Source organism: Adhaeribacter arboris, from assembly GCF_003023845.1.
GTDB lineage: Bacteria > Bacteroidota > Bacteroidia > Cytophagales > Hymenobacteraceae > Adhaeribacter > Adhaeribacter arboris.
Map to the genome: position 1 here is coordinate 115,343 of NZ_PYFT01000001.1, position 56,305 is coordinate 171,647.

The 56,305-nt window shown below is 40.7% G+C and carries 61 protein-coding genes (1 of these 61 only partly in view); 30 read left to right on the forward strand and 31 right to left on the reverse strand.

Translation table 11 applies throughout. The annotated features are described in order from the left end of the window. The 5 genes from moeB to AHMF7605_RS00470 all read left to right on the forward strand — a co-directional run. On the forward strand, positions 1-151 hold the 3' portion of the coding sequence (moeB, locus tag AHMF7605_RS00450) for a molybdopterin-synthase adenylyltransferase MoeB (protein WP_106925384.1). Its footprint begins 992 nt before the window's first position; 151 of the gene's 1,143 nt are visible here — the last part of the coding sequence; the start codon falls outside the window, past its left edge; its stop codon occupies positions 149-151. A gap of 241 nt (positions 152-392) precedes the next feature. Then, positions 393-1,070, forward strand: a complete 678-nt coding sequence (locus tag AHMF7605_RS00455; RefSeq protein WP_106925386.1) for a phosphoadenylyl-sulfate reductase — start codon at positions 393-395, stop codon at positions 1,068-1,070. A gap of 3 nt (positions 1,071-1,073) precedes the next feature. Continuing rightward, on the forward strand, positions 1,074-2,012 hold the full coding sequence (locus tag AHMF7605_RS00460; protein WP_106925389.1) for an NAD-dependent epimerase/dehydratase family protein: 939 nt from the start codon (positions 1,074-1,076) through the stop codon (positions 2,010-2,012). A 375-nt stretch (positions 2,013-2,387) separates the two neighbouring features. After that, positions 2,388-3,347 (forward strand): EamA family transporter, encoded by a 960-nt coding sequence (locus AHMF7605_RS00465; protein ID WP_146153476.1) that lies wholly within the window; start codon positions 2,388-2,390, stop codon positions 3,345-3,347. Positions 3,348-3,660: 313 nt separating this feature from the next. Continuing rightward, the gene (locus tag AHMF7605_RS00470; RefSeq protein WP_106925393.1) at positions 3,661-3,888 is read left to right on the forward strand and encodes a hypothetical protein; all 228 of its coding nucleotides are present in this window, start codon (positions 3,661-3,663) and stop codon (positions 3,886-3,888) included. Positions 3,889-4,062: 174 nt separating this feature from the next. On the opposite strand, the gene ade is transcribed toward AHMF7605_RS00470, so the two are convergent. Continuing rightward, positions 4,063-5,712 carry an adenine deaminase gene (ade, locus tag AHMF7605_RS00475; protein ID WP_106925395.1) on the reverse strand — a complete coding sequence of 550 codons (1,650 nt, stop codon included), beginning with the start codon at positions 5,710-5,712 and terminating at the stop codon, positions 4,063-4,065. Between the two features lie 83 nt (positions 5,713-5,795). On the opposite strand from ade, the gene AHMF7605_RS29585 reads away from it, so the two are divergent. From AHMF7605_RS29585 to AHMF7605_RS00530, 12 genes are all read left to right on the forward strand, one after another. Then, positions 5,796-5,954 carry a hypothetical protein gene (locus AHMF7605_RS29585; protein ID WP_158267421.1) on the forward strand — a complete coding sequence of 53 codons (159 nt, stop codon included), beginning with the start codon at positions 5,796-5,798 and terminating at the stop codon, positions 5,952-5,954. Between the two features lie 18 nt (positions 5,955-5,972). Next, entirely contained in the window at positions 5,973-6,677 is a 705-nt protein-coding gene (gene cmk, locus AHMF7605_RS00480; RefSeq protein WP_106925397.1) for a (d)CMP kinase, read from the forward strand. A 186-nt stretch (positions 6,678-6,863) separates the two neighbouring features. Beyond that, a complete protein-coding gene (locus tag AHMF7605_RS00485) occupies positions 6,864-7,745 on the forward strand; it encodes a 4-hydroxy-3-methylbut-2-enyl diphosphate reductase (protein WP_106925399.1) in 882 nt (293 codons plus the stop codon). A gap of 75 nt (positions 7,746-7,820) precedes the next feature. Next, positions 7,821-8,363: a DUF502 domain-containing protein gene (locus AHMF7605_RS00490; RefSeq protein ID WP_106925401.1), complete on the forward strand. Its 543-nt coding sequence runs from the start codon at positions 7,821-7,823 to the stop codon at positions 8,361-8,363. 93 nt (positions 8,364-8,456) lie between these two features. Continuing rightward, on the forward strand, positions 8,457-9,257 hold the full coding sequence (locus AHMF7605_RS00495; protein WP_106925403.1) for an alpha/beta fold hydrolase: 801 nt from the start codon (positions 8,457-8,459) through the stop codon (positions 9,255-9,257). Positions 9,258-9,900: 643 nt separating this feature from the next. Further along, positions 9,901-10,332, forward strand: a complete 432-nt coding sequence (locus AHMF7605_RS00500) for a hypothetical protein (RefSeq protein WP_106925405.1) — start codon at positions 9,901-9,903, stop codon at positions 10,330-10,332. A 69-nt stretch (positions 10,333-10,401) separates the two neighbouring features. After that, positions 10,402-10,860, forward strand: a complete 459-nt coding sequence (locus AHMF7605_RS00505; protein ID WP_106925407.1) for a DUF4279 domain-containing protein — start codon at positions 10,402-10,404, stop codon at positions 10,858-10,860. A 653-nt stretch (positions 10,861-11,513) separates the two neighbouring features. After that, on the forward strand, positions 11,514-11,882 hold the full coding sequence (locus AHMF7605_RS00510; RefSeq protein WP_106925409.1) for a hypothetical protein: 369 nt from the start codon (positions 11,514-11,516) through the stop codon (positions 11,880-11,882). An 87-nt stretch (positions 11,883-11,969) separates the two neighbouring features. Then, positions 11,970-12,362, forward strand: a complete 393-nt coding sequence (locus AHMF7605_RS00515) for a hypothetical protein (RefSeq protein WP_106925411.1) — start codon at positions 11,970-11,972, stop codon at positions 12,360-12,362. 69 nt (positions 12,363-12,431) lie between these two features. Next, positions 12,432-13,244: a hypothetical protein gene (locus AHMF7605_RS00520; RefSeq protein ID WP_106925413.1), complete on the forward strand. Its 813-nt coding sequence runs from the start codon at positions 12,432-12,434 to the stop codon at positions 13,242-13,244. A gap of 84 nt (positions 13,245-13,328) precedes the next feature. Then, positions 13,329-13,886, forward strand: a complete 558-nt coding sequence (locus AHMF7605_RS00525; protein ID WP_146153477.1) for a hypothetical protein — start codon at positions 13,329-13,331, stop codon at positions 13,884-13,886. A gap of 110 nt (positions 13,887-13,996) precedes the next feature. Next, entirely contained in the window at positions 13,997-14,455 is a 459-nt protein-coding gene (locus AHMF7605_RS00530) for a hypothetical protein (RefSeq protein WP_106925416.1), read from the forward strand. A 109-nt stretch (positions 14,456-14,564) separates the two neighbouring features. Here AHMF7605_RS00530 and AHMF7605_RS00535 read toward each other — a convergent pair whose 3' ends face one another. Further along, positions 14,565-15,620: an IS110 family transposase gene (locus AHMF7605_RS00535; protein ID WP_106925418.1), complete on the reverse strand. Its 1,056-nt coding sequence runs from the start codon at positions 15,618-15,620 to the stop codon at positions 14,565-14,567. Between the two features lie 280 nt (positions 15,621-15,900). Between AHMF7605_RS00535 and AHMF7605_RS00540 the strand changes: the two genes are divergently transcribed. The 7 genes from AHMF7605_RS00540 (at position 15,901) to AHMF7605_RS00570 (ending at position 19,411) form a co-directional block, all read left to right on the forward strand. Further along, on the forward strand, positions 15,901-16,218 hold the full coding sequence (locus AHMF7605_RS00540) for a hypothetical protein (protein WP_146153478.1): 318 nt from the start codon (positions 15,901-15,903) through the stop codon (positions 16,216-16,218). Between the two features lie 15 nt (positions 16,219-16,233). Next, on the forward strand, positions 16,234-16,506 hold the full coding sequence (locus tag AHMF7605_RS00545) for a hypothetical protein (RefSeq protein ID WP_106925422.1): 273 nt from the start codon (positions 16,234-16,236) through the stop codon (positions 16,504-16,506). Positions 16,507-16,660: 154 nt separating this feature from the next. Continuing rightward, a complete protein-coding gene (locus tag AHMF7605_RS00550) occupies positions 16,661-16,939 on the forward strand; it encodes a S1 RNA-binding domain-containing protein (protein ID WP_158267422.1) in 279 nt (92 codons plus the stop codon). A 128-nt stretch (positions 16,940-17,067) separates the two neighbouring features. Then, positions 17,068-17,544: a hypothetical protein gene (locus AHMF7605_RS00555; RefSeq protein WP_146153479.1), complete on the forward strand. Its 477-nt coding sequence runs from the start codon at positions 17,068-17,070 to the stop codon at positions 17,542-17,544. Between the two features lie 98 nt (positions 17,545-17,642). Beyond that, complete coding sequence (locus tag AHMF7605_RS00560; RefSeq protein WP_106925428.1) at positions 17,643-18,272, forward strand: hypothetical protein; 630 nt, start codon at positions 17,643-17,645, stop codon at positions 18,270-18,272. Positions 18,273-18,359: 87 nt separating this feature from the next. Beyond that, a complete protein-coding gene (locus tag AHMF7605_RS00565) occupies positions 18,360-18,953 on the forward strand; it encodes a hypothetical protein (protein ID WP_106925429.1) in 594 nt (197 codons plus the stop codon). Positions 18,954-19,066: 113 nt separating this feature from the next. Further along, the gene (locus AHMF7605_RS00570) at positions 19,067-19,411 is read left to right on the forward strand and encodes a hypothetical protein (protein WP_106925431.1); all 345 of its coding nucleotides are present in this window, start codon (positions 19,067-19,069) and stop codon (positions 19,409-19,411) included. 140 nt (positions 19,412-19,551) lie between these two features. Here the strand turns inward: AHMF7605_RS00570 and AHMF7605_RS00575 are convergent, their stop codons facing one another. After that, positions 19,552-20,076, reverse strand: coding sequence for a hypothetical protein (locus tag AHMF7605_RS00575; RefSeq protein WP_106925433.1), 525 nt, complete (start codon positions 20,074-20,076; stop codon positions 19,552-19,554). A 192-nt stretch (positions 20,077-20,268) separates the two neighbouring features. On the opposite strand from AHMF7605_RS00575, the gene AHMF7605_RS00580 reads away from it, so the two are divergent. Genes AHMF7605_RS00580 through AHMF7605_RS00590 form a run of 3 tightly spaced genes read left to right on the forward strand, consistent with a single transcriptional unit; the run spans position 20,269 to position 22,618 of the window. Next, positions 20,269-20,727 (forward strand): ATP-dependent zinc protease family protein, encoded by a 459-nt coding sequence (locus tag AHMF7605_RS00580; RefSeq protein ID WP_106925435.1) that lies wholly within the window; start codon positions 20,269-20,271, stop codon positions 20,725-20,727. 10 nt (positions 20,728-20,737) lie between these two features. Then, positions 20,738-21,652 (forward strand): 30S ribosomal protein S6--L-glutamate ligase, encoded by a 915-nt coding sequence (gene rimK, locus AHMF7605_RS00585; protein ID WP_106925437.1) that lies wholly within the window; start codon positions 20,738-20,740, stop codon positions 21,650-21,652. Next, a complete protein-coding gene (locus tag AHMF7605_RS00590; RefSeq protein WP_106925439.1) occupies positions 21,653-22,618 on the forward strand; it encodes a succinylglutamate desuccinylase/aspartoacylase family protein in 966 nt (321 codons plus the stop codon). A gap of 70 nt (positions 22,619-22,688) precedes the next feature. Here AHMF7605_RS00590 and AHMF7605_RS00595 read toward each other — a convergent pair whose 3' ends face one another. From AHMF7605_RS00595 to AHMF7605_RS00615, 5 genes are all read right to left on the reverse strand, one after another. After that, complete coding sequence (locus AHMF7605_RS00595) at positions 22,689-23,369, reverse strand: LuxR C-terminal-related transcriptional regulator (RefSeq protein ID WP_106925441.1); 681 nt, start codon at positions 23,367-23,369, stop codon at positions 22,689-22,691. Between the two features lie 163 nt (positions 23,370-23,532). Continuing rightward, positions 23,533-24,027 carry a hypothetical protein gene (locus tag AHMF7605_RS00600; RefSeq protein ID WP_106925443.1) on the reverse strand — a complete coding sequence of 165 codons (495 nt, stop codon included), beginning with the start codon at positions 24,025-24,027 and terminating at the stop codon, positions 23,533-23,535. Positions 24,028-24,124: 97 nt separating this feature from the next. Next, the gene (locus AHMF7605_RS00605; protein WP_106925445.1) at positions 24,125-24,916 is read right to left on the reverse strand and encodes an SAM-dependent methyltransferase; all 792 of its coding nucleotides are present in this window, start codon (positions 24,914-24,916) and stop codon (positions 24,125-24,127) included. Positions 24,917-25,089: 173 nt separating this feature from the next. Continuing rightward, a complete protein-coding gene (locus AHMF7605_RS00610; RefSeq protein ID WP_106925447.1) occupies positions 25,090-25,791 on the reverse strand; it encodes an oxidoreductase in 702 nt (233 codons plus the stop codon). A gap of 184 nt (positions 25,792-25,975) precedes the next feature. Further along, positions 25,976-26,830, reverse strand: a complete 855-nt coding sequence (locus AHMF7605_RS00615) for an alpha/beta fold hydrolase (protein WP_106925449.1) — start codon at positions 26,828-26,830, stop codon at positions 25,976-25,978. Positions 26,831-27,076: 246 nt separating this feature from the next. Between AHMF7605_RS00615 and AHMF7605_RS00620 the strand changes: the two genes are divergently transcribed. After that, complete coding sequence (locus AHMF7605_RS00620) at positions 27,077-27,682, forward strand: HAD family hydrolase (protein WP_106925451.1); 606 nt, start codon at positions 27,077-27,079, stop codon at positions 27,680-27,682. 76 nt (positions 27,683-27,758) lie between these two features. On the opposite strand, the gene AHMF7605_RS00625 is transcribed toward AHMF7605_RS00620, so the two are convergent. The 22 genes from AHMF7605_RS00625 to AHMF7605_RS00730 form a co-directional block, all read right to left on the reverse strand. After that, the gene (locus AHMF7605_RS00625) at positions 27,759-28,631 is read right to left on the reverse strand and encodes a glutaminyl-peptide cyclotransferase (protein WP_158267423.1); all 873 of its coding nucleotides are present in this window, start codon (positions 28,629-28,631) and stop codon (positions 27,759-27,761) included. Positions 28,632-28,742: 111 nt separating this feature from the next. Next, entirely contained in the window at positions 28,743-29,576 is an 834-nt protein-coding gene (locus AHMF7605_RS00630; protein ID WP_106925455.1) for an amidohydrolase family protein, read from the reverse strand. 3 nt (positions 29,577-29,579) lie between these two features. Next, on the reverse strand, positions 29,580-30,917 hold the full coding sequence (locus AHMF7605_RS00635; protein WP_106925457.1) for a purple acid phosphatase family protein: 1,338 nt from the start codon (positions 30,915-30,917) through the stop codon (positions 29,580-29,582). 380 nt (positions 30,918-31,297) lie between these two features. Continuing rightward, positions 31,298-34,906, reverse strand: coding sequence for a PAS domain S-box protein (locus tag AHMF7605_RS00640; protein ID WP_106925459.1), 3,609 nt, complete (start codon positions 34,904-34,906; stop codon positions 31,298-31,300). Positions 34,907-35,309: 403 nt separating this feature from the next. Further along, complete coding sequence (locus AHMF7605_RS00645) at positions 35,310-36,170, reverse strand: fumarylacetoacetate hydrolase family protein (RefSeq protein WP_106925461.1); 861 nt, start codon at positions 36,168-36,170, stop codon at positions 35,310-35,312. A gap of 76 nt (positions 36,171-36,246) precedes the next feature. Continuing rightward, complete coding sequence (locus AHMF7605_RS00650) at positions 36,247-37,023, reverse strand: SDR family NAD(P)-dependent oxidoreductase (RefSeq protein WP_199200327.1); 777 nt, start codon at positions 37,021-37,023, stop codon at positions 36,247-36,249. A gap of 218 nt (positions 37,024-37,241) precedes the next feature. Beyond that, positions 37,242-38,060 (reverse strand): 3-keto-disaccharide hydrolase, encoded by an 819-nt coding sequence (locus AHMF7605_RS00655; protein WP_233218759.1) that lies wholly within the window; start codon positions 38,058-38,060, stop codon positions 37,242-37,244. Between the two features lie 94 nt (positions 38,061-38,154). Then, positions 38,155-39,486, reverse strand: a complete 1,332-nt coding sequence (locus AHMF7605_RS00660; RefSeq protein WP_106925465.1) for a Gfo/Idh/MocA family protein — start codon at positions 39,484-39,486, stop codon at positions 38,155-38,157. A gap of 273 nt (positions 39,487-39,759) precedes the next feature. Further along, positions 39,760-40,668 carry an FkbM family methyltransferase gene (locus tag AHMF7605_RS00665; RefSeq protein WP_106925467.1) on the reverse strand — a complete coding sequence of 303 codons (909 nt, stop codon included), beginning with the start codon at positions 40,666-40,668 and terminating at the stop codon, positions 39,760-39,762. Positions 40,669-40,743: 75 nt separating this feature from the next. Beyond that, positions 40,744-41,325, reverse strand: a complete 582-nt coding sequence (locus tag AHMF7605_RS00670; RefSeq protein WP_106925469.1) for a hypothetical protein — start codon at positions 41,323-41,325, stop codon at positions 40,744-40,746. A gap of 155 nt (positions 41,326-41,480) precedes the next feature. Then, a complete protein-coding gene (locus AHMF7605_RS00675) occupies positions 41,481-42,524 on the reverse strand; it encodes a nucleoid-associated protein (RefSeq protein WP_106925471.1) in 1,044 nt (347 codons plus the stop codon). Positions 42,525-42,801: 277 nt separating this feature from the next. Beyond that, positions 42,802-43,410, reverse strand: coding sequence for an SET domain-containing protein (locus AHMF7605_RS00680; protein ID WP_106925474.1), 609 nt, complete (start codon positions 43,408-43,410; stop codon positions 42,802-42,804). Positions 43,411-43,718: 308 nt separating this feature from the next. Continuing rightward, positions 43,719-43,919, reverse strand: a complete 201-nt coding sequence (locus AHMF7605_RS00685) for a hypothetical protein (RefSeq protein ID WP_106925476.1) — start codon at positions 43,917-43,919, stop codon at positions 43,719-43,721. Between the two features lie 97 nt (positions 43,920-44,016). Next, positions 44,017-44,664 carry an OmpH family outer membrane protein gene (locus AHMF7605_RS00690; protein ID WP_106925478.1) on the reverse strand — a complete coding sequence of 216 codons (648 nt, stop codon included), beginning with the start codon at positions 44,662-44,664 and terminating at the stop codon, positions 44,017-44,019. Between the two features lie 215 nt (positions 44,665-44,879). Then, positions 44,880-45,770 (reverse strand): 3-keto-disaccharide hydrolase, encoded by an 891-nt coding sequence (locus AHMF7605_RS00695; RefSeq protein ID WP_106925480.1) that lies wholly within the window; start codon positions 45,768-45,770, stop codon positions 44,880-44,882. A 93-nt stretch (positions 45,771-45,863) separates the two neighbouring features. Then, entirely contained in the window at positions 45,864-47,405 is a 1,542-nt protein-coding gene (locus tag AHMF7605_RS00700; RefSeq protein WP_106925482.1) for a TolB family protein, read from the reverse strand. 438 nt (positions 47,406-47,843) lie between these two features. Further along, the gene (locus AHMF7605_RS00705; RefSeq protein WP_106925484.1) at positions 47,844-48,305 is read right to left on the reverse strand and encodes a DUF4268 domain-containing protein; all 462 of its coding nucleotides are present in this window, start codon (positions 48,303-48,305) and stop codon (positions 47,844-47,846) included. A 129-nt stretch (positions 48,306-48,434) separates the two neighbouring features. After that, complete coding sequence (locus AHMF7605_RS00710) at positions 48,435-49,352, reverse strand: TIGR01777 family oxidoreductase (protein WP_106925486.1); 918 nt, start codon at positions 49,350-49,352, stop codon at positions 48,435-48,437. A gap of 163 nt (positions 49,353-49,515) precedes the next feature. Further along, entirely contained in the window at positions 49,516-50,226 is a 711-nt protein-coding gene (gene folE, locus AHMF7605_RS00715) for a GTP cyclohydrolase I FolE (protein WP_394336178.1), read from the reverse strand. After that, on the reverse strand, positions 50,189-50,596 hold the full coding sequence (locus AHMF7605_RS00720) for a 6-pyruvoyl trahydropterin synthase family protein (protein WP_106925490.1): 408 nt from the start codon (positions 50,594-50,596) through the stop codon (positions 50,189-50,191). The genes folE and AHMF7605_RS00720 overlap by 38 nt, the downstream gene beginning before the upstream one ends. 218 nt (positions 50,597-50,814) lie before the next feature. After that, a complete protein-coding gene (trxA, locus tag AHMF7605_RS00725) occupies positions 50,815-51,141 on the reverse strand; it encodes a thioredoxin (protein ID WP_106925492.1) in 327 nt (108 codons plus the stop codon). Between the two features lie 289 nt (positions 51,142-51,430). Beyond that, positions 51,431-51,979 (reverse strand): pyridoxamine 5'-phosphate oxidase family protein, encoded by a 549-nt coding sequence (locus AHMF7605_RS00730; protein ID WP_106925494.1) that lies wholly within the window; start codon positions 51,977-51,979, stop codon positions 51,431-51,433. A gap of 318 nt (positions 51,980-52,297) precedes the next feature. On the opposite strand from AHMF7605_RS00730, the gene AHMF7605_RS00735 reads away from it, so the two are divergent. Both AHMF7605_RS00735 and AHMF7605_RS00740 read left to right on the forward strand, forming a co-directional pair. Further along, the gene (locus AHMF7605_RS00735; RefSeq protein ID WP_106925496.1) at positions 52,298-52,885 is read left to right on the forward strand and encodes a YdeI/OmpD-associated family protein; all 588 of its coding nucleotides are present in this window, start codon (positions 52,298-52,300) and stop codon (positions 52,883-52,885) included. 352 nt (positions 52,886-53,237) lie between these two features. Then, positions 53,238-54,383: a DUF3179 domain-containing (seleno)protein gene (locus AHMF7605_RS00740; RefSeq protein WP_106925498.1), complete on the forward strand. Its 1,146-nt coding sequence runs from the start codon at positions 53,238-53,240 to the stop codon at positions 54,381-54,383. A 267-nt stretch (positions 54,384-54,650) separates the two neighbouring features. Here the strand turns inward: AHMF7605_RS00740 and AHMF7605_RS00745 are convergent, their stop codons facing one another. After that, on the reverse strand, positions 54,651-56,162 hold the full coding sequence (locus tag AHMF7605_RS00745; protein ID WP_106925500.1) for a polysaccharide lyase: 1,512 nt from the start codon (positions 56,160-56,162) through the stop codon (positions 54,651-54,653). Positions 56,163-56,305 lie beyond the last annotated feature (143 nt).

The following is a 56,305-nucleotide window of genomic DNA, read 5'->3' on the forward strand; positions in this document are numbered from 1 at the left end:
AAATGTGGTGGTGCATTGCCGCTCGGGTGCCCGTAGTGCCAAAGCTATAGCCGCACTCGAGAAGAAATACGGTTTTAAAAATTTGTACAACTTAAAAGGTGGCATTTTAGCCTGGGCGAACGAAATCGACCCAACCATGGCAAAGTACTAGTTAGTCGACAGTTCATAGACCATAGTCCACGTTTAATAGACCATAGAAGATACTAATTAATTGGACGATGAACAATGGATGGTTAAATAGGAACTATCGACTAACTAAATGAAAGTATTAAAAGATAAAACTACGGTCTATGGACTATGGACTGAAAATTAAAACTGTGGTCTTTGGACTATCGTCCGTGGACTATAAACTAAAACCGTGGTCTATAAACCATGGACTATGGACTAAAACAATGACTCAATTTGAACAATTAACCGAGGATATCCGGCAGGACTTAGAAGCCTATAAAGCCCGTGGATTAAAAATATTTGCTTCTTCGTCGCTGCAAACGAATAGTATGCCGCTGCTGCATATTATTAGCCAAGTCGCCCCCGAAACCCCCGTTTACTTTTTAAATACAGGTTACCATTTTCCGGAAACCTTAGCTTTCCGGCAACAAGTTAAAGATTTACTAGGCCTAAATATTACCGATTTATATTCGGCGGTTCCTAAATACCAGCAACGGGATGCTTCCGGTCGTTTGTTATTTACTTCTGACCCGGATTATTGCTGCTACTTAAATAAAATACAACCTTTAGAGCCCATTTTAGCGAGCCACGACGTGTGGATTAGTGGCGTACGGGGCGACCAAAGTAAAGTGCGGGCCCAAATGAAACGCGAAGAAAAAGCGCCCAATGGGGTACTGCGTTACCACCCCATGCTCGGCTGGACGAGCAAGATGGTGTACGATTACATTCGCCTGCATAAACTACCGAAACATCCGCTCGAAGGCGAAGGCTACGTGAGCATTGGTTGCGAACCTTGCACCCGCAAAATAGACGTAGATGCCTTGCTTGACGACCGCAATGGCCGCTGGTTTGGCATGAATAAAACCGAATGCGGTTTACATACGCAATTAATCTCCAAATAAAACATGAAAATACTCCTTACTGGCGGCGCCGGTTATATCGGCACCGAACTCACGCATGAGCTTCTGAAAAACCCGGAAGTAGAAGAATTAATTATTTACGATAATCTGAGCCGTCGTAATTTTAATTTATTTATTGGGCGTAACCATTTGCCTGATAACCGGGTGAAGTTTATAATGGGCGACATTCTGGATTCTTATAAGCTACGCAAGGTAATTAACGAGGTAGAGGTAGTATATCATTTAGCCGCCAAAGTACTGACCACTTTTTCGAACGACGATCCGCATTTGTTTGAACAGGTAAACCATTGGGGTACCGCCGAATTGAGCTATGCGCTGGAGCAAAGCCAAGTGAAAAAAGTTTTTTACCTTAGTTCGGCTTCGGTTTACGGCGACTCTAACGTGCCCATGGACGAAAACACCGAACCGCAACCGCGCACCTATTACGGTTTATCGAAGCATAACGGCGAAAAAATGATTGCCCGGTTAACGGATCGCATGCAAACGTATATAATCCGGTGCGGTAATGTGTATGGCTATAGCCGCAGTTTGCGGTTTGATTCGGTCATTAATAAGTTTATGTTCGATGCCCATTTTACCAACCGGATTACCTTGCAAGGCAGCGGTAAACAACAACGAGCCTTTGTCCATATTCACAAGGTTAGCCAGGATTTAGCCAATATTTTGACGCACGATTTTCCGTCCGGAACCTATAACCTGGTAGATAAAAATCTAAGCATTAATGAGTTGGCAAATACCATGAAAGAAATTTACCCGGATTTAGAAATGCTGTTTATTTTACAGGATCGTAAATCGCGAACCTTATTTTTGAATCCGGATAGCCGTTTAGAAGCAATTTCAACCTACCGGCCCCGCACCATTACGGAAGAGCTAATTGAATTCAGCCATCATTTCGCGTTTGTACCAAGCGGATACTATAAATAATTAACTAAAGTAATAATGCAAAATGCTGCCTGGTTTAGGCAGCATTTTGCATTATTACTATCCAAGAATAATTTCCGAAGTAATAGTGCTTGATAGTAATATCTTACTCAAGTTAGCTAAAGGGAAGAGTAAAAAATTTAATTTCTGAACAAAGCTTCCTCAAAAAAGGCAAAACTTTCCCCCTTCCTGATTCCTTTAAGCCGGAATATCCTTAATTTCGGGTGTTCTTTTCTAATAGTATTTGCCTGGTTTACATTTTATTGCTTAAAAACTACCTACTTCGGGGATTGTTACGGCAATTTAAAATACTTCTCTTTGCAGATAGTCTTGAGTAATTCGGTTTACTCGATTTTGATTTTTTACCATTTTAAATTTATGGCGGTTACTGTTCCTCCTTCGCGATTAAAAATATACCTGGCTTTTGCGGCCATTTACCTTATCTGGGGATCTACTTTTCTGGGTATTCGGTTTACCATTGAAACCATGCCTCCTTTATTAATGTCGGGTGCTCGCTTTTTACTGGCCGGGCTTATTTTATACACGTTTGCCCGTTTACAGAGCGTTCCTAATCCAAGTTTAAAGCAATCAAAAACCAGCGCCATTATTGGAATTTTTCTGGTCGTTTTCGGAAATGGGGGAGTTGCCTGGGCCGAACAGGCGGTACCATCGAGTATGGCAGCATTACTTATTGCCACGGTACCGTTATGGATTACTTTGCTGGGCTATTTGTTTTTCGGGAAACCAAAACCAGGAATAAAAACCGTGCTTGGGTTAATTTTAGGCTTGGTAGGGGTACTTACCTTAATTGGTCCGGATAATTTAATGGGTCAGGGGAAGATAGATGTTTTTAGTATGTTGGTAATCATTATCAGTACGGTATCGTGGGCTTTTGGCTCTTTGTACGCCGCCCGCGGTAAAAATGTAGCTGCTCCCCTTATGTCTACGGCCATTCAAATGATTACCGGTGGCTTGCTGCAATTAGTAATTGGCGCTTTTTTAGGAGAGTATAATGCCTTAAACTTTGCGGCTTTTTCCGGTAAATCTATTCTGGCTTTTTGTTATTTAGTTGTATTTGGCTCTTTAATCGGGTTTTCGTCGTATAGTTGGCTTATTCGGGTGGCGCCCCCCAGCCGCGTGGCAACCTACGCGTATGTAAACCCATTAGTAGCAGTATTATTGGGCTGGTTGTTCGCAAACGAAGCCGTTACGTTCCAAATGTTACTGGCCGCTTTATTTATTTTACCCGCAGTTATTTTAATATTACAAGCCAACGCCAAAAAAGAACAAACTACGTTAACTGCCCCACCCCAAGTAGCAGTTGCAGGCAAAGATTGATTGAATAGTTAACGTGTAAGCTTAAACAAGAGTGTACAAGGAATGGAGGCTCGTAATCTTAGAACCTTTGGCAAGGGCTGTTTCATTTTGTAAAGAATCCATAAAAGGGAGTTTTGTATATCTTATTTTATGAACCGAAGAATCTTGTTGTTTATAAAATAATGGTGCGTAATACGCATATTTTGGTAAGTACTTATAGAAAATCCGTATCTACCGCATTGTTTTTCCGTGTTTTACAAGCGTCTTAAATCCTTAATATGCGTAATTTTCAGTCAAACTGAATCTTTTCAGTTTGACTGAAAAGTATAGTAACATGCCAGGATTATTAGATCATATATTCGATAATGTTGATATCGAAAAATTAAATAGAAAAGAAATAATGAGTTACACGGCCTATATTTCAGAAATATCCCAGCAGAACTTGCCGTTAGATAAAAAGCTCAAATTTTTAACTATACAAATTCGTTTGCAACGAAGATTATTGAATTTAGATGCTGACCAATTTAAATTAGATAAGGAGTTACTTTATACCTTAAAATAAGAAAAACGCAGCCTACTATCTTCTTAGTTAAATTGTAATCCATAAGGGACAAGTACAAATATGTAGAGAAGTAGAATTATTGTAATGTTCTTAAAAAGAAATTTTACGAAGCGCTCCGGCTTAAGGAATAGTATTTACCCCGAGCGTTATACCGCTCAGAAATAAACTTTAATGTTAAGAGGGCAAGGTAACCGAAGCAAAGGTGAACTTCTCGCCATCGAACAGCCCTTTATCGCTTAGTTTTAATGCCGGAATAACCAGTAAACCCATAAACGACAAGGTCATGAAAGGAGATTGTAGAGTGCTGCCCAATTCTTTACTCATGGCATCTAGCTCCGAATAGGCTAACGCTACTTCATAACCATTTTCCGCCGACATAATTCCGGCTACCGGCAGCGGCAATAATTTTAAATCCCCGCCATTTACGGCCGCAATTCCGCCCTGAACCTCAATTAGTAAATTTACGGCTTTGCAAATACTGGCATCGTCGGTACCAACGGCAATAATATTATGGGAGTCGTGGGCGACCGAAGAGGCAATTGCCCCGGATTTTAAATGGAAATTTTTAATGAAGCCAATGGCGGGTTTTTCGTTCCGGTAGCGATTTACTACGGCAATCTTTAAAATATCGCTTTCTACATCGGCTACGGCATTGTTTTCGGAGGTTAGCAGAGCCGGAGCCGTTACCCGACCAGTAATTAATTGGCCATCGTAGGTTTCTATTACATTTAATTGTACCGGGCCATCTACCGGAAAATGAAAATCGGCGGCTGATTTTAACGGAGTATTAAAGTTATTTACGATTTCGCTGGGCGTATATTCTAGTTTGGTTACGCCGTGTTCCGCTACTAATTCCCCATTGATAAACGTTTCTAAAACCGTAAAATCAGCACCAAGCGAATCCGTAATAATGAAATCGGCCGGGTCGTGCTCGCGTAACAATCCCACTTCCAAACCGTAGTGCAGAACCGGATTTACACAAGCAACTTGTAATACGGTAAATACATCTATATTTTTAGCGAAAGCTCGTTTTACCAGGTTATTAATGTGGCCTTCCACTAAATCATTCGGGTGTTTATCGTCGGAGCAAAACATTATATGATTGGGGTACTCGGGTAATAAATCAATGAGAGCTTCAAAGTTTTTAGCCGCACTACCTTCTCTTATGAGGATTTTCATTCCGGCCGCTAACTTATCCCGGGCTTCATCGGCGGTAAAACATTCGTGGTCGGTGTTAATGCCGACCGCGACGTATTGTTGAGCCTGCTCACCCCGTAAGCCGGGAGCGTGCCCATCCACCTGTTTTCCGAACTTTTGAGCCAGAGTAATTTTCTGCATTACCAATGGGTCTTGCTGCAAGACCCCGGGCCAGTTCATCATTTCGGCCAGGTATTTTACTTCGGGGTTCTGAAATAATTCTTCAATGTCTTCTGGTGTAATTTCGGCCCCCGCAGTTTCGAACGGCGTTGCCGGCACGCAGGAAGGGGCGCCGAAATAAAATTTAAACGGCACTTTTCGCCCATTCTCGATCATGTATTCCACCCCTTTTATTCCCAACACGTTGGCAATTTCGTGCGGGTCCGAAACGGTAGCTACTGTTCCATGCGGTACTGCTAATCGGGCAAATTCACTGGGAACCAGCATGGAGCTCTCGATGTGCACGTGGGCATCAATAAAACCAGGTAAAATATACTGTTGACTGGCTACGGGTTCGCGAAAAATGTGCGTGATTTTACCGTTCGTAACCGCAATAGTTCCACTAAAAATCTGTTTATGTAATACGTCTACGATCTGGCCGCTGACTTTAAATTCCCGGTAAGACATGGTTTAGCTGGTTCCGATTAATTTACGTATACTACGAATCGTAAGTACAATTTGCACTATATTCGCACGAAATTTTTGTCGTTTTGAAAAAGATAATTTTAAGCTTGGCGGTAGTAGGTTTACTGCTGGCGGGCTCCGGAACGGCTTGTACCCGGCAAACCCCGCAGCAGAAAAAAACTAAAGTCTTTAAACGGAGCCATCGGGTAGGTAAATCCATGCCTTGCCCCAAGAAAGATTGTTAGCCCACCAACCCGGTTTTTATGAGAAAAATTGTTATTGCCATTGACGGTCACTCTTCTTGCGGAAAAAGTACTACGGCCAAACTGGTGGCTAAAGAAATGGGATACGCGTATATTGATACCGGCGCCATGTACCGGGCGGTTACCTTATATTTTCTTCAAAATTACGTTGATTTTACCAATCCAAAGAAAATTCAGCAAGCTCTCGAACATATCCATATTACCTTTGAGCGCAATCCGAAAACGTTACGCAATGAAGTTTTTCTAAATGGCCTGAACGTGGAAGATGAAATTCGGAAAATGTACATTTCAGACAAAGTAAGTGAAGTAAGCGTAATCCCTGAGGTTCGCCACGCCTTGGTGCACCAGCAACAGAAAATGGGTAAACGCCGCGGAGTAGTAATGGATGGCCGCGATATTGGTACCGCCGTATTTCCGGATGCCGAAGTGAAAGTTTTTATGACCGCCGACGTAATTACCCGGGCGAAACGCCGTCAGCGGGAACTGCTCGAAAAAAACGAAATGGTTCCTTTAAATACGATTATAGAAAACCTGCAAAAGCGCGACTTAATCGATTCTACCCGCAAGGAAAGCCCGTTAATTCAGGCGCCCGATGCGGCCTTGCTGGATACCTCTTACCTTACCATTGACGAACAAGTAGATTTTGTGCTGCGCAAAGTAGCCGAAAAGTTTTGCAGTGCAGAATTCGTACAGCCTAAAAATTAGAAATATTATAAATTATTACGGTGGTATATTAGAGTATTTAGTAGGAATATTAGCTAAAAAGATGAACCAGAAATTAAAAGCTGTTGTAGTTTTCAATATACATTATGGAATCAAAATGGATTAATTGTTGTATGCTGAAAAACCTAAATTAAGTATTTAAGAATATTCTTACTCAACCAAAAAGATATGAACATCGCCATAGATAAAAATTCCGGATACTGTTTTGGAGTGGAATTCGCCATTCAAATGGCGGAGGATGAAATGGAAAATTCCGCTGAATTATACTGTCTGGGCGATATTGTTCATAATAGCATGGAAGTAAAGCGGTTGTACGAGAAAGGTTTGCGCATTATTGACCGGGACCAATTGAAAGAACTACGCGATAGTAAAGTTCTGATCCGGGCCCACGGCGAACCGCCGGAAACATATAAAATTGCCATGCAAAATAATCTGGAACTGATTGATGCGTCTTGCCCGGTAGTGCTAAAATTACAAAACCGGGTAAAACATGCCTTTGATTCCAGTAAAGCTATGGGTGGGCAAATTGTTATTTACGGACAGCAAGGCCACGCCGAAGTAATAGGCATTGCGGGGCAAACCCAGAATGAAGCAATAATTGTAACTTCTGAAGCGGATTTAGCTAAAATTGATTTTACCAAACCGGTTACCTTATTTAGCCAGACTACCAAAAGCACCAAGGGCTTCTATCATATTAAAGCCGCCATTGAGCAGCAAATAGCGCAAGCCGGTGGCAGCCTCGCCAACTTTGATCCTAACGACAGCATTTGCCGGCAGGTTTCTAACCGGGAGCCGCAATTAACTAAATTCTCCGCCGAGCACGACGTAATTGTTTTTGTGAGCGGTAAAAAAAGTTCGAATGGCAAGGCTTTGTTCGCCGTTTGCCAGGCTACTAATCCGAAAAGTTACTTCGTGGAGAATGCCGATGAACTAGATCCCGCCTGGATAGATGGGGCGAATTCGGTGGGCATTTGTGGCGCTACCTCAACCCCCATGTGGCTGATGCAGCAAGTAGCTGATAAAATCCAAAGCTTGGTGCCGGTTATATAAACGGGTACAATTTTTCTTCTTATCTAAATTGGGCCTTTTAACTTCTGCATCCGGCCCAAACAAAGTACTCGTCTAATGAAACGTTTCTTCCGTTATTTCCTGAACGGGTTCCTGGTTATGGCGCCCATAAGTATTACCGTTTATATTATTTTGGCTATAATCCGGTGGTTAGATGAGTTTTTTGACTTAGGCATTCAGGGTTTAGGTATTCTGGTAATGATGGTGCTGCTTACTTTGGTAGGTTTTATTAGTTCCTCGTTTTTGGTGCGTCCTTTTTTAATTATCACCGAAAGAATTCTGAACCGGGTACCCATTGTTAGCATTATTTATTCTTCCATTAAAGACTTATTTAACGCCTTTGTGGGCGATAATCAGAAATTTAATAAACCGGTAATGGTTAAAATGAACGACTTACCTGAAACTTTCCGGATGGGGTTTATTACCCACGATAGCCTTACGGCAATTAACCACGAAGATAAAATGGCCGTATATTTCCCGGACTCGTATAATTTTTCCGGCGAACTTTGGATTGTTAATCGCGCAAATGTGGTTCATCTGAATCTTCCCAGTTCAGAGGTAATGAAATTCATCGTTTCCGGCGGAGTGGCGAAATTGTGATATAGACCATAGTCCATAGATCACAGTTTTTACAATTATTGGTAAGAGCACCAACGAAGGAAGCTAACTCATAACTTTTAACTCACCCCGCCCGTGTTTGTTCAGATAGGTAGGTCAAAGTTGCATTACCGGGTGTACGGCGGCGGCGAACAGGTTGTGCTGGCTTTTCACGGGTATGGTCAAGATCATTCGCATTTTTACAATATGTCGGCTGCCCTGCCGCTCGCAAAAATTATAGCTTTCGATTTATTTTTTCATGGTCAAAGCGTGTTGCACAAAACGGATACGCCTTTGCGAAAAGAGTTTTTGGCACAACTCATTCTTCCGGTTTTAGAAGAACAACAAATTACCCGTTTTTCCTTAATGGCTTTTAGTATGGGCGGCAAATTTGCTTTAGCCTTATTAGAAGCCTTTTCGGATGAAATAGATCAGGTTTTACTTATTGCTCCCGATGGCATTAGCACTAGTTTTTGGTATAACGTGGCTACTTACCCTGGTTGGTTACAAGGTTTATTTAAGCGCACCGTTATTCAACCGGCCCGTTTTTTTAAATTTATTAATTGGCTCGACAGTACCCGGTTAGTTGATCCGGGATTGACCAAATTTGCTGCTTGGCAAATGAATAGTACCCAAAAAAGATTGCGGGTTTATCGAAGCTGGATGGGCTTTCGGACCCTTACTTTTGATATCCGCAAAATTGTGCGTTTACTAAATAGCCAACAAATAAAATTTATTTTGTTTTTAGGGGAATACGATCAGGTTATTTCCGGCAAAAGATTGCAGGTATTTGCCCGCTCAATTCAAAACTGCCAACTTATTCTTTTAAAAACCGGCCACACTTTTTTGCTGCACGAGGTAGCCTCTTACCTCCGCCGCCATCCAGGAGTTTTTTGAAGGGGTGTAAAGTTCCGTACATCTAATTGTTCGATTTTTAATTATGGTAATGGAATTAATTACTTCCTACTGAAACGGATGTTAGAAGAAGGCTTCGTAAACAGGTGAGGATGCACTCACCGGTATTTTGACTGGTTTCGTATTATTAGAAAACATCAGGCAAAAACTACGGAGCTGTACTAAATAAAGCATTATAGCTTTCTGCAACTTTTCTGTTATTAGGTAAACCGGGTACTTTCTAAATCCATCCTTCCAAGGGCTATTTAGCCGTGTTATAAACGTTTATATCCGTTTATAAACGCTTATTAATACGGATAAGCCTCTTGAGAAGGGTGATCAATACCTAATTGGGGCCTCCATTTTTGCCGCGAAGGCCTTTTCGCCCGCTGAGAAAAAGCAATATCATAGGCAGCTATAAAGGCAAATAAGAGAATGTAGCCCAGTCCGGAGCTGCTCTGGAAACAAAAATGAGTGACTGGCAAGATAATTGGTGAATTTTCTATATATTACTTCTAGCATGAACCGAGTAGCTAACACCGCTAAAAAAGCTATTACAAGCCTCATTTAAGCAAGTATACCTACTCCATACATAGTGCCGATAACCGGAACGACTCCGTATATCTGCTAGTTGTGGTACATTAAAATGACAGAAGAACAAAAATATTTACCTTCCGAAATCATAAATAAGTCAACTTTAAACAGTCACGAATATGGCTGGAAAAGAAAAGATTTTAAAGAAGTTGTAGACTACGCTGTAAAAGCTGGACTTGGAGTAGTAGGTGGACAAGTTCAGTTTATGTTTCCTGATGGAACGTGTGAACTGTACTGGCACAAGTATGATACGAAAGAAAAACTAGCAGGTGAAAGTTGGTTAAGTTACTGTGAAAGAACTAAACAGGAATGTCTTGAGCAGTTTGAAGCTCTACCTAATAACCTAAGGTTAATAGAAGAAGGAATAGAAAAATTTAGGTTCTTAAGAGAGAAATCTGAACAAGGAGTAGAACTTGAAAACTACTTGATATTCATTCTTTACTTTGATAACTCTGAAACAGAGATAGCTAAAAAGGAAAAATAACGATACCACAACAACACCTTTACGGTAGCTACGCCACCGCAAAGCCCAGAACGTTGGGGCACATTAAAAATGATAGAAATTGATACACATAAAGTTTCATTAAAGTTTTTTGACTTTGACTGTCCACCAGATGAGTTGACAAAAGAACTTGGCCTCGAACCGACTAGGACAGCCTTGAAAGGTCAGGAATATTACATTGGACCAGAAAACAAGAGAGTTAAAAAGACTTGGAAATGGAATTTCTGGGAACATCAAATTACTATAGTAGAAAAAGACGTTTGGATTGGCGACCTAATAGATAACTATATAGACAAGGTTTTTCAACCAAGGCAAGAGAATATAAAAAAAATAACATCTAAATGTCGGTCTGAATTTTCAATAGTACAGTACCTCTATGATGGTTGTAATCCAGGACTGCACTTTAAAAATAACAGGTTAAAAATCATTGCGGACATAGGAGCAGAAATTGATATTGATATTTATATGCTCGGAAGTGAACAGATTGAAAATAAAGAAAAGGAAGAATAACGAGCCCCAACACAATGTATACCAAACCCTGCTTCGCAGCGGGCTTGGCATACACGCGGCCGTTAAGGCGTAATAGGAAAAATTTGGGCTGGGAAGGAGTGGCTAAACAACTGAAATATAGCCATAAAAGCAAAAAATTAGGAGTTTCAACCCGTCTTTGACAGCTAGGTCAAAGAAGAAAAAACAGGAAAAAAGACCGGATTAAAACCGTTTTTAAGGAAGGTATTTTACCTGTTTTTGGTACTTGTTAAAATAACAATACCTGGTTGAAACGAATAAAAAATGGCTTTTATTGCCTGCTAAAAAAAAGTTTAGCCCCGTTTTTACCTCTTTTGGCCAGCCCTTTATGGGTGTTTTATAAAAATAAAGGAGCGGGTGACTTCTCTTAGCCTCGCCTAAATGAAATCATCCCGCCTTTAGTTTTATTTCTTCATTTTTAGGAAAACGTTTGTTTCTCTTTAAAAAGCAGAGAAACCTAAAGAAGGGGAAAGCGGTAAATTTTTCCTACTATAAAGGGTAGTTCTTAAAAAATCAGCTACTTTACCTAAAAAAAGAACTACCCCGCCTAACTACACCTAAAAGACACCAAACCCCAGCCAATTGGACAAGGCGTCTTTTAGCCTTGTTCGTTAGCCATCATTTAAATTAAAAAAATGGGATTGTTTGACAAGTTGTTCGGAAAACAGAAAGGCAATCAAGAAGAAAATTTAAAAAATAATGAATCGGAGCACGCTGTCATAATCCACTTCAATTACGGAATAGAAGGACTTGAAGCTTTACACGGATTGGAAGATAAACTGGAAAAAGTAATTACCGAAAATAATGTAGGGGATTATGATGGACACGAAATCGCAGTAGATTACAGCGATGGGTTCCTCTACATGTATGGTCCAAATGCTGAAAATCTATTTAAAGCAGTAAAGCCAATATTAGTAATCACTGACTTTATGAAGGGTGCCAAAGCAAAGTTAAGATTTGGTCCACCATATGACGGTGTAAAAGAAATTGAAGTAGAGCTATAAATAAACGTTGGCTAACACAATGCATAAGTAACCCTTGCTGAAGCTGCGGGCTCCTCATGCACGCGGCCGTTGACAAAAATTTAAGAAATGAAAAAGGAACAATGCCCACTTTGTTATTCAGAACTTGAAGCTATAGAATGCGCTCCTTGTCATGATTGTGGGCACTTACCAATAGAAATAGAGCATTTTAAAAGTGGAATCCACATCTATAGGATTTATGATGTCTATAAAGGATTAAGGCTTCAATTGTGTGATTTTTGTACTTTAGACTTTGGCTCTTACCGCTCTGAATATCTTGGATTCGATCATAATAAAAGACTAGGATTTGATCAGTTTAACTTTGTTCAGGAATTAACTACTCCGGATTTGGAAAAGGATAAATATTGCCCTGATTGCGCTAAAAGATTAAAGTTTTTAAATTTTATACATAATTTGAGAGAGTTAATAGAAAAAGAAAAAACAATTGCCAACCAAACCTAAACGTCAGCCTTCGGCCGAGGGCCTTGCCCGTCGTTTAGCAAGACCGTTGGCAGCAATTATTTAAAAACAATGAAACAATTTTTAACCTTATTTCTTTTATTCAGTTTACTAGTCTCTTGTAACCAAGAAGTAAAAAATAAGAAAATAAACAAAAAGGAAGCAGAAAAAAGAAATAAGGTACAAAGGCCTAATATTAGCTATAGTAATAAAATATCCACAGGGAAATGGTATTTTCTGCCTTATACAGATTCAACAATCATAAATAAATCCATCTTCAAATATTCTCAATCCTGTGCAAGCTTTGCCTACATGATTTCATATGATAGCAGCAATCCTGACAGTATCTTTTTTAAAGGTTATCATGAAGAGACAATGATGCCACTTATAAAAAGAAGCGATACTATTTTTTGGGCAGGAGACACCATACAGCATTGGGAAATTACTTTTAATAATGACTTTTCGTCTCTTCAATTTCAAGAGTATATGGATAAATCTTATGCTCACAAAGCAGACCCAAGGCTTTTTCAGTTCGCTAAATCTGTTAAGGAGATTCAAAATTTAGCCATTTACTTTAACAAGTTCATTTTGGCAGGTGCTTATAAAAATGAACAAAGTAAAGTGAGATTTACTGATAAGTTTGAAGTAGTTGGTATTGATAATGCAGCAACCTATGAATTAGTAATTGATTTTTGGGAAATGGTTCCACAAATGGACCTTATAAACTTATTTGACAAGAAAGGGGAATTATTAAAACAATTAAACTGGGAATATGATGGTGAGATTCTAAAACTTAGAAATGTAAGACAGATTTATGATAAGGATGGAGACTTTGATAGAGGTGTAGCAGAAGATATAATTTATGAACTCAAAAAAATAAAATAACTTCTGCCAACACCGTGTATACCAAAACCATGCTTCGCTATGATCTTGGCATGCACGAGGCCCGTTAGGGGTAATTATAGAAAAATGGATAAAGAACAGAGACGGAAACTTAGTCAAGAATACAAAAGAAAAGACTTAGAAAAGTATCTTGAATCCGGCAATTCTATTTTGGTGAATTATGCTAAAGTCAAATTGGGCTTAAACTCAAAACTATTAAAAAGCACGGATATTTTTAAAATTCCTGACGAGCAGTTGATAGAAGTCTTGAATGATAAAATCGAGGAAACTGCAGAAAAAACTTATAGAGAAAACCCACAACTGCACAAAAGCAGTGAGAACGTTTTAAAGAGTTTTCCAAGCTCTTACCGACTTGTTTATTATACCAGGCAATTTGAAATGCTTACGGACTTAGGAGATGGTGATAAGTTTTTTGAAAATACCCCAAAGGAAGAAATAGAGATTGTCGCAGAAAGTTACGATTTGATTGGGTTTAAGAGCTTTAGCAGCCTGATTAGAGAAGTTTCTAAAAATAACCAAAAGTTAGAGTTGGTTGAAAATGAGTATGCTGTTCTTAAAATAACCATCGATAAATCAAGAATTGAGTTTATAAGAAAAAACGCATTGCAGTTTGAAATAAAATAACAACCCCTAACAAGGTGTAAACGGCATCTTCGGCCGACGGCCTCGCCGCCGCTTACACGAGACCGTTAGCGGTAATACAAAGAATAAAATATCCTAATTAAGGGAAAGTAATGAGTAACAACTTTGTGAATCCATTTAAAGAATTTGGAAGCAGTATAATTCCAATTTCAGCAGACTTTCCTTACAACCTAAACAATCTTTTAAATAGGTTTGAAATAAAATTATGTAATTCAAAAGTTGAATTAGGGAATAAACCATCTTGGATTGAATGGAATAATTATTCCAAGCATTATTCTTTCTTCTATGATTTTGATGAAAATGAAGAAGTTATAAAAAAATACTTTCAAAACTCAGTACTTAGGAATTACGATAATGTATTAATGGACTTTGGATATCAGATTCCGCTTTCAAAAATTCCTGTAGATATCTTTATTAATTATTGGTACGAGTTTGTCATTTTAGCTGGTTATGAGTCCGTAGTAATTACAGAAGATGGAAAATTATTTATGGAATTTATTAGACGTAGCTACTATCTCAAAAGTAACTTTCAAATTAATCCTAATAGTTAATTTAAAAATAATACTACCGCTAACCACACCTATACGTCAGCTTCGCCGCCGTTTAGGTACTGTGTTAAAAGTCAAGTTTATTTTAACAAATTTAGGAAGATGTCAATTTTTAAATTGCCTCTATCCTGTGCAGCAAGGGCTTGGGCTCTTGCTGTTTTTTTTCAAACTGCGGATTATAGTACTCATTTTTCTTGTACAAACTGTACATGAGCAGCAGTAGTTTTCGCTGTACGGCTACTAGAGCTATTATAGGCTTTGCTTTGTTGGGCTTGAGTCGGTTGTAAAACTGCTTCAAGGTAGGATTGACTCGCACTGCCGTCATGGAAGGCATATGGAGTATGCTCCGGAGATGGCTATTTCCTTTCTTGCTTATTTTGGTGCTGCCTCGGAAGGTGCCGGATTCCTTAAGCACTACATCATAGCCGGCATAGCTTGCCAGTTGTTTAGCACTGGTGATCTCCTTAAAGCCGCAAGTCTCTCCAACCACTGTTGCCGCTGAGAGGAAAGATATTCCCGGTATGCTTTCCAGGTACTGGATTTTTTTACCCAGAGCTGCATCCCCGTCTACCAAATCCTTCATCTCCGCTTCAATCTCCTGCAATTGTACCTCCACCAACTTCAGCCGCTTGGCCTGGCGCTTCACTTCCTTTGGGTTGCTGTAAGCAGAAGTTTCTATGGCGTGTAGCCGGTTTTTCTCTACGTTCTTTTCCTTCAGTAAAAAGGAGCGCTCTCGGCTCAGGGCTTTCAGGTGCCGCAACGTCTTATCCGGCGGAGACCATGGTGTTAATTTCCGCTCACAACCCAACATTGCCAACATTCTACAGTCTAAAGCATCGGTCTTAGAACGCTGGCTCAGGCTTTGAGCGTAGCGCTTTACTCTGCCGGATTGCATCACACTGACGGTATATCCTTTCTCATGCAGGTACACTGCTAGTGCCTCATGGTATACACCGGTTGCTTCCATTACCACCACTAGCTTCTGCGGGTGAACAGAGAGCTTGACTAGCCATTTTTCCATTCTTTGGAAGCCTTTGTCATCATTGCTCACGTCGGAGCCTGCTATAAACTGCTTTTCCAAATCCTGGGTCAGGGTGCCCAAACAAAGGGAAAGAGAATCTTTGGCCACATCTATTCCGAGGGCCTGCTTTAGTACGGGTGGTTCCATAGGCTAATTTTTCTTCAAACCAGCTAACTCTCTTCTTCGCTTTTGCTCGCTTTTGATTCGGTCTCCTCCAAATGGACCTAGGTACTGTTCAAGCTCTAAGAAAGTGGATAGAAGGGCGGAAATTCTATGCGGCGACATCATCTATATGTATCTGGCCAAGTACACCCTATCCCTTCTATCTGGTTTGTTTTGTCAGTAATTTATTTATTTTTAACCTACGTTCGATAGCAAATGCTAACATACGAGCCAAGTACGTTGGGCAACATTTATAATCAGCATTATGACTAAAATTCGAAACACTGGAATCATCATTGTTTTTTTACTGTGTTCATGTAAATCGGATTCAACAAGTTACACATCTATAAAATTCGGAGGATATAATTTGAAAATTAGACTTCCGAATCAATTTAAATCCGCAAGCCCAAAAGAAACCAAAGCCCTTTATGAAGATGGCAGTAAAATAATTAAGGATAATGGCTATCCGAGTGATTTAAATCAAACTAGCCTGTTGTTTTTAAATAAAGGAGAGTTCAGTTCTTTAAAAATTAAATATTCTCCCATTGATAAAGAAGTTATCCAAGATTATAAAAATCAGTAGAAAATTTTAAATAACATGACATTTGCCATACTTACAAAAGAAAAAATGCCTGAAGCCACATTAGATTCAATATCACGAATAGAAAAAATCAATGGTAGAGATTTCTATGTTTATGAAACAGATATTAAGTTTTTAGATTTAAATAAGAATAAAACTATTTTTAAATCTGTAAGATATAGTACGCCTTTAATAAATTCAGATTTTGTAATAAATGCGACATACGTCAATCGAATAGATGAAAAAGAAATTATGGAAGCAATTAAAAGTGTAGAAATTAGTAGTAAATAAACGTCGCCCAACACTGCATAATGTGCCATAGCTGGCTTTCTGCACTAAAGACATTTCTCAGGTTAGGGAAATGTGCGTCCTTGCTCCTACATTTTTACTACATTGCCGCAACGGCAATTATGCGATACCGTTGCCTGTAAGTTTATTAGTAAAAATGACCAAAGAAGAAGATAATTGGAATAAAGTAAAAGGTAAATTCAAAATTGGAGATGAAGTTGAAGGGGTAGTTGTCCATAAAGCCCCATTTGGTGATTTCATCAATATAGGAGTGGAATTTCTTGTCTTATTAGAAATCATCGTAATGAAGGATTTAACTCCAGAAAAATATAGGGAAGGATTGTATAACCCTATAGGCTCTAAAGTTAAAGCATACATTGTTTCATTTGAGGATTCAAGTAAACAAATCAGATTAGCCCAAAAGCAGCTAGATTAAAAAGGTGGAAAATGAAAAACCTTCAGGCAACAAGACCTTCACGACAGCTAAGCCGCCGCAAAGCCAAGAACGTTAGCCACAATTAAAAATAGGAATAATCAATGGACAAGAACCTATATTTACAAGAAATGGAAAACCTTATTAATAAGGCAATTGATAAGATGAAGTCCAATGATGCTTTTAAAATATATACAGCTAGTATCTGGACCGACCCAAACGCAGCGGCAAGTTCCATTTCATTTGACTCTGAAGAAAATTCAATTCTTAAAGTAAAGAGTTCTGATGAATTTCTTAAGAAGCATTATGACAGATTGATTGCAAAAGGTGAATTTGAAGAAGCACAATCATTTTTACCTGAAACAAGAAGAAATACCAATCCAGCAGATTTTGAATTGAGGGATTTAGTAGAGATTTCAAATTTATCCTTCCCCATAAATTGGGAAGAAGAATCAGACGGCGCCTGTTGGAATGAACTTGAGCCACTTTTATTGAAAATTGGGGAACAAACCTTTCACAGACTTCAAGAATTAAATCTTCACCAAGAATTTAAATTAGCAGTGAACGGGCCAGAAGATTGGTACGAACATATTTGGAAAAAAGAATAACAGTGGCTAACACCATGTATACCAAACCCTCGCTTCGCTTCAAGCTTGGCATACACGCGGCCCGTTATGCCCAATTATAAAACATTTATATACTCTTAATGAAAACAGTTTATTTTTCGCTCATTATTCTACTTTTTTCTTCTCAATCGATTTTAGCTCAGAAAAGTAAACCATTAAATCCTAAAGGAATTTATTCCGAAATTAAGGTAGCTAAGCAGAATAAAATGATCCAGGAGCTTATTGATACTAAAACAAGTGCTAGCTCGATCGAAACAATATTCAATAATATAAACCAGTATAATCCTCCAGTCTTGTATGTCTTTTCCCAAGCCTTGTTTGTTAACGGAGAATTACAAACAGGTATTGACTGGTATTTATTTGCTCAACTAAATGCTTTATATGATGCTAATCGGTGTTCTGATAAAACGGCAAGACAAGCAACAACTATTTTAGAATCTAAATTTAGGCCCGCTTATGAGGATTATATTAAATCAAATAAACAGGCATACCTTGAAAGTATAGACAAAGTAGTTATGCTATTTAATAAAATCCCGCAGGACTATGATATAAGATGGATTAATCTTCATGGAATGGATGCAGTTACTACTTCACTAAGTGACGAAAAAGAAAATAAAAATGATTTAAGTTTACCTAAAGAGTCTTGGCCTGAAATAAAAGAAAAAACAATTGGGCAATTTATTGAGGCAAATAGAAATAGTGTTAAATAAATAACTGGGCATAACACAATGTATAAAAAACCCTTGCTTCGCAGCAGGCTTTTCATACACGCGGCCCGTTAGCGGTAAATCATAATAATGAAAAACAAAGGATTCTCCACTTGTATAATATTCATTGCCGCAGTCCTATTTTCCTGCAACTCAAGTCTATTAGGCAAAAAGGTAGATAAGCTTGATTGGATGCATTCAGAGCCGAATTATGATAGTCTGCAAATGGAAAACAGAAGGATTGGTAAAAATTATCTAGTTGTTGATAGCTCTTATAATTCTGACTTTAACTATAATTTGCTAAATGCAATGGACAGCCTAATTGAAGCTTCCAGAAAATGGCCTGACGCAGAAAGGTTTTTCCTACCAGTAGCTGGTAAATATAAATATTATAGGTTTAAGGCAAGGTTCAAGGGCGTTTCTTACGACAACTCACTCAAGGATTTCAATGACATACTAATAATTAAAACGGATAGTGTAAACACCATTATCGACGCTTATCAATACACTTTAGAATGGGCAGAGTACCCTTTCACGACCGATTTGTACAGGATTTCAAATAAAGGAGAGCGGTTAGTAGATAAATTGAATGTGGATTCACTTGAGATGAAGAAAATCGCAGATTATGAAAATGGAAAGTTGCTGGATGATAAGGGTATTATTTACCTAAAACCTAAGAAATAGAAAAAAATCTACCGCTTACATTGTATAAAAATTATGCTACGGCCGACGGCCTTGCACGTTTTTTATACTACCCGTTAGATGTAAGTAGCATTTAAAATTGTGCTTCAATAAAGATGAAAAATCAAAAGAAATCATCACCCTTAGAAGTAGTGTGTACTTTCCTGATTTTAGGTGTACTGTTTACTGGTTTGTTTTTATTTATCAGTAACAGAAGAAAACAAAAGTTTCAATCAATTAAGCAGGAGTCAGGTATTACACAAGGAATTGTGACTTCAATAAAAGTTTACAAAGGTCGTTCAATCACTGTAAGGTATAAAGTTTCTGGAAATATTTACGAAGAAAGCGATGGTCTTGACGCTCAAGATAATGTTAATAAATGGGATAGTGTAACAATCAAATATTCAATTGCAAAACCTGAATTAATGATTACAGAATTTAATGAAGAATTCTATAAATAGAAATATACCAGCACTTAACCACACCTAAAAAGCACAAACGCACTTTTTAGCTAAGAACGTTAAGAACACGCGATTCGTATAAGTTTAGTTAGTTAAATTTTCTGACTCGCCACTTGTCCTTCTTAAATCATCTATCCTGATTAATTAGCCGATTGCCAAGCCATGCGTTGAAACAAAAAGTAACGACCGTTAATTTTTAAGGCTTCAAAACGGAGGGGGAAAGATTGGTTCGTGCGGGTAGAAAGCGTAGCGGTCACCGGAATCATGGCTTTATTTTTAGCGCTGTTGGTGCCCGTTCGTACATCGGCTAAAGTAAGCTCGGTTAAATTCAGCGTTTTACTAATGCCTTCCCGAATTACCGTTTCAAACGATTCCTTCAAACTGCTGGTAATAGCTTCGGAGGTTAATCCTTCCAAAACCGCCAACATATCTTCCGAGGCTTGTTTTTTTAAGGTTGCTAATTCCGTATCGGTGGGTACGTAAAGCGGGAGTTGTTCAAAGTCGTTCGCCTGAACCGCCGTAAAAACCACATTTGCTAACTCGTTAACGGTAGCGGTGCCGCGTTCGGCGGGTATATTGGGTAAGGATGAAGATAATGGATTTGAGGCCAAAGACCAAACTTGAGTAAAAAGGACCAAGGCAAAAACAAAAAATAATCTTTTCATAAGGCTTCACAGGTTGGTGGTAAGTAAGTAGTATATACGGCTAGAATGAATATTAAAGTTCTTTCTGCTGATCTAAATATTTCTAAGGCAGAATAGCGCGTAATATTTACTTTTGCCGTAGAAAAGCTCGGTTAAAACTATTAACGGTTACGTTAGATTACTCGTACGGGATATTTTGAATAAACAGGAAATATGCTTTTAAAAACGAAAAAAAGAATTGTGGGCCGCCGCGAGTTAATTCATTTGCCGGCTTTAGAACTTTTTAGCGTAGAAGCTAAAATTGATACCGGCGCTTTTACTTCGGCTATTCATTGCACCGATATCCGGGAAACAACCTTACCCGATGGTACCCCGGTAATCCGGTTTAATTTATTAGATCCTTCGCATCCCAAGTATCACCATAAAATATTTGAGTTTACGCAATTCTCGTTGCGCGACATTAAAAATTCTTTCGGCGACGTCCAGGAACGCTACGTTATCCGGACGCCGATTCAGCTTTTTGATAAAATTCTGGAAGCCGATCTTTCTCTTTCCGATCGAAGAGATATGAAGTACCCCATTTTAATTGGCCGGGCGGTATTACAGAAAAATTTTATCGTGGATGTAGCCCGTAAAAATGTAGCCGCCAAAACAAAACATAAAAACAGGTAAAGAAATAATTATGAAATTAGCCATTCTATCCCGGAATGCGAAGCTCTACTCCACCAAAAGGTTGGTAGAAGCGGCTCAGCAACGCGGGCATGAAGTAGTAGTATTAGATCATTTAAAATGTGACTTGGTGATTGAAGCGGGGCAACCTGCTATCATATATAAAGGCGTAAAACTTACGGATATAGATGCCATTATTCCCAGGATTGGCGCTTCCGTTACTTTTTACGGTACCGCGGCCGTACGCCAATTTGAAATGATGAAAGTAAAAAGCGCCGTTAACTCCCAAGCAATTGTGCGGTCAAGGGATAAATTGCGCTGCATGCAAATTTTATCCCGGGCCGGCTTAGGGATGCCGAAAACGGCCTTCACCAATTACTCTAAAGATGTTACCCAACTTATTGCCCAGGTTGGCGGGGCGCCACTAGTGATTAAATTGCTGGAAGGCACGCAAGGCTTAGGCGTAGTTTTGGCCGAAACCGATAAAGCCGCTGAATCGGTAATAGAAGCATTTCATAATTTAAAAGCCCGCATTATTGTCCAGGAGTTTATTGCCGAATCCAAAGGAGCCGATATCCGGGCTTTCGTGGTAAACGGCGAAGTAGTCGGGGCCATGAAACGCCAGGGAAAAGAAGGAGAGTTTCGCTCGAACCTGCACCGGGGTGGGAGCAGCCAGTTAATAAAGCTAAGCCGGGCCGAAAAAACGGCCGCTCTGCAAGCCGCCAAGGTGTTGGATTTAGATATAGCCGGAGTAGATATGTTGCAGTCGGCCCGGGGACCGCTCATTCTGGAAGTAAATTCCTCGCCGGGACTGGAAGGGATCGAAAAAACGACCAAGACCGACATTGCCGGTAAAATTATTGAGTACACGGAGAGTTTGGTAGAGAAGAAGAAGTTGAAACGGAGTACTAAAGTTACCAAAGAATAAATGCCCAAAGAAATTACCATTAATGGCAAAAGTATTTTGCCCGGCCAAAATGTGCAAACCCGCTTGTTGGTTTCGCGGCTGCCGAGTGGTACGGTAATCGATATTCCGGTATATGTATACCGCGCTAGGGAAGAAGGCCCGGTATTGCTGCTAATGGCTGGTATGCACGGCGACGAAGTAAATGGCATTGAAATTATCCGCCGCATGATTCGCCGGAAAATGTTGTATCCAACCCGGGGAACCATTATTGCTATTCCCATTTTAAATATTTACGGTTTTCTTAACTTTTCGCGCGAAGTGCCCGATGGGAAAGATGTGAACCGCAGTTTTCCGGGGAACAAATCCGGCTCTTTAGCCAGTCGGGTAGCGGATCGGTTTACCCGGGAAATCTTACCTTATATCGATTATGGCATTGATTTTCATACGGGTGGCGCCAGTATCAGCAATTATCCGCAAATCCGCTGCTTAACGGAGTACCCGGAAAACGAACGATTAGCTCGGGCGTTTGGAGCACCTTTTATTTTAAATGCCGCTTTACGGGCCAAATCATTGCGAAAAGAAGCTTTTCAGCGGGGTAAATATATAATTGTATACGAATCAGGGGAGTCATTGCGCTTAGATGAAGGAGGTATTAATCTAGCGGTAAAAGGAACCATGCGGGTTCTCCAGGAATTACAGATGCAACCGCCATCAAGCATTAAAGAAATTGCTGTGCCGTCGGTGGTTTGTGGTAAATCCAGTTGGATTCGGGCGAAAGTTTCGGGTATTTTCCGTGCAAGAGTAAAGATTGGGCAATATGTAAAAGCGGGTGAGATTTATGGTAGTCTGGCTGATCCATTCGGCGATATGGCCATTCGGCTTAAAAGTCCTTATTCCGGCTATATTATTGGGGTAAACAACATGACGGTGGTAAACCAAGGCGATGCTTTGTTGCACGTTGGTATTCCCGAGAACAGTAAAAACTAATTTATTAATTAAAGAGCACTAAAAAGGTAATAATTCAGTCTAGGTATACTGTTTTTTAAAAAAACAGGAACTATTTCCTAAACCATTTTCGGTCTATCGCCATTTTAATAGCCGCCCATTTATTTTTTACCTGTAATTTGTTGTAAATCTTTTTAATATGCGTTTGAACGGTGTGCGAGCTTATAAATAGTTTCTGCGAAATAGTTTGCGCGGTATAACCCACCGTAAGGAGTTCCAGAATTTCTAATTCCCGCTTTGATAATGTTTGAAGACTCGATTGGGGCAAAGTTGAAGCCGTAGAAGTGGTATTTTCAGCTGTTTGGGAACGCAAAATTTCTAAAGCTATTTTAGCAATAGCCGGCGACATGTAAGCTCCTCCGTCTTTTATGTCCCAAATAGCCTGCGCTATGATTGGAGTGGGCTCTTCTTTTAATAAATATCCGCTGGCACCAGCCTGTATGGACCTAAAAATATGATCATCATTGTTGTTTACTGCTACTATAATGAATTGCATTTCCGGAAATTTAGCTTTCGCCTGGTACGTAACTTCAATGCTATCCAACGCATTCATCTGGATATTAATTAAAACTACTTCGGGTAAACTATCAGAGGTGGATTTTTGAATAATTTCCAGAAATTGCCAGCCGGTGTTACATACTTGAACTATTAAAATTCCGGGAAACAGCGTTAAACGCTGCTCCAGATTTTCGCGCAACCCAGGGTTATCATCTACGATGGCAATTTTAACCATATAAGTTGCGTTTGAATAATGTATTCGTTTTAAAGTTTTATATTTATTTAACGCTAAAAGCTAGTCAATTAGCTGTTAATGCCGGTTTCTTTGTGTAACACTAGCTTAAGTGAAAACGAGCATTTTTTTTATTGCTGATTGCATTAAAAAGTATAATATACCGTTAAACCGGCATCGCCGTAGCCATCAATTCCCCCGGTAAAGTTTCCGCAAACGGTTTATAGTCGAGGGTAAGGGTAAACGGAATCTCCGGAAAGGCATACTCCAAGTCTAAAACGCCATCTACCCCAATAGCTGCTACATTAACCCGGTCGAAAACCACGTAGCGTTTTCGGCGGTAGTAACAATCACTCTGGTAACTATCAACATGGCCACCTAAACCATAAAACCATTTTAGCCCTCGCGCTTGAAAGGCAGAATCGTGTTTTTCGTATATTAAAGGGAGCATTACACCACACCGCCGACTACCGGCACCCAAAATACTTTCTACTGCCACCTCATTCTTAATAACTTGTTTGATAGATAAGCCGGTAGCATAATAACCGCCCCGCAAACCAATCCCCGTTTTATAGATACTACCCCCTTTTTGTGCAAAAAAGGTATTCGTAAAAACAAATAGTAAACAAAAAAGAAAAAAAGTAAAGCTTATTTGCCTCATAAATGAGATACAGCTTAGATATAAAATATAAATTATAGTATATTTTATCCAGCATAAATTATACCACAACCAGATAGAAAGGCAGGTTAAGGAAGATTTAACTCTTGGTTTTGGGTTTGTAAGTTTGGAGGTAAGCATTTTTTTCTGTCCGGCGGGCAATCAGCCGGAAGAAAGTAATGAGACCTTCAGTATCGGCCGCTAAAGCGCGGGCAAAGGGATCTTTGTGCTGTTTTCCCTGATAATCACGAATATATTCCTGCCGGATTAGGTCGGCGGCAGGTAATTCTTCGGCGGTAATAATTTCGACTAAGCCGGTTTTCTCCCAGAGTTGACGCCACCATTTAATCGAATGAATAAAGTACCAGTAATTTTGAAAATCTTTGCGTAAGAAAAGCGGAACTTCTTGTAAAGTAGTAATTTCGCGGGTAAAGCACACATCGGCAATAGCTAAATAACCGCCGGGTTTTATAAACTTACAAATATAAGGCAAGTATTTTTCGTCGGTGCCAAAGTAAGTATAAGCATCTACCACTATTACGGCATCAAAATATTCTTCCGGAAAGGGCAATTCACGGGCATTACCCTGGAGAGGAAATACCGTATCGGTTACGCCCGCTTCCTGCAAGCGTTCTAAATTTTCGGTAGGAGCAATTGCTTCATCCACGGCCCACACCCGTACGCCGTATTCTTTCGCCAGAAAAATAGAACTAATGGCTTTGCCGCACCCTAAATCCAATAAGCGCATACCTGATTTTAAAGGTACTAGTGCGGTAAGACTTTCCAGGTTAAACAACACATTTTCGCCCATGGAGTGCTGCCGAACCCATTGCGGATCGTAGCGGGCAGAGCGAGGAAAAGTGGAATATAATTTATTTTTGCTGATAGCCATACTTTAGTTTATAGACCACAGTCGATGGTCTATGGTCCATAGTCTACGGAAAGAATTACAGTATGGATGAATCGTAAAACTTTTCATTAAGCATAAAAGACGTATTTGCGAATCAATTTTTCTATCTCGCTCTAAGTATTTTGAGTACCATATGGACTGTCGACCATGGACTATCAACCATCGACCATCGACTGTGGACTAAAAAACTTAGCGGTAGTGGCAATGCGGGATGATGGATAAATACTTATCCCAGCACCATCCTGGGCGGCAGCGTATAACATGGCTTTCGCTACGTCGCGGGCATGGATGGGTTTATAAGGACGTAAGGGGCCTATAAACACAAAAGGCAATACTTTGGCAACCGCCTGGGCTACTTGTTCGCCCATTCTTTTTTCGGTGCGCTGCCCAAGGAGCAACGAAGGCTGAAATAAGTGCACGCCTAAAAAGTGTAAAGGCTTAATAGCCGCTTCCATTTTACCTTTAACCTGATTGTAAAAGATACGCGAGTTGGCATCCGCCCCCATAGCCGATACAACCAGAAACTGAGAAGCAAAATTCGCGGCGGTGATGCTGGCTAATTTTATCACGTAGGTAAAGTCAACTTTATAGAAGTTTTCTTTCGAACCAGCTTTTTTAATGGTAGTACCCAGGCAACAAAATATGTCGTCGGCCATTAAACTATGATGATAACTCTCTAAAATCTCAAAGTCTACCAGTTTTTGCTCCAGCTTTGGGTGTTCCATAGGCAATAATTTCCGGCCAATCGAAATTACCTTTTTGTAGCGGTTACTTTGTAAAAGCAAGTCCAGGCAATGGCTGCCTACTAAGCCACTGGCACCAGCAATAATCGCGGTTTTAGGAGCAGTAGAAATCATACGGTTTACGCCTTATAGATGTAGGTGAGGTAGGTGTATTTAAAAAATCTAAAGTAAGGTTATTTTACTAATTCAGGTTCATATTAGTTTTGGTAGATTAAAAATTACCTTTTTGCTAGGATATTTTATTAATCAGGAAAACAGGAAATAACTTGAATTGTTTGTTGTAAAAGAGTTAAATAATTTAACCGGAGGATTGAATAAACTCTAAAATAAACTGATTTACGACATCAGGTTTTTCGTGATGCAGCCAATGAGTGGCCTCGTCAATAAACTTTAGTTGGCCGTGCCGGCATTTTTCAATGCTAGGTTGCGCCATTTCCGTTCTCAGAAAAACATCTTTTTTACCCCATACCAGCAAGGTTGGCAAGACTATCGGTTCTGGATTCGTTATTGGTTCGTATCTATAAGCGCGGTACCAGTTAATCATGGCCGTTAACGCTCCTGGTTGCCGCCAGGCTTTTTTGTATAAGGCTATTTGTGCCGGCGAAAAAGTATTAGGTAGGGCCGTGTTAACCAAAGTTTTTTCAAGAGAGCGATAATTAAAAGCCCGGCACAATAATTCCGGCAAAATGGGAAGTTGGAAAAAGCCCGCGTACCAACTGCGGTGCCTTTGTTTAGGATTATCTCGCAAGTGCTCGTGCATAACAGCGGGGTGCGGCATATTCAGAATAATTAGCTTTTCTATTAATTCAGGGTAACGTAAAGCCATGGCCCAGGCTACTGCTCCACCCCAATCGTGCCCAACCAGATACACCTTGCCGGACGTAAGCTGCTTGATTAAACCGGCTATATCAGTAGTTAAGTGCTGGATGGTATAGGCTTTTACCCCGGAAGGTTTGCTGCTTTGGTTATAGCCCCGCTGGTTGGGCGCTACCACGTGAAATCCTGGGCCGGCAAAGAAATATAGTTGCCGGTACCAGGCTTGGCCTAACTCCGGAAAGCCATGCAGAAATAAGATAAGCGGCTGACCAGCAGTACCTGCTTCATAAGTTTGCAAACCTATGTTGTTTATGGTGTATGTTTTTTGTTTTACCATGATAGTTTGCCTACTGTAAAACTTAAAACCAGGATATAAAGAATTAGATAATTTTTAAAATTTATGCGCTGAAATCCACTGGAGCAATTATTTTAGAACCAAATGGGAAATAGCTGATTAAAGCCTTCCATCTAAAAAAGGTGAAGGATGAAGTATTCTGATTAGTGGCGCTAAAAAATACTATTTCTAGAAATAAAATAATCTGTTTAAACTTACCATTTAAAATATAACATGAATAACCTACGAATGATACGAACCATAATTTTTGACTTAGGCGGAGTGTTCATTGATTGGAACCCGCAGTACTTGTACCGGAAAATATTTAGTAATGAAGAAGAGATGACGTACTTTCTGGAGAATATTTGTACCCCGGATTGGAACGAAGAGCAGGACGGCGGCCGAACCATACAAGAAGCGACGGATTATTTATTGGCCAAACACCCCGAACACGCGGATAATATCCGGGTGTATTATGAACGATGGTCGGAAATGCTGGGTGGCGTTATTGCCGGAACCGTAGCTATTTTTAAAGAATTGAAGGAGAAAAATAAGTATAATTTTTATGCGCTTACGAACTGGTCCGCCGAAACGTACCCGATTGCGCAGGAAAAGTATGATTTTTTAGGTTGGTTTGATGGAGTAGTCGTATCGGGTACCGAAAAAGACCGCAAGCCCTTTGCTTCTTTTTATCAGACTTTGCTGAACCGTTACCAAGTTAATCCCAGTGAAGCTATTTTTATCGACGATAACCAGCGCAACGTTCACGCGGCAGAATCTTTAGGAATAAAATCAATTCCTTTTACCTCCCCTGAAGCTTTACGACAAGAGTTAAATGAGTTAAATATCTTGTAGTGGTTGATTCTTAAAGGTAAAACGCGGTAAATTTTAAAATTTACCGCGTTTTACCTAAATTTTACTTGCCTGTATTTTAGGGCTTGATTTTTATTTCAAAAATACTGGGCCAGAGTTTGCCCGTTATATAAAAGGTGCCCCCCTTTTGATCGTAGGCAATGCCATTCATTTCCAAAGCATTCGGATTTATTTTTTTTACTTCGTTGATAAGCGAAGTGAGATCCAGAATACCAGTAGCCTGACCACTGGCAGCATCAATTCTTACAATGCTATTGGTAGTATAAATATTGGCGTACAAAGCCCCATTGACGTATTCCAGTTCATTTAAATTTACGAGCGGGTCGTAATTATACCTTACATTTAAGGTTTTAACAATTTTAAAAGTAGTGGGGTCCAGGTAGGTGAGTTGACTAGTGCCATCGCTCATAATTAAATGCGTGCCGTCGGTGGTTAAGCCCCAGCCTTCTTTATTTGGAAAAGTAAATTCTTGTAATTTCCGGTAAGTTTTGGCATCGTACACAAAACCAACTTTAGTGGTATAAGTGAGCTGGTAAATTTTATCCTTTAAAATAACCATTCCCTCGCCGAAGTATTTCGTTCGGTCCAGTTTAACTTTTTCAACGATTTTCCCTGTTTTCATATCCACGGGACCTAATACGGAGCGGGTCCGGGGCATTTCTTCTGGCGAACCGGTACTTTCGTACAATTGGCCTTCGTGTAGGAGCAAACCTTCGGTAAAAGCAGTTGTATCGTGCGGAAAGGTACGGATTAATTCATAGGTCAGGTTAATGGGCGCAACTACCGCCGGAGTTTCGTTAACGGTTTCAGAATTCGCGGTTTCTTTTTTATCGCTTGAGCAACCAACCAGAATCCCAAAACTTAATAAAAGGGAAAAAATACTAACAAAGTTATTTTTTAAATTTGATGGAATATAAAAAAGGTATTTCACAGATGAAGGGGGTATATAATGATAATAGCCGCTAAGTTAGGAGATAGCGGGTAGAATTAATTTACTTATTTTTAAATATTTTGATTAGAATACCATTTTAGGAACGCTAAATTACATTGCTAAATTATAAAACCGGATGGCATTCTGGCCCAGAATAGCCGCCTGCTCCGACTCGGAAAGTGCCGCAACAAAATCAATTACTACTTGCATTACTGCTTCGTATTCTGCCGCTAGCCGGCAAACGGGCCAATCCGAGCCAATCAATAAACGATCCGGACCGAATACTTCTAAAGCTAATTCCAGATAGGGTCGCAAATCAGTTGGCTGCCAGTTATGCCAATCTGCCTCGGTAACTAACCCGGATATTTTCGCGTGTACCTGTTCGTGACGCGCTAATTGTTTTAAATCGTTGGCCCAAGGCAGCCATTCAGCTTTTTTAATGACAGGTTTAGCTAAATGATCCAGAACAAATTTTTGTTCCGGAAAATGGGCCACAAACTTTGCCGCCACCGGTAAATGCCGGGGGTAAATTAAAATATCATACGTCAAGCCGAGTGGCTGCAGAGCCGAAATCCCTTTTAAAAAATTGGGTTTTAATAAAAATAAACCGTCGGGTTCGTCCTGCACAACATGTCGTACTCCTTTAAACAAAGGATTACGGGCAAAATGAGCCAGTCGTTCGGCAGCATTTTCGGCTCGTAGATCTACCCAACCTACCACGCCCTTGATAAAAGAGTAATCCGCCGCTAAATTTAGTAAGAATTCGGTTTCAGCTTCGGTTTGCGCAGCTTGCACGGTTATGCAACCGGCAAATCCGGCTTTCTCCAGTTCCGGTTGCAGATCGGCCGGTAAGTAATGGCGCTGCAATTGGGCCATTTCGGGAGTAATCCAGTCGTGGGTAGTGGCGGAGTATTGCCAGAAGTGCTGGTGAGCGTCTATTTTCATTGGTTAGTTAGTGGGCTTAGGCAAAGTATTGATAAAATGACGTTCAGCGTTTACATCTGCTTTTAATTCTATTAATTGGTTTGGTTTGCCGGCTTGTTTGCGCAGTTCAAAAGTATCGTAAACTTCGCCGGTTACGGTCATAGAACGGTACAAAAGGCGATTATTTTCTACGGTTATAACCTGGTAAAGCTGCGTATTTTCGGCGGTGCGGTGCATCCAGGGCTTGGCGCTAAGCTCATACATTTTGGGGCCGCTTACCGATACCACGTAGATGGTGCCGGCTTCCTTGTCTTTATAAGTTACTCCTTGGGGCAAGTTCGTGCCCCGGGCATAATTATGTTCGTGGCCTTGCATCACCAAATCTACTTTATACTTATCAAAAACAGGTTTCCAATGTTTAACTAAATTACCAATTTCGGAACGCCCCGACGTGGAAAATACCGGGTAATGAAAAAAAATAAAGGTCCAGGTCTGCGGATTATGCTTTAAAACTTTCTCCAGCCAGTCGGCTTGGGCGGGCACGTGCATCATGGAATTCAGCGAAATAATCCGGGCATTCTGGTAATCCACGTAGTAGTTTGTGTCTTCCAGGCCTTTTACCCCGTTAGCGGGTAAGGTAAATTGGGGCTGCCACAAGCGGGTAAGCGTAGGAATACCCATGGTACGGGTATATTCGTGGTTGCCCGGACAAGGTAAACTAGGAATGGTAGCATGGATAAAACTCCCTGCTGCAAACCATTCCTGCCATTCTGCATCCGTCTCAGCATGGTTAATTAAATCGCCGGTGTGCACCAAAAATTTGGCTTGCGGCGCACTGGCATAAGCTGCCCGGATAGTGCGTGACCACAAAGAAAATAATTCGTTTTGCGCATCGCCGAGGTAGATAAAGGAAAAAGGTTCGGGTTGGTCATTTGCCGTTTTATATTGGTACCATTCGCTCCAATAAATGCCGTCGCCTACCCGGTAAGCGTATAAAGTATTTGGTTTTAAGCCGGTAAAATTTACGTGATGGTAAAAAGCCACGCCACTTTCGGTTTTGAGCGGTTCGGAACCGGCCGGAGTAACCTGGGCCAGAGTTGTAAAAAAGGGGGAGGCATTGGCTACAGCTACTTCGGCCTGAGGCGTTTTAACCGTATTATCGGTGCGCCAGGTTACGGTAAATGAATGAGCAGGGTCGCTTACCCAACTCAGGATTATCCGGTCGGGCCGCGGCGAAGGAGTAGCGTTAACCGGTGACAAGGGTGTTTTTTCCTGATTCTGCGACCAGCATTTACCCTGCGGGAATACCAAAAAAATTAAATTTCCGAAGAAAAACCAAATCCAGCCAACTCTCGGCAACATACAATCCGCTATTTAAATCTGCTTAGACTAGCGTAATTTAATGGAATGAGTTGTCCGTTTAAGTTAATTATACTTAAATATTTATATGCAGCACCCAAGCTTTTGGTTGTATTCCCTTGAAACAGCTATAATTTAAACTTTTAATCGCTTACTGGTTTTCTGTTTTATAAAAAATTATTCCGAAGCAGATAAAATGCTTTCTTCTATTTTTAAAGTTTAATTGATAAACAAGATTGTTCGCATCCTAAATTCTATAGGAGAAAAGAAGTTAGTATTTCCCTTTTCAAGCTAGTTTCGAGTAATTGTGGTACTAAAGCAACTAGTTAAGTTATGCCACAAGTGGAGCTGTTAACAAAGCTTATTTACGATGGCAGTTTTTCTCAAACCATACTGGATGATAAGACTTCCGATTTGGTATGCTTCGCAATTTTAAGGTACAGTTCCGTTGGGTCAAAAGGTTTACTCACATAATCGTTCATGCCTGCTTGCAGCACTTTATAGCGTACATCGAGCATAGCATTAGCCGTTAAGGCAATTATAGGCATGATCGCATTCCGTTCGCCCATGTTCCGAATCTGCCGGGTAGCTTCAAAACCGTCCATCACCGGCATTTGCAAATCCATTAAAACAATATCGTAAGGCTGTTGCTGCACTTTTTCCAGGGCATCTTTCCCATTTACAGCATAATCGGGTTTAATGCCCCATTTCTCCAGAAAACGGGTAGCAATAAGTTGATTGATTTCGTTATCTTCCACTAACAGCAGGCAGATATGTCCTAAATCCGGCAGAGTAGGACTAGAGGAATACTGGTCCGCCGGAACGGCATTCTGCAGGCTCTTTTTGAACGGTACAGTAACGGTAAATACCGTGCCGAAGTTTACCTTGCTTTCAACCGTAATTTGCCCGTTTTGCAGTTCTACTAAACGTTTGGTAATGGTTAAGCCCAAACCGGTGCCACCAAATTTGCGCGTAGTATCCGACTGCGCTTGCGTGAAGCTATCAAAAATAACCGAAAGTTTCTCTTCCGGAATACCAATACCGGTATCGGTTACGGCAAACGAGATTTCCATTTGCTCATGGGTTTCCTTTTCCAGGATTACATCAATGGCAACAGAACCTTTAGCGGTAAATTTAATGGCGTTACTGAGCAGATTGGTGATAATTTGATTTAACCGAACCGGATCTCCGATTACCATATTAGGTAAGGAAGCATCCAAACAAGCTTTTAACTTAATACCTTTTTCGTTAGCCTGGTAGTTAAACGATTGCCGGATACCCGTAATTAAATCGGGTAAATGAAAGTCTACTTCTTCAAAGGTTATTTTTCCGGCCTCAATCTTATTAAAATCCAGAATATCGTTGATCAGCGCCAACAAGTTCTCACCGGCAAAACGAAGTATTTTTAAATTTTCGACTTGTTCCATCCTGGGATTTCCTTGTAAGAGCAAGTGCGACATACCAATTACGGCATTGAGCGGCGTACGAATTTCGTGACTCATCATGGATAAAAACATTTCCTTCGCCCGAACGGACTCTTCGGCTTGTTCTTTTGCCTGAATTAATTCTTGTTCGGCGTATTTTTGATCGGTAATGTCCTGCAAAGTACCTACCAGACGACTGGGTTCATTCGCTTGATCAAATTCAATCCGGCCCCGGCTCAGAGTATACCGAATCCGACCATCAGGTAAGGGTACTCTTAACTCAATGCTGTAAGATTCCCGATTTTCTATAGCTTTAGCCACCTGTTCCGTAAGCAAATTAGCATCTTCCGTATGAAATAATTTTAAAACATCTTCAAAGGAAATAGCTTCTTCCTTAGGTTCCAGGCCAACAATACGGAAGGCTTCATCCGAAGCAAACATATTCCAGGTAGTAATATCCAGAGTCCAGGATCCTAAATGGGCTATCTGTTGCGATTCGGTAAGTAAATCCCGGCTTTCGCGCAATTTCCGTTCTGCCTTTTTGGCCTCGGTAATATCTGTAGCAATGCATAAAACCTGTACTTGATAATCTTGCTGAATAAAGGGCACTTTTAATAAATGAAAGCACAAAGCCTGTTTATTCAAGGAATGGGTAACGCGCATCTCATTCACTTCTACGGACTGGCCTGTTTGCAGTACCTTATTATCCTGTTTCAAGCTTAAAGCCGCTTCTTCCGGCGAAGGTTCAAATTCCTGAGCGTACCGGCCTAGTAAATAATTTGCTGGCAAACCCAGGAAATCGGCGAATGCTTTATTGACTAAGGTAAATTTTCCATCGCTATCCTTCAGGTAAATTAAGTTAGGATTGGTATCAATTACCTGTTGTACCAATTCTTTCTGGTACTGGAGTTCTGTTTCTATTTCTTTGCGATCGGTAATATCAAAGCCATAACCAATTACAAATTGAAGGTTACCTGTGTGGTCAAAGATGGGATTAAAGCGCCGTAAATGGTAAGTAGGTTTACGGTTAGCGATAATGCTTTTGTCCTCCCAATGCACAATTTGTTTTCCGTGTACCGCTAACTTAAATGCCCGCTCCCGCTCATAGGCAATTTCCAAATCACGGTTACGATGAACACAGTATTCGCGATCATTTTTACCAATCATCCATTCCCTCACCGCCGGATCTTTTACCGCCATTGGGTTAATAAACATATACCGTTGTTGCGGATCTAATACCGCTACATCCGAAGGAATATTGTTCAGAATGCTTTCGTAGAAGGTGCGCTGTTGTTCTAATTGTAATTCGCCGCGCTTGCGTTCTGAAATATGATTGGATAGTAGTATGAGCCCGTCCTCTACTTTATTGGCAATAAACTGAAACCAGTATTCCTGATTATCTGAACCAAGAAAAACAATTTCCTGCTGCAAAGGAATATTATCTTCCACAACTGGTTTAAATAAAGATAATAGAATAGTAAAATTTGCCGGGTCGGCGAAGGAAGAAAGTGGGGAACCTATTAATTCTATAGCTTTTTTGCCGGAAAATTTTTCTATTGTTTTGTTGAGCATCGACCACTCAAAATCTACGATTTGACCAGAATTATTTCGGATGCTCCGGAACGCACAAATACCCAAAGGGGAATTATCTAATACGTGAATTAATAAGTTTTCCAGGTTCAGGTTTTCGCTGCCGGATTTCCGTAATTCGGTAATATCTCTTCCGGTGGCAAACCATTTATTGGCGTGGCTCTGTGCGCTCCAACTTATCCAGCGGGGCGAGCCGTCTTTAGCGTAAAACTGCAGTTCTAATTCTTTAATCGAGTTACCGGAATGGGGTAGTAAAAATTGTAATAATTGAGGTTGGTCAGCCGGATAAACAAAGTCCTTTATCGATTTTCCCACTAAATCCGAAGCATCGTCGTAGCCCATTGTAGCTTTAAAGGCCGCATTTACTTCTAAAAAATTCCCGGATTTACTATCTAAGATGCACATTATTTCAGAACTATGATTAAAGAGCATCTGATAAAGGTGCAACCGTTGGTTTTCTTGTTCCAGGCTTTTCCGGTGGCGGCGCAGTTCTAAATGGGATACTACTTCCCGAGCCAGGGTTTGCAGCGCCTGACGTTGGGCATTGGTTAAAGTTCTAGGATTGGCATCAATGACGCACAAGGCACCTACCCGGTAACCCTCCGGATTAATTAAGGGAGCGCCGGCATAAAACCGAATGTGCGGATCGTCTACAACTGAAGCATAAGTACTAAATAAGGCGTGCTGCCGGGCATCGTTTATTTCCAGAATACCGTCATTTAAAATGGTGTACTGGCAAAAAGAAGTATGGCGCGGAGTTTCGGTAAAATCAATGCCGATGGAAGATTTAAGCCATTGCCGGTTCTCATCAATCAGGGAAATATGAGAAATGGGCGTATTGCAAATATAAGCCGCCAATTGAGTAATAGCGTCAAAGTCAGCCTCGGCTTCTGAATCTAATATATCGTACTGATAAAGTACATTTAATCGTTCCGTTTCTTCTTGCGGAGTAAGTAAGTTAAATTTATAATCAGACATTCAGGATTCGTAATGGATTAAACGGCTATTAAATACAGCTTCGCTTTATTGGAAGAATTATAATTGTTAATACAACCAAAGTTAGAAAATAATTCAGAGTAAATAAAATCTTTCAATTTCTTGACTTGGATTTGATTATAAATATTCAATGATTTTACCGGTATTTCAAAGGTTATTATGCTCCTCGAAATGAAATAAGGAAAATCAAGTACTTGGGCGTAACATAAGTAGTAATAAATTGTCTAGGTAAATTAAAATAAAAATAATACAAAACGGCTTGTTATTAGATTTAAAGAAGCATTAGTTCTGTCGTGGCTTGATGAGGTAAGGTTTTAAAAAACAAAAAGCAGGCAGTAAACCGCAAAGATTTTACTGCCTGCCCGTATTTACTTATTTTACTATTTTACTTTAAGCTGTATGCTTTGGCAACCTGTTTAGAAGTTCCTAATCCTTCAATTCCTAATTCTACCACATCGCCCGGTTTTAAATATTGCGGCGGCTTAAAACCCAAACCTACTCCGGCCGGCGTACCCGTAGAAATAACATCGCCGGGCAGTAACGTCATAAACTGGCTCAAATAACTCACCACAAAAGGAACGTTAAAGATAAGATTGCTGGTATTTCCATCTTGCTTCTTTTCTCCGTTCACAGTAAGCCATAACCGGAGATTATGTACATCCGGAATTTCGTCTTTGGTAGCGAAGAACGGTCCTAGCGGCGCAAAAGTATCGCAACTTTTCCCTTTTACCCACTGTCCTCCCCGTTCTAACTGAAAGGCGCGTTCGCTGTAATCGTTGTGTAAGGCATAGCCGGCAACGTAGTCCAGGGCTTCCGCTTCGGCTACGTACGACGTTTTTTTACCGATAATGACGGCTAGTTCTACTTCCCAATCGGTTTTTTCGCTGTTTTTGGGGATAATTAAATCATCGTTGGGGCCTACTAAAGAGGAAGTTGCTTTGAAAAAAACAATGGGCTCTTGGGGAGTAGGCGCATTTGTTTCTTTGGCATGATCGGAGTAATTCAAGCCAATGCAAATTATTTTACTAGGGCGCGCAATGGGAGGGCCCAACCGAGTATCGTTGGTTACTACGGGAGCCGAATCGGCATTGGCATCTGCCCAGGCTTGCAGGCGGGTTAAACCATCGCTGGCAAAAAAATGTTCGGTATAATCTTCTCCGAAAGCACTTACGTCTATGCGGCGATCATCGGGTAATTGCAAACCTGGCTTTTCCTGACCAGGCGCACCAAAACGAATTAGTTTCATTTATACTATAGATTGTAAGAGTTAGGTTACAAGGAATGTTTTAAATTAATTTTAGCTTGGCCTTTAGGGGGCAGGGTTAACTATTGAGGGTAATAAAACCACCATCAATCGGGTAATCGGTACCAGTAATAAAGCTGGCTTCGTCGGAACTCAGATAAAGAGCCAGATACGCAATCTCCGTAGGAGCTCCCATGCGACCAATAGGTTGAGTTTTAGATAATTTCTCGAACATTTCCTGCTCCCGGCCGGGATAGTTTTTGGCAATAAAGCCGTCCACGAAAGGAGTATGTACCCGACCCGGCGAAATACAATTGCACCGGATGTTAAAGGGCAGGTAATCGCGGGCTACGGAATAGGTCATGGCCATTACGGCGCCCTTGCTCATAGAATAAGCAAACCTATCCGGAATGCCTACCGAAGCAGCTACCGATGCCATATTGACAATAACTCCCCGGTTAACATTTTTCATGCTTTTTACCGCGGCCAGCATGCAGTTGTACATGCCTTTTACATTTACCGAATAAATGCGGTCCATGTCGGCTTCGGTGGTATTTTCTAAATTTCCTACGTGGGCAATCCCCGCGTTATTAATCAAAATAGTAATGGGTCCGGCTTCCTGTTCAATAGTAGCAAATACCTGTTGCACTTCTGCTTGTTGAGACACATTGCAGGTACGTAAAATAGCTTTGCCGCCGGCAGTAGTAATTTCCTGAATGGTTTGTTCACCGGCTTCGGCGTTTAGCTCCAGAATATACACTTGAGCACCTTGCTGCGCGAATAATTGAGAAATGCTTTTACCAATACCACTACCGCCGCCGGTAACCACGGCTGTTTTGCCGGTTAGATCGAATATAGCCATACAAGATTTGTTAAAACCTGAATTTTAAGCGTGAAATAGGCAAGCAACTTATGGCTATTCCGAATTTGAAGCAACAAGTAAAAGAAGATAATTTTTTAAAAACAATTTTTTAGAAAATAACTTGCTATAAAACGAGTAAGGCTCCCAATTATCGGAGCCTTACTCGTTTTATAAATATCTTCTCAAACTAATTTGATTAGGGAAAATTTAAATTATAATTCCCGAATCCAGATGTTACGGAAGCTAATTGGTTCGCTTGGATCGCCGTGATCTTGCAATTTAATGGGCGCTTTGCCATGCGGTTGGTTGTAATCCGGGATGCCAATGTATTGAGTCGGCCCTTTAATCATGGTGTTGTTTTGAATAATTACCCCGTTGTGAATTACCGTTACCCGGGCTGGCGAGAACAAAGAACCATCTTCTTTAAAACGGGGAGCGGTAAAAACTACATCGTATACGTTCCATTCGCCCGGTTTGCGCATGGCATTTACCAAGGGGCGGTATTGCTTGTAAATACTGCCGGCTTGTCCGTTGGCGTAAGTACGGTTATTATAGCTATCTAAAACTTGCAATTCGTAACCGGCATCGCCGTTGCCTACAGAGGCTAAGAAAATTCCGCTGTTGCCACGAGCCTGGCTTTTACCGGTAATAGTAGCGGGTATTTGCCACTCGATGTGCAATTGGTAATCCTGGAAAGATTGTTTGGTTTGAATATTACCGGTACCTTTTTTAACGGTAAATACGCCTTTGTTTACAGTCCAGGGAGCGGGTGCATTCGGATCCTTTACCGAAACCCACTGCGATAAGTCTTTGCCATCGAACAAAATAATAGCATCGGAAGGGGCGGTCATTCCGGCGCCGGTTCCGGGGGTAATAACTTTTACTTCCGGCTCCCAGAACTCGGTCATTTCGGGTACCATTTTGGGCGGAGTAGGCACAGTTGCCTGCGTTTGGGCCTTAGCAAGAGTAAATACGCCCAGCAGCATACCAGCCAGGATAAACTTTTTAGAAGAAGTGAAGTGTACGTTCATGTTAGAATAAATAATGGGAGATTTGTAAACCGGGTTGAAAATTAAACAAAAGTTTGTAAAAAGCTACATTCCAAAAAATCTTTCGCGAACAGAATTACACAACCGGTAATTTCCAGTTGTTCTGGTAATGCGCGTGCATAAGTTGGTCCGCTTCTTTATCATTTTTAAATTTAGCTTCCGTATCAAGCCAATGCAATTGCCGCCCCAGGCGGTAAGAGGTATTACTTAGTTGAGCGCACAAGGCCGCATGGCGGCCATTTACAATACTGGTAGTAGGAGTTTGCCGGGATTTTATGCAATCCAGAAAGTTGCGGGTGTGCTTGTCCAAGGCATTGTCTTTAGAGGGCTGCGTGGGCAAAGCTTCCGTGAGGTAAGCGCCGTTTTCTATTTCCGGGTAAATATCCCATTTACTACGATCTATCACTAAAGTACCTTTATTACCGATAAATGCTACTCCGGCATCACGGTTATAAGGCGCTTGGCCCATGCCTAAGCCGTGTTCCCAGAGCATCGTAAAATTTCCAAAATCAAAAATGGATTGCTGGGTATCCGGCGTATCGCCGTCGTTATTGGGGTAGCCAAATTTACCACCCACCGTGGATACCGTTTTAGGAGCGCTAGCATTCATTCCCATTAAAGCAATATCCATCATATGCACTCCCCAATCGGCGCCTAAGCCGCCGGCATAATCCCAGAAATACCGGAAACTTCCGTGAAAACGATTTTTATTAAACGGCCGTTTGGGCGCTGGCCCCAACCACATGGTATAATCTACGCCCGCGGGCGCAGCAGTGTCCGGTACTTTCGAGAAATCTTTGCCGTAAGTCATGTAGGCCCAGGTTTTCACCAGCCGAATAGTACCTAACTTGCCCGATTGCACATACTTAACGGCATCCTGATAGTGTTGGCCACTGCGTTGCCACTGGCCTACCTGCACTACCCGGTTATACCGTTTGGCAGCCGCTACCATCAGGTTAGCTTCTTGTACGGTGTTGGCAATGGGTTTTTCTACGTATACATCTTTCCCAGCCTGGCAAGCTTCTATCATGATCAATGGGTGCCAATGGTCCGGGGTACCGATAATAATGGCGTCAATTTCTTTATTTTCTAATAATTTGCGGTAATCGCTGTACAGCGTGGGTGAGTTTTTGGTTAATTTTTGCACATCCGCGGCGCGTTGGTTCAATACCGTACTATCCACGTCGCAAAGGGCTAGGCAAGTGGCGTCGGGTTGTTTAAGCGAAGAAGACAGGTCGGCAAAGCCCATCCCGCGGCAACCGATTAATCCTAGTCGTATTTGGTCGGCTGGCGCTACGAGCTTGGTAGCCGCAAATGTTTTAGCGGTATCGGACAAAGAAAGCAAGCCAGCGCCCGCTATCATTTTAGAAGAATTTTGCAAAAACTGGCGACGGGTAAAAGCGGGCATAGTTTTCAGGTTTCAGATGAATAATGCCGAACGGGCATAGTTGAAAGATACACATATTACTAGTGCTTCGCCAAATTTAAATTAGAAATTCAGGTTTAAAAGGGGGGCAGGCTAGAATGGATGTTAGCTTTATTTCTGCAAATTAAATTGGGATAGCATAAATTTCAACCCAAAAGAGAATATTTTAAAATAGAATTGTAAACGGCTCTTTTACCAAAATACTCTAATTAAATTAAAAATTATTTGTTATTTCGAGAGATTGGGAATCGATTTCTATGACTTCCGAAGTACTAAATTATCTGAATCTAGTTTGTTTATCTTTAAATAGTGTTCTGGTTCCGGACAGGGTATTAAAGCTCCAGCGGTATTAATCGCAAATGTTTCATAACCTGATTGCTGCAATATCAAAAGGGCCTGTTGGTGAGTAGCATTGAGGCGGGTAGGAGCCAGGTATTCCATTACAATAATGGGAGCTACCCCCGACCAGGTTTGAGCACCCCCTTTTATTACCTGTAATTCTCCTCCTTCCACATCAATTTTAATAATTTTAGGAGTCAATTCTTCTTGTTTCACAATGAAGTCGATGGTAACGGCCGGAACGGTAATTTTTTCGGGTGCGTACTTCCGGAACCAAGGTTCGTGTTGGTATTGCGTTATATCGCGGGAATTGTATTCGGAAAATTGAATGGGAAATTGGTAAAAGGTTAATGTGCCTTCCTGGTCAGAAAGGGCACGCTGAAAACAACTTATAGGTTCTATACCGGCGGTATTCTCTTGTAATAAACTAAAATTAATGGAAGAAGCTTCAAAAGCTAATACCCGGCCCGACGTACCTACTAATTTAGCGGCCAATAAAGTAAAATAACCGAAGTGGGCACCAATATCTAAGAATTGATCGCCTGGTTTCAGATTCTGAATTAAAAAACGAGCCAACCGGATTTCGGAATCGTGGGATTTACCGCCGGTGAGGTAAATATCGGTGGCGGCTGGTAAGGCTACCCGCATGGGCAAACCAAAAAAGGTTTCAACTTTTTGATAAGCTGGCCTCCGTGTGCGGGGGTAAACTAATTGCCGGAATAAAATGGCCCAAGTATACCGCACGGGGTGGGCCAAAAAGCGCTGTAGCTTCGAAGCGCGGGCAAGGCGTTCTACATTAGTTAAAGCTCGTGTTAGTGGGTACATTTAAATGGCTATAAAGAACCCAATAAAAATATAGAATAGGCTAAGATTCAACTATTTAAATAATACTATATTCTACTAATCTTTTGAAAGAACTTTACTGCTTAGCTGGGCTCTATTGTTATATTTATTGATAAATGAGCGTAAAGTGTCATAATTAAATGATTTAAATGATAAGTACTGGTTATATAATTCAGAATCATCCTTAAGTAGTTCTTCAAAGGCTGCTTTGCGTTCTTTGCGGGCAATGGTAGCACCCCAATTTGTTTTTAGCTCTATTAAAGGTTCATCGTTTTTGCTGACATACCACTTTATAATGTACGTGTTGCCAGTTGCTCCTGTACGTTTATAATACTCATATAAGGCAATACTGCCCGCTTCTAACCTTTGCAAAAACAAGGGTTTTGCTTCACCTGGCACATTTTTAGAATTAAAAATCTTCTTATTGGTTCTATATTCTTGTACCTGATTTGAGGAGAGTTTTTCAAACTTAGTTCCGGTCAGGTCTTTAAACTTCAAGGAGGTAAACCGTTCTCCTATTATGGTTCCAGCAAGCGTATCGCCTTTAAATGTTATAACAATATCAAATTTTTGAGCGTTTGCATGAATGGCTAAAAATGTAAAAAGAATAATTCCAGTTAGGCGTTTAAATTTTTTCATGTAATAGTAGTTGTCTATATAGTTATAAAGCTTAGGTTTCTAACCGCAGACTTGCTATTAATAGTTCCGACTTTACAAGTGGTTAAATAAATACTTTTGAAGCTTTATTAATTTTTTGACTTACCTTAATGTTAATACTCCATTAATAAGCCTATCTAACTTTCGGCTTTATAAAATAACTGGTAAAAGTGCTGGGCACGTTCTTCGTCGTAGCCTTTCTGCATATTCTCCGAGTTGCCGTGCACGTAAATATGAAAGTTCTTGTCGAGCTTAATCACACTTTTCATGAACCGGGTATTTTTCTTAAAGGCATTTTCGTGAATGTCAAACTCCGGTATAATTTCGAACCCGCGATTGGACTCAAATTCTGTTTTGTAACTTTTAAAACTCTGAATTAAATCCGGCTGGGCAATAACCTCATTCTGAAATTCCTGTAAATCAAAAATTTCTTTTTCTTTTAAAAATTTTACGGACTTGTTTAGTAAATCGGCTTGTTCGCCGCGGGATACCTCAAATTCTTCGGGTAGGCGTTTCTCCACGAAGTTTTTGCAAAGGCTCATAATATTCTGGGTGTGGTGGTAGGCATCCTGGCGCGATTTTACTTTCAAAAAATCATCTTTCCAGTAAATGGCTTCTTCGCGTTTGTTCAGGTTATCTACGGTGAGCACTACAAAACCATGTTCGCGGTCTTTATTCAAAATCAAACAACCTTTATCGAGTTTATTAATGTTTACGCCGTCTTCGCTGTCAATGTCAAAAGTTTCGCCGTTGGGATATACTTTAAGGTAGGTTTCGCGACTTTCGGATTTAAATAATCCTACTGCTTCCAGCGCTTCCCCATCCAGCACTAAGTCGCGCATATAAGTAACGTAAAATTCACCGGATTTTACGTTTGGGTGAGTGCTTTGCTCATAAAGGTGCCGGGCCAGGTTTTCTGATTGTTCCATAATACCCGAAGGACTATCCAAAATGCGGGAAACAAAAGCAAACACCTCATTCAAGTTAATATCCGATTCGTGAAATAAGTTAGAATAAGCTTCGGACTTAAACGGCGACAAAAAATAACGTTGCAAAAGATCTTTCACGGTATCATTCAGGTCCAACGGTTTTTTAGAAAACTGAATAACTTCGTTGCGGCTTTTATTGCCCACTTTGTGCAGGATAATGTGATCTAATTTTACTTCGGTAGTAACAAGCATAAACACTGACCGGTAAATTTTCCGGGTGGCAAAGATACTTATTTATCCTTAATGGCAGTTTAGTATTTAGTTAAATGAACGGTAATAGAACTAGCCTTGGTAAGGGTCAAGGTTGTAAATAAAGGTCAAAATGCCTACACTTGCATTGCTAATGGATCGCGAACGACTAAAACGTTATTTTAAAAGATTAGGCCTAGCCGGTTTCTTGTTCTTTTTAATTAAAGGACTTATTTGGCTTTTTATTTTCCTGGGCGGCTGGAAAATAGTTAATCGCTTTCTAGACAGCTAAAGCTACTTTAGAGGGCTGGTAATAGCAGTTCAGGATGGAATCCGGGTCCGTTAAACCAGCCGCAATCTCCTTCACTTTTTCCTGATATTGTTCCTCAATCAGTTCGCCGAGCGGTTGCGCTACCTGGTTAAAATAAGTAAAAGCATCTTTAATCTGGGCATCCCATTCTCGGTGAAAATGTAATAAATCATCGGGCATTACCTTGGTGCGGGTAGTGCCGGGCTCCGGCAAACACTCAAACGGCTCCGTTGCATTTAAATAACCATAATCGTCGGTAAGTTCTTCGCCGGGGTAAATATCCCGCACGGCTATTTCAAAATTATACGCCGTAGATATGCAGTTAGAATGAAACGAGTGGTTGACAAAGCGGGAATGATCCCAGCACAAAATAAAATCGCCTTTATTATCGCGGTAAGAGTAAGTATTTACAATCTTCTGAAAAAATGGGGCTAATTGCCTTACTTTTTCGGGGGTAAAAACCTGATCCAGGGGGTCAAAGGCCCAAGTAATAGTACCCTTCGGAATGAAGTGTGTAGCCACTACGCCGTAGCCTTTTTCAGCGCTAATAAATTGAAGTTTAGTGTGCGGATGAATCATAAGTAATATAAGATTACAGCTTTAATGCTTGTCCGAGTGGTACAGATTTAATTAAATAATGGCTACGGATATTAAGACCAGCTAGTTATATAATAATAGATAAATCTTCCGAATAAATAACATCGCTAGCGACGAACATGATTATTTTTAGAAGCAAACCGGCTGCATTATCTACATGATTTACATAAATTTTAATTTCTTCAGAGTAGGTGGTCCAATTTCTTAGCGTAAACGGTTAATAAAAATAAAAAAACTCTGCTGCTTCAAGCAACAGAGTTTATCTGAAAAGTTAATGTATATACCAGTATTTAATGACTGCCCGCCGAAGTGCCGACATCCTGACCACCGTCTTCGGTGCTGTTCGCCTCGTGCCGGCCTCCCTTGGCTGGCCTTTTGGGATCGTCTACATTTTCGTTGCCGCTCCGGTTCATAGGGGCCTTGTCAACGGAACGAATATCTTTTAAAATAGCATCTTTCTCTCCGGGGTTTTTACCTTGCTTATCTTTCATAGTCTTTTTTTTTGAATGAAACATGCCCGGCTTACTAAAGGGCCGGTTAGTTGTTTACGCAGAACAGACCCGGAAGTAGCAGAAAAATGAAATATAATTACTTAATGTTCAGTTTAGCTTTGACCAGCGGCATAATATTGTGGCTGTCTTTGGCGTAAATAAAGGAGCCAGTGCTGGCATCAAAAATATAATCGTAGCCATTTTCTTTACCCACGTCTTTTACCGCTTTTTCGGCTTTATCTAAAATAGGCTTAAATAATTCTTCGCGTTTAGCTGCTACTTTTTGCTGTCCCGATGCTTGTGATTGTTGCAGTTGCTGCTCTAAGTCCTGAATGGCTTTAATTTTAGTTTGTTTTACCGCGTCTACCATGGTTTTTTCCTGCGCTTGAAAATCAGTAACCTGCTTTTGATAACTGGATTGTAAACCGCCAAATTGCTTTTCTAAACCGTTTACGTAGGCTTGCAAACTCGCTTCGGCCTTTTTGGTTTCGGGCATTACTTTTAATAAATCGGCGGAGTTAATGTAGCCAAGCTTTTGCTGGTTTTGGGTGGCAGCAGGCACACTTGCCTGCGTTTGCAGGGTCACGGAATCCGATGCCGGTAAATTAACCTGAGGTTTATCTGTTGCGGCAGGGGTGCCAGCCGGGCTTTTTTCTTTTACTTTAGCGTTTTGCTGACAGCCCGAAAGAAAAAGATTTCCACTAAAACAGGCACTTATTACTAACAGATAAAATGATTTTTTCATTATTAAAATAGATGGTTACTAGTACTAGTTTGATTTATTATAATACGAAATAGCACGATTTCTCCTCTATTTCCTACTGCTTGTTTTTAATTTTTAAAATGGATGAAGGAAGAATAGTTGCCCAATAAAGGTCAACTGCTCCTTTAAATCTTGATTTAAAAGCAAAAATCGCTCAAAGTAGACTTAAACTAAGCTTTTCCTTTAAGAGCGCCAGCTTATCTTTTGCCGGTAGTAGCTTTTGGTACCATTCTACTGGTGCGGGGTTTAGGTGGTGTGGCAGTTTTTAAATTGAGCAAACGTAAATTGCGGAAATCAATCGCGTGGCTTTCTGCCTGTAGGGCAATGTAACCTTGTTTCAGAGGCGCGCCATCTTGGGCCTTCCATATTTTACTGTAAGCATCTTCTTTGCCTTGCTTCCAGGCAACTTCCCCGATTTCCGGTTTTTGGTAGGTTAATACCGTATCACCTTCAATAATATGCCGCACGAGCGAGTCGCCGTATACCTGTATTTCGGCTTTTACCCAACGATCGCCGTTGTAGGTTTTAGAATCAGAATCAATGCAATGCTCCGAAACCAACTGGCCCTGCAGGTTATGCATTTGAGTACCAGGCGTGCATAAATTACCGGTATGACGTTCGCCGGTGCCCAGCCCACCTAATAATTGTACTTCCAAGGATACCGGAAACTCTTGCGTCATGGTTAAGCTTTTCGCCGATTGCGAATGGTACATAATACCGCTATTCCGTACGTTCCATTCCTCCCCGCCCGGCACCTGATTGCCTAAAAACCGGTACTCGAACCGCAAAATATAATGTGAATAAGGTGTTTTATAGTACATGTGCCCGTATTTGCCATCAAAATTTTGGTATTGGTCGTAGGCTACCCGGATCATATCGCCCTCTGCCCGGAAAGTATTTTTGTAGTTATCGTTTAGCTTTTGGCCCGCAATTTTAATATCCCAGCCGGTTAAATCTTTGCCATTATACAACGAAATCCATTTCTCCTGACCAGTTTTCAGCTTTTGCTGAGCAAACGTCAGATTTACAGAATAACCAAAAAATAAGCTTAAACAAACTAGCAGGCGTAAATAGGAATTATAAAACATTCGCTTGAACAGTAAAGGATAGTTGATAAGGTTAAAAGAATATAATGTAAAATTGAAACGGGGTACTTTAAACTAACCACGCACGTTACCAGCTTATTTTGCCGGAGCTGCGCCCGTATCTGTGTTGCTGATAAAGGCAATTCGTTTACTATCCGGCGACCACGACGGCGTATTAATGGAACCTTGTCCGCCGTAAACATACGCAATAACTTTGGGCGTGCCGCCGGTAATGGGCATCAGGCGTAAGTAAACGTGCTTGTAAAACGGGTGATCGCCCGATTTTACTTCGTCTTTGTTAAAAGATAACATGACAATCCATTTGCCATCGGGCGATACGTGCGGAAACCAATCGTGGAATTCGCCGGTGGTAACGGCTTCCTGCTGGCTGCCGTCAGGGCGCATGCGCCAGATTTGCATGGTGCCGGAACGGTTGGAGTTAAAATAAACCCATTTACCATCAGGGGTATATTCCGAACCATCGTCTAAACCTTGGGCAGTAGTTAAACGGGTTTCCGGGCCGCCGCTTGCGGGTACTTTATAAATATCAAATTCTTTATTGCGCTCGCCGGTAAACAGCAACGTTTTGCTGTCCGGCGACCAGCCGTGCAGGTAGGAGGGACCCGTAGGCGTAATTAATTTAGGTTTGCCCCCAGTTATTGGTACGGTATATACCTGCGAACCTTGTTTGGGGTCGTCGCCGGAACTGCTTAAGCCCAGCATTTTGCCGTCGAAGGAAAGCACGTGGTCGTTGTTGTTTTTCTTAACGTAATCGGTATTTAAAGCCTGAGGAGTGCGCTTGGCTAAATCGAAGGTATACATTAACCCTTCCGCGTTATAAATTAATCTTTTGCCGTCGGGTGTCCAGTTAGGCGCTTGTAAAGATTTGGGCGAGTTATAAATAATTTGCCGGTTTCCGGTGGCTACTTCCAATAATTCAATTTGGCTGCCGATATATTCTTTGTAAGGTACAAAATTAGCCCGGGCCGGAACGGAGATGCGTACATCCCGGAACATACCGCGTTCGCTTACTTGAGGGTTATGCGAACAGACAAATAAACCCACGTATACCTGGTCGCCTAAGTCGACGTTGGTTAACTCCGTAGAGACAAAAGGCTGCCCAAACTTAGCCACCTTCATTGTATATTTACCTCCGCGCCGCTCCAATTGAATAACATCCGGACCCGTAACGGTAGAACGGATTTCTTCGGTAGCGGCACCGCTGGTTCGCCGGTATTGCAAAGCGGTTAAGCCATCGCCGTGCACGGAAGCATTTACGTGGGCGGCACTCGAATCTAAGCTCTGCCGGACAATCCAGCCAATTTTGCGGTGCGGATCCACGCCTTTGCCCAGCAACTGACCGCGGGTATACAAGATAAAGTCGCCTTTCAAGCGTTTCCAAACAAAATGAAATTCGTCGTGCGTGCCCCACATGTTGGTGCCGGAGCCGGTTAATTCGTATTCGCCGGTAGTGGTTTTATAAGTGGCTTTGCCTGCTTGCCGCACTTTTCCCACATCGGTTTGTCCTTCAAAAATTCCTAAAGCAGTTTTTTGCGCAAACGCAGCAACCGCTAACAGAAGAAATAAACCAGAGCATACCGAAACTCTTAGGCTAAAGTAGTAGAACTTGTTTTTCATAAACCAATTTAATAAAAATGGATGAAATTAAAATGTACACCGCCCGAAGCAGGTTGTATTTTGACGGGTACAAGATAATTAAATGCCGGATGTGGAAATAATAAATGCTTAATTTATTATACTTAAACAGGTATTACGTTTCACGTTCTAGGTTATACGTTTGTAAACTGCTATCTATCAAAAATTTACTTACATTACTACTTATGCTTCATTTCAATCCGATACTCATTCGTATAAGTAACCCTGGTATTTTAGTTCATTAACTTCGGTTTATATGGAAGCACCCAGAGAAGAATATGCAGCTTTTGCACACGAGGATGCACATTATTTAACCGAGTGGCGAAACATAAAAGAATTTGAGATCTCTACTTTTAACTAGTATGCTTTCTTTTTCGGAATATTCTGGCTGCTTTACCGAAAGCTAAATATTTTATATAGTTACCGCAACTCTTCAAACGCATACTGGGCATCGCTCCAGAAGGCATCCAAGGCAATAATCCGGGGCTTGAAAAACGAAATCAAAGTTGGCCAATCGTCGCTGTTAAATACACTCACCTTAGAAATTTCCTGGTAAATACGACTAATAATCCGGCCGTTTTCGTCAGTGCTGTGTAAATCCCATTGCCATTCTTCGCCAACTATTTCTTCCAGCAAGGTTTTATGAAAGGTGAACTGTTCAAAAATTAATTCTTGCATTTCGGTATCCGGGTGAGTGATTTCAATGGCAATAGAAGCCGTTTTTTTATCAGCCCGCATCCGGAAATAAAGGTGTTTAAAACCGGTATTATAGTTTATCCAGTTGGCTTTTAAACCTTCCGCTGAAAGTACCGGAGTCATGTATTGGCCAAAGGCCGTCCAAAACGCTTGACGGAGTTGGGAGGCTTGTTCGCGGGTGTACATGCCAAGAGAATTTCTGTATAAATGGTGGTATACTTTAACTAATTAAATCCGGTTTTAAGATTTAGTTAAAAGGGGAGAAATTACAATTATAAAGAATAGTGAAAATTTCCTTCAATGTGAAAATGAATTTTAAACTTCATTTACGTAAAGCGATTCCAGTGCTTGATCGAGGTAATTATATTCAAAGGTAAAACCAGTTTGCAATACTTTGTTGGCACTTACCCGCGAGCCGCCTAGTACGGTTTCACTCATTTCTCCTAACATTAATTTTAACCCAAAGGCCGGTACTTTTAAACCGGAAAGGGGCTTATGCAGAATCTCGGCCAGGGTACGCGTAAATTCCTCGTTGGTAATTGGGTGTGGGGCTACCGCATTGTATACGCCACGGAACTGATGATCTTCGATAGCAGCAATAAACAGGCGGCATAAATCGTCCAGGTGAATCCAGGAAATATACTGCTGACCCGAGCCGAGCGGAGCACCAACCAAATACTTAATAGGTCTGGCTAATTGGGGCAAGGCACCCCCTTCTTTACTTAAAACAATACCTATCCGGAAAATAATGGTACGAATTCCCAACTGAGTAGCCTCATTAGCCGCGTTTTCCCAATCCCGGCATACATCCGCTAAAAAATCATTTTCGGCGTAGCTGCTTTCTTCGGCTACCAAACGTTCGCCGCTGTTACCGTAAATACCCACCGCCGAGGCAGAGATAAAGCCTTTCACGTGGTGCATCGTTTTTTGTAATTGATTTATCAGCAAGTTGGTGCTTAATATCCGGCTATCGCGAATTTCCTGCTTGCGTTTATCCGTCCATTTGCCATCGGCTACGCTCGCACCCGCCAGGTTAATAATATAATCGGTGTAGGTGAGGGCAGCTTCTTCAATGTAATTTTTATCGATATCCCATTTAAATGTTTGGTATTTCGAATGCTTCGAACTGCTCCGGCTTAGGTGAGCTACTTCGTAGCCCAAGTCGATGAGCATTTCCGAAAGACGGGTGCCAATCAGGCCCGTACCGCCGGTTATGAGTATTTTACCTGCCATGAAATTTGTTTACGCTGAACTCGGATACGTGAATTAGATTACTGAAACGAAACAACTCAACAAGTAGTAAATAGGCGCGGGAATAAGTAATAAGCCACAATATACAATAATTAATTATTAAATTTATATATATAAAAAATTATTTATTTAATTACCGCTATTTTTATTTTCGGATGTACTGTAAAAACTCCTGCCGGTACTTATCTTCCTGAAAAAGGCCCGAAAATTCGGTGGTAATAGTGCTGCTGCCTACGTCGTTTACTCCCCGGCTCATGACGCATAAATGGTCGGCTTCGATGTAAACGGCTACATTTTGAGTGTGGAGAACTTGCTTTAATTCATCGGCTATTTGCATAGTGAGGCGTTCCTGTACCTGCGGACGTTTGGCAAAATACTGCACAATCCGGTTTAATTTAGATAATCCCACCACATTTTTCTCCGGCATATAAGCCACGTGAGCTTTACCAATGATAGGCACAAAGTGGTGCTCACAGTAAGAATAAATGGTAATATCGCGCTCTACCAACATTTGATTATACGCGTACCGGTTTTCGAATAATTTCGCGTGCGGTTTATTTTCCGGGTTCAGGCCGCGAAATACTTCGTTAACGTACATTTTTGCTACGCGGTGGGGAGTACCCTGTAAGCTATCGTCCGTCAGATCTAAGCCTAGCGTATGCATAATCTCCCGGAAATAAAAAGTAATGCGCTCAATCTTTTCGGCATCGCTCAGGGCAAAAGCATCCGGGCGCAATGGGGTTTCTATGGCAGAATGAACGGATATAGGGTCGGTCTCTTCAGATTCCAAATCTAGTGGTATGTTAGGGGTGAGTGGTTTATCCATGGTATTCAACAAAATTGCGGTCGGTTTCAAACAAGGTAACAGATAATTCGTAGGCCGCCGAAATTTTCTCCCGTAGCAGGTTCCAGATCACGATAGCAATATTCTCGGCAGTAGGGTTTAAATTTTTAAATTCTTCGGTATCCAGATTTAAATTGTGATGGTCGAATTTAGCAAGGATCTCCGTTTGAATTAAATCGCTGAGTAGTTTCATGTCGTACACATAACCCGTGTCGGGGTTAATGGATCCGGTTAATTTAACCGTGAGGGAATAATTATGGCCGTGATAATTTGGATTATTACACTTGCCAAATACCCTCTGATTCATTTCGGGGCTCCAGGCTGGGTTATTCAGCCGATGAGCGGCATTAAAATGTTCTTTTCTGCAAACGGTTATTTTCATCAATAGAGCTTAACAGACTAAGGTAGTAAAATGTTCTGGTTATAAATTCTTTCGGCTACACCGTTTAAGTTATTATACGCAGCCGTTCTATTTGAATACAATAATTTAAAAAATCTGAATAAAATAAGCTTCTAATCCACTTTTTTAGAAGCTAGAATGGAAAATAAAAAACCCTCCTGCTTTTTAGCAGAAGGGCTTTTGTAGTAATAAAATATAGATTAAGCTATTTGGGCGTCTAACTTTTGTGCAAGAGCAGCTTTTGGCACGGCACCTACTTGTTTATCCACTACCTGACCATTTTTAAATACGAGCAGAGTAGGAATGCTACGAATACCAAACTTAGCCGATGTTTGCGGGTTAGCGTCTACGTCTACCTTACCAACTACCACTTTCCCTTCGTATTCGCCGGCTAACTGTTCTACTACCGGACCTACCATGCGGCAAGGTCCGCACCATTCGGCCCAAAAATCTACCAGTACAGGTTTATCAGAGTTAATAACTTCATCGAAGTTTGCATCGGTTATTTCAATTGCTTTGTGTGCCATAACTTTTTAATTAAGCATTAAGTTAAATAATTATTATAGAAATATAGGCTTCAAATATGGTTCCAAGCGGTATTACTGCCATATCGGCTTACTTCTTATAACTCCAAATCCAGGATTTGGTTTTAAAAAGAAGAAAAGTTTTGTAAATCTATCGTAAAAACACGATAAAAGCAAATATTTCTTTTGCCTGACAAGCTGGCCGATAATCCTGACAGTCTTTCAAGCAGCTTCAGGCTGGTGGTACCGCATCTTTAACTTAGGCGTGAGGTAAAGCTACTTAAATTGAATTCTATACCGACAAATTAGTGGGTAATCCGTCTAAACTTAGTAAATTTTTTTCCTGCATGTACGCTGCTAACCCATCAGCACCTTTTTTCTGCGCCCAATCAAAATGAATGTCGCGCTCACCCGTGTAATTATAAAGGGGCACTCCAAAGCCACAGGAAGTCTGGACCAGGTGAATATCGGCTACTATAATCTGGCGGGTGCTGGGGTGAATTTTAAAGTGAGGCGCATAGGTATTCCATTCTAGGGAATGGGGTAGTACCGTAAAACCCTTACCGTATAACCGCAAAATGTTGGGCGTACCCGCAAAGGAGCAAAACATAAAAGTGATGCGACCATTTTCTAGGGTATGCGCCGATGTTTCGTTGCCGCTGCTAATTAAATCCATGTACGCTACCTGGTTCTCCGACAAAACCCGGAAACAATCCAATCCTTTCGGCGACAGATTAATGTGCCCTTCCGGACTTAAGGGAGCGGTACTTACAAAAAATATGTGCTGATCTTGAATAAATTGCTGGTGCGCCGGTTTTATGGAGTCGTGAAATTTGCCCATGCGTATAATTCGTTTATGGCTGTGTTACGAAAAATAATAATAAGATAGGAGGGAAGCAACTATAGATTCTTGCCTTGTCCCGCCTCGGTGTTTGGCAAGTACAAACAACTAGATTTAAATACCTTTTTAAAGCCGATAAGATTATGAAATACGCCTTCGGCATAAAAGAACAAAGGATGAAATAACCATTAAAAAATTTTTGGCGGATGTAAAATAGTTGAATATAAGGGGAAGTCTGTAAAATAATAGGTATTTGATTACCTCTGTTTTAAGTTTAAATTCAGGCAATCTTAAAATTAACAATCCGCTACGTTATTTATGGAATTAAAAGCAGGCATCAAAACTTTTTATGCCGCCACGCGCGCAGAGTGGCGGCAGTGGTTGGAAGAGAATCACCAAAAAGAAAAATCGGTATGGCTCATTATTTACAAAAAAGAAAGTAAAGTACCTAGTGTGTATTACCCCGAGGCCGTAGACGAAGCCCTTTGCTTTGGTTGGATAGATAGTAAGGCCAATAAACGCAATGCTATTAGTTACTACCAGTTTTTTAGTAAACGAAAAACAAAGAGCAAATGGAGCCAGGTAAATAAAATTAAGATAGAAAAATTACTGGCTGATAATTTAATGGCTCCGGCGGGACTGGCCATTATAGAGGTGGCAAAACAAAACGGCTATTGGTCGGCTTTAGACGAAGTAGAGGCTCTTCTTATTCCGGAGGATTTGCAAAATGCATTGAATAATGATAAAAAGGCATTAGATAATTGGAATAAATTTCCGAGGTCGGCTAAACGGGCCATTTTAGAATGGATTTTGAACGCTAGACGCCCGGAAACCCGGGAAAAAAGAATTACAGAAACGGTAACTTTAGCTAATAAAAACCTCCGGGCCAATCAATCCCGTCCCTAAATAAAACCAGAAGTCTTCCCTATTTACATTTAGCAAATCTCGTATTCTAAATCCTATTTACGTTTTCTTTTTTTTAATGCGCACCAGGTATAATTTCACATTTTTCAAGAACTTTGAGTATACTATCTCCCGCAAAATATTTATGGCAGGTGGGAGTTAGATTAAACATCAATCTGAAATTATTTAGTATTTAATCGGAAAACTTTAACGATACTCGCTAAAATAGACTTATTCCGAACGGCAAGTTATTTTCCCTTATTCTTATAAATTAGATAACTATCATTGGTAAGCTACATTTAGTTATTAAAAATCTTAAATTTGAAGTCGTTTTTTAACCCATGTTCCGGAGCTTATGAAAAAACTTTTTTACGCTGGTATTTTAGGTTTTTTGTTGTTTGAAATTGCTAATGTATATTTTATCATGCCGATGCCGGGCAGCCAGGAAATGAATAGCATCACTTTAGCTTATTTTCTGTATTCCTGGCGCTGGTTATTCCGGATAATTTTCGCTTTTCTCATTATTGTAGGCTTTAGAAATGCCTATAAACGTTCCCGGATTGTCTCCGTGCTTTCTTTGGTTATCTTATCCGGGATTGTGTACGCCGCTAATTTTCAAATGGCGGCTGATGCTATGTTTCTATCTCCTAAAACCCTGCGCATGAGTAATGCCGATAACAACCAGGTAGATTTGAACCGGCAAGTGCTCGGAGTTGAACGTAACGGGGAAGCCAAAGCTTATCCAATCCAGTATTTAGGTTACCATCACCAGGTTTTAGATACCATTGCCCAGCGACCCATCATGATTACTTATTGTACCGTTTGCCGTACCGGGCGCGTGTTTGAACCAATTGTTAACGGAAAAGCGGAAACTTTTCGGTTAGTGGGTATGGATCATTTTAATGCTATGTTTGAAGATAAAACTACTAAAAGTTGGTGGCGGCAAGTAACCGGCCAAGCCATTGCCGGGAAATTAACCGGCCAGAATTTGCCGGAAGTAAAAAGTTCGCAATTAGCTTTAAACCAATGGTTAGAGCTTTATCCGAACAGCTTAATCATGCAACCTGACCAGGATTTTACGGCAGAATACGATAGTTTAAGTAATTATGAAACGGGTAAGCGCAAAGGAAAATTAACCCGCCGCGACACCCTTTCGTGGCAGGATAAGTCGTGGGTAGTGGGCGTTGTATCCGGCCAGGAAAGTAAAGCTTATGACTGGAATACTTTACTAAAAGAACGGATTATTTACGACGAACTAAACGGGCAGCCAATAGCCGTACTAGTTGCTAATGACAATAAAAGTTTTGCTGCTCTGCAACGCCTTACTAAAAACCAGAAACTTATTTTAAAAGGTAATACGTTGCAAGATCCTCTGAACAGTTATAATTTGCTGGGTGCCGCCCTCAATCCCTTAGTTCCGAGTCTGCCCAGATTAAACGCTTACCAGGAATATTGGCATAGCTGGCGAACGTTTCACCCCAACACTAAAAAATATGAATGATGGTTTTTAATAATGTGCTTTTATTAAGCTTCATGGATCAAAAGTAAAAGCTATCTTTTAAGCCCTTAGTCGTTTGCGCCTAAGTAAAGGTTAATTGTTTTATTTATTAACTCCGCTTCATTATTGTTTATTTGAGGCAAATAGTTTTAATCTATTCACTTGAGTTTTTATCAATCTATAAATAAACAAGTCCCGGGTTAACCTTAACCCGGGACTTGCAGCATAAAACAGAATATTGTGTGCTTTACAGTTATTTGTGCTTTACAGTTATTTTAGAATAATACCATCGGAAGCGGTTGCCGACATGATGCCCATTACATTTTTTACCTGCACTTTTACCCATTTTGAACCTACTCCGTTGGATAAAGTCCAAGGCCGGGTAGGAGCAATTGGTTCCCAGTTGGTCCAGGTGCTATTAGCATTGTCATAAAACCGCATGTGGGTGGCATTTACCGCTTTAATAGAAAGGGTGGCCTGGGTAGAATAAGTAATAGAGGCATTATCGTTGATTAAAATACTTGCCACTGGGGTACCTGTCCCATCGGTAGCATTATTCACTACGGTAAAGTTAACCGAACTGGTGCTGGTTCCATTGGTGCTGCTGTAAGTGGTTACATTCAAAGTGTATTTTCCTATGCCCGGAGTCCAGAAGTTCGGGTTGCCATTGGTATAACCATACAAAGCATAAGGGGCAGTGGTTTGGGTAACATTTTGTGTTTTTGTTCCCGTTAAATTAAATCTTACGCTGTCTGCTTGATAATTAGGGATTGCCATTATGTTAAGATTAGTAGTGCTTATCGCCGCTAAATCCAGAGTATCGCCGTTGGTAATCGTTTTTAAGAGTTGATTAGTATTAGCATTGAGCCAGGATATTTTTAGCGGCTGAGTAGAATAGGAAGCACTGGCACTGGTTATTGGAAAAGATGAAAGTGGATTGTAAGAGCCGTAAGGAGCCACATCTTTATAAGAGGCATCGCTGTTACCCGTCCGGACCTCATCTAAATATAAAACCCGTTTCGTAATATCGTACCATCTTCTTTTGTAAATACCCGCTTTAAAATACGGATAAACCTGGTCGTTGTAACAATTTGGTCCTTTGTAGTCCACCACTTTAATCCCGTTTTTCCATACTTCTAGTATCCCATCCGATTCGTGCGAGAAGTTTATGTGGTACACCATATCTAACCATTTATCTTTCTCTAACGGACCTAAATCAAATACTTTTTTGCCACTTACGGAACCATTGGTATTAGTAGCCTCTGTTGCCCAATTTATAACAAACGAAAGCCGTCCTTTAGCCACAGTTAAGGAAAGCGGAGGAAGACGGGCATCTTCGCCGGCATCTTCTACGGCGTGCCACTGTGATATAATGTCCCAGCCTTCTGCATTGTAATCGTTTTCCCAAGAATCACTTGGCAGGTATAAACTGGTACCATACCAACGGTTACTTTCCGTTTCGGCGGACAAAAGAATTTCGGAACGGACACTGCCATCTCCGTTGCGCATTTCAAAACGCGCCGCATTGGCGCCGTTACGGACAAAATCATTATTTATAGCAAGGGCATAGGGAGTAAAAACCTGTTTTCTAAAATAAGAACTTAAAACAGGTTCAAATAGAGCTTCTGATAGTAAATTAGGTCGGCCATCGGAACTAACGATAGCGTTGGAAACCGAAGTTTTGCTCACGGAATAAGGCTTGGGAGCAACTAACTCCTCCGGCTCGCAAGACATGGTAAATAAGGATAAAAAGGACAAACCAATAAGTAGATTTTTCTTCATAAAATATAGATGTTTCGGATTTTAATTAAATTAAGGTGTAATAGTTAAGTACAATTGCAATGAGTTTTATAGATGATATATAAGTGTTATTGATAGTATAGATACATCTTATTAAATAGGATTATTCCTATTAAAACATTCTT

Excerpts from the sequence above, each read along its gene's own strand:
- AHMF7605_RS00535 (WP_106925418.1), bottom strand. The coding sequence starts at position 15,620 with ATGGAACCACCCGTACTAAAGCAGGCCCTCGGAATAGATGTGGCCAAA.
- AHMF7605_RS00700 (WP_106925482.1), bottom strand. The coding sequence starts at position 47,405 with ATGAAAAACAAGTTCTACTACTTTAGCCTAAGAGTTTCGGTATGCTCT.
- AHMF7605_RS00720 (WP_106925490.1), bottom strand. The coding sequence starts at position 50,596 with ATGAAAATAACCGTTTGCAGAAAAGAACATTTTAATGCCGCTCATCGG.
- AHMF7605_RS00740 (WP_106925498.1), top strand. The coding sequence starts at position 53,238 with ATGAAAAAACTTTTTTACGCTGGTATTTTAGGTTTTTTGTTGTTTGAA.
- AHMF7605_RS00635 (WP_106925457.1), bottom strand. The coding sequence starts at position 30,917 with ATGTTGCCGAGAGTTGGCTGGATTTGGTTTTTCTTCGGAAATTTAATT.
- AHMF7605_RS00500 (WP_106925405.1), top strand. The coding sequence starts at position 9,901 with ATGACAGAAGAACAAAAATATTTACCTTCCGAAATCATAAATAAGTCA.
- AHMF7605_RS00565 (WP_106925429.1), top strand. The coding sequence starts at position 18,360 with ATGAAAAACAAAGGATTCTCCACTTGTATAATATTCATTGCCGCAGTC.
- AHMF7605_RS00605 (WP_106925445.1), bottom strand. The coding sequence starts at position 24,916 with ATGGCTATCAGCAAAAATAAATTATATTCCACTTTTCCTCGCTCTGCC.
- AHMF7605_RS00520 (WP_106925413.1), top strand. The coding sequence starts at position 12,432 with ATGAAACAATTTTTAACCTTATTTCTTTTATTCAGTTTACTAGTCTCT.
- AHMF7605_RS00710 (WP_106925486.1), bottom strand. The coding sequence starts at position 49,352 with ATGGCAGGTAAAATACTCATAACCGGCGGTACGGGCCTGATTGGCACC.
- AHMF7605_RS00530 (WP_106925416.1), top strand. The coding sequence starts at position 13,997 with ATGAGTAACAACTTTGTGAATCCATTTAAAGAATTTGGAAGCAGTATA.
- AHMF7605_RS00595 (WP_106925441.1), bottom strand. The coding sequence starts at position 23,369 with ATGGTTAAAATTGCCATCGTAGATGATAACCCTGGGTTGCGCGAAAAT.
- AHMF7605_RS00570 (WP_106925431.1), top strand. The coding sequence starts at position 19,067 with ATGAAAAATCAAAAGAAATCATCACCCTTAGAAGTAGTGTGTACTTTC.
- rimK (WP_106925437.1), top strand. The coding sequence starts at position 20,738 with ATGAAATTAGCCATTCTATCCCGGAATGCGAAGCTCTACTCCACCAAA.
- AHMF7605_RS00655 (WP_233218759.1), bottom strand. The coding sequence starts at position 38,060 with ATGAACGTACACTTCACTTCTTCTAAAAAGTTTATCCTGGCTGGTATG.
- AHMF7605_RS00460 (WP_106925389.1), top strand. The coding sequence starts at position 1,074 with ATGAAAATACTCCTTACTGGCGGCGCCGGTTATATCGGCACCGAACTC.
- ade (WP_106925395.1), bottom strand. The coding sequence starts at position 5,712 with ATGTCTTACCGGGAATTTAAAGTCAGCGGCCAGATCGTAGACGTATTA.
- AHMF7605_RS00455 (WP_106925386.1), top strand. The coding sequence starts at position 393 with ATGACTCAATTTGAACAATTAACCGAGGATATCCGGCAGGACTTAGAA.
- AHMF7605_RS00630 (WP_106925455.1), bottom strand. The coding sequence starts at position 29,576 with ATGAAAATAGACGCTCACCAGCACTTCTGGCAATACTCCGCCACTACC.
- AHMF7605_RS00640 (WP_106925459.1), bottom strand. The coding sequence starts at position 34,906 with ATGTCTGATTATAAATTTAACTTACTTACTCCGCAAGAAGAAACGGAA.
- AHMF7605_RS00550 (WP_158267422.1), top strand. The coding sequence starts at position 16,661 with ATGACCAAAGAAGAAGATAATTGGAATAAAGTAAAAGGTAAATTCAAA.
- AHMF7605_RS00490 (WP_106925401.1), top strand. The coding sequence starts at position 7,821 with ATGAAACGTTTCTTCCGTTATTTCCTGAACGGGTTCCTGGTTATGGCG.
- AHMF7605_RS00745 (WP_106925500.1), bottom strand. The coding sequence starts at position 56,162 with ATGAAGAAAAATCTACTTATTGGTTTGTCCTTTTTATCCTTATTTACC.
- AHMF7605_RS00505 (WP_106925407.1), top strand. The coding sequence starts at position 10,402 with ATGATAGAAATTGATACACATAAAGTTTCATTAAAGTTTTTTGACTTT.
- cmk (WP_106925397.1), top strand. The coding sequence starts at position 5,973 with ATGAGAAAAATTGTTATTGCCATTGACGGTCACTCTTCTTGCGGAAAA.
- AHMF7605_RS00730 (WP_106925494.1), bottom strand. The coding sequence starts at position 51,979 with ATGGGCAAATTTCACGACTCCATAAAACCGGCGCACCAGCAATTTATT.
- AHMF7605_RS00735 (WP_106925496.1), top strand. The coding sequence starts at position 52,298 with ATGGAATTAAAAGCAGGCATCAAAACTTTTTATGCCGCCACGCGCGCA.
- AHMF7605_RS00590 (WP_106925439.1), top strand. The coding sequence starts at position 21,653 with ATGCCCAAAGAAATTACCATTAATGGCAAAAGTATTTTGCCCGGCCAA.
- AHMF7605_RS00600 (WP_106925443.1), bottom strand. The coding sequence starts at position 24,027 with ATGAGGCAAATAAGCTTTACTTTTTTTCTTTTTTGTTTACTATTTGTT.
- AHMF7605_RS00615 (WP_106925449.1), bottom strand. The coding sequence starts at position 26,830 with ATGGTAAAACAAAAAACATACACCATAAACAACATAGGTTTGCAAACT.
- AHMF7605_RS00470 (WP_106925393.1), top strand. The coding sequence starts at position 3,661 with ATGCCAGGATTATTAGATCATATATTCGATAATGTTGATATCGAAAAA.
- AHMF7605_RS00610 (WP_106925447.1), bottom strand. The coding sequence starts at position 25,791 with ATGATTTCTACTGCTCCTAAAACCGCGATTATTGCTGGTGCCAGTGGC.
- AHMF7605_RS00645 (WP_106925461.1), bottom strand. The coding sequence starts at position 36,170 with ATGAAACTAATTCGTTTTGGTGCGCCTGGTCAGGAAAAGCCAGGTTTG.
- AHMF7605_RS00525 (WP_146153477.1), top strand. The coding sequence starts at position 13,329 with ATGGATAAAGAACAGAGACGGAAACTTAGTCAAGAATACAAAAGAAAA.
- AHMF7605_RS00670 (WP_106925469.1), bottom strand. The coding sequence starts at position 41,325 with ATGAAAAAATTTAAACGCCTAACTGGAATTATTCTTTTTACATTTTTA.
- AHMF7605_RS00665 (WP_106925467.1), bottom strand. The coding sequence starts at position 40,668 with ATGTACCCACTAACACGAGCTTTAACTAATGTAGAACGCCTTGCCCGC.
- AHMF7605_RS00485 (WP_106925399.1), top strand. The coding sequence starts at position 6,864 with ATGAACATCGCCATAGATAAAAATTCCGGATACTGTTTTGGAGTGGAA.
- AHMF7605_RS00660 (WP_106925465.1), bottom strand. The coding sequence starts at position 39,486 with ATGCCCGCTTTTACCCGTCGCCAGTTTTTGCAAAATTCTTCTAAAATG.
- AHMF7605_RS00555 (WP_146153479.1), top strand. The coding sequence starts at position 17,068 with ATGGAAAACCTTATTAATAAGGCAATTGATAAGATGAAGTCCAATGAT.
- AHMF7605_RS00560 (WP_106925428.1), top strand. The coding sequence starts at position 17,643 with ATGAAAACAGTTTATTTTTCGCTCATTATTCTACTTTTTTCTTCTCAA.
- AHMF7605_RS00515 (WP_106925411.1), top strand. The coding sequence starts at position 11,970 with ATGAAAAAGGAACAATGCCCACTTTGTTATTCAGAACTTGAAGCTATA.
- AHMF7605_RS00465 (WP_146153476.1), top strand. The coding sequence starts at position 2,388 with ATGGCGGTTACTGTTCCTCCTTCGCGATTAAAAATATACCTGGCTTTT.
- AHMF7605_RS00580 (WP_106925435.1), top strand. The coding sequence starts at position 20,269 with ATGCTTTTAAAAACGAAAAAAAGAATTGTGGGCCGCCGCGAGTTAATT.
- AHMF7605_RS00620 (WP_106925451.1), top strand. The coding sequence starts at position 27,077 with ATGATACGAACCATAATTTTTGACTTAGGCGGAGTGTTCATTGATTGG.
- AHMF7605_RS00680 (WP_106925474.1), bottom strand. The coding sequence starts at position 43,410 with ATGATTCATCCGCACACTAAACTTCAATTTATTAGCGCTGAAAAAGGC.
- AHMF7605_RS00510 (WP_106925409.1), top strand. The coding sequence starts at position 11,514 with ATGGGATTGTTTGACAAGTTGTTCGGAAAACAGAAAGGCAATCAAGAA.
- AHMF7605_RS00545 (WP_106925422.1), top strand. The coding sequence starts at position 16,234 with ATGACATTTGCCATACTTACAAAAGAAAAAATGCCTGAAGCCACATTA.
- AHMF7605_RS00695 (WP_106925480.1), bottom strand. The coding sequence starts at position 45,770 with ATGTTTTATAATTCCTATTTACGCCTGCTAGTTTGTTTAAGCTTATTT.
- AHMF7605_RS00690 (WP_106925478.1), bottom strand. The coding sequence starts at position 44,664 with ATGAAAAAATCATTTTATCTGTTAGTAATAAGTGCCTGTTTTAGTGGA.
- AHMF7605_RS00685 (WP_106925476.1), bottom strand. The coding sequence starts at position 43,919 with ATGAAAGATAAGCAAGGTAAAAACCCCGGAGAGAAAGATGCTATTTTA.
- AHMF7605_RS00540 (WP_146153478.1), top strand. The coding sequence starts at position 15,901 with ATGACTAAAATTCGAAACACTGGAATCATCATTGTTTTTTTACTGTGT.
- AHMF7605_RS00575 (WP_106925433.1), bottom strand. The coding sequence starts at position 20,076 with ATGAAAAGATTATTTTTTGTTTTTGCCTTGGTCCTTTTTACTCAAGTT.
- trxA (WP_106925492.1), bottom strand. The coding sequence starts at position 51,141 with ATGGCACACAAAGCAATTGAAATAACCGATGCAAACTTCGATGAAGTT.
- AHMF7605_RS00705 (WP_106925484.1), bottom strand. The coding sequence starts at position 48,305 with ATGTACACCCGCGAACAAGCCTCCCAACTCCGTCAAGCGTTTTGGACG.
- AHMF7605_RS00675 (WP_106925471.1), bottom strand. The coding sequence starts at position 42,524 with ATGCTTGTTACTACCGAAGTAAAATTAGATCACATTATCCTGCACAAA.